Annotated in this window: 62 protein-coding genes (1 of these 62 running past the window's edge); 18 read left to right on the top strand and 44 right to left on the bottom strand. The window is 56.6% G+C overall.

Annotation, left to right across the window (positions count from 1 at the left end; genetic code table 11):
* The 5 genes from BBA90_RS02260 to BBA90_RS02240 form a co-directional block, all read right to left on the bottom strand.
* Positions 1-129, bottom strand: the 5' portion of a protein-coding gene (locus tag BBA90_RS02260; protein ID WP_065647732.1) for a hypothetical protein. It extends 66 nt beyond the left edge of the window; only the first 129 of its 195 coding nucleotides appear in the window; it begins with the start codon at positions 127-129; its stop codon lies off the left edge, out of view.
* 98 nt (positions 130-227) lie between these two features.
* Positions 228-446: a hypothetical protein gene (locus BBA90_RS02255; protein WP_065647731.1), complete on the bottom strand. Its 219-nt coding sequence runs from the start codon at positions 444-446 to the stop codon at positions 228-230.
* 10 nt (positions 447-456) lie between these two features.
* Positions 457-642: a hypothetical protein gene (locus BBA90_RS02250; RefSeq protein ID WP_139074155.1), complete on the bottom strand. Its 186-nt coding sequence runs from the start codon at positions 640-642 to the stop codon at positions 457-459.
* An 8-nt stretch (positions 643-650) separates the two neighbouring features.
* A complete protein-coding gene (locus tag BBA90_RS02245; RefSeq protein ID WP_139074154.1) occupies positions 651-854 on the bottom strand; it encodes a hypothetical protein in 204 nt (67 codons plus the stop codon).
* Entirely contained in the window at positions 841-1,047 is a 207-nt protein-coding gene (locus BBA90_RS02240) for a hypothetical protein (RefSeq protein ID WP_065647728.1), read from the bottom strand. The genes BBA90_RS02245 and BBA90_RS02240 overlap by 14 nt, the downstream gene beginning before the upstream one ends.
* Between BBA90_RS02240 and BBA90_RS19240 the strand changes: the two genes are divergently transcribed.
* The gene (locus BBA90_RS19240; protein WP_167350651.1) at positions 1,046-1,198 is read left to right on the top strand and encodes a hypothetical protein; all 153 of its coding nucleotides are present in this window, start codon (positions 1,046-1,048) and stop codon (positions 1,196-1,198) included. The two genes, BBA90_RS02240 and BBA90_RS19240, sit on opposite strands and share 2 nt — an antisense overlap.
* Here BBA90_RS19240 and BBA90_RS02235 read toward each other — a convergent pair.
* The 19 genes from BBA90_RS02235 to BBA90_RS02130 form a co-directional block, all read right to left on the bottom strand.
* A complete protein-coding gene (locus BBA90_RS02235; RefSeq protein ID WP_065647727.1) occupies positions 1,176-1,373 on the bottom strand; it encodes a hypothetical protein in 198 nt (65 codons plus the stop codon). The two genes, BBA90_RS19240 and BBA90_RS02235, sit on opposite strands and share 23 nt — an antisense overlap.
* Positions 1,364-1,555: a hypothetical protein gene (locus BBA90_RS02230; RefSeq protein WP_065647726.1), complete on the bottom strand. Its 192-nt coding sequence runs from the start codon at positions 1,553-1,555 to the stop codon at positions 1,364-1,366. The genes BBA90_RS02235 and BBA90_RS02230 overlap by 10 nt, the downstream gene beginning before the upstream one ends.
* A 171-nt stretch (positions 1,556-1,726) precedes the next feature.
* Positions 1,727-1,945, bottom strand: coding sequence for a hypothetical protein (locus BBA90_RS02220; RefSeq protein ID WP_065647724.1), 219 nt, complete (start codon positions 1,943-1,945; stop codon positions 1,727-1,729).
* Between the two features lie 47 nt (positions 1,946-1,992).
* A complete protein-coding gene (locus tag BBA90_RS02215; protein WP_139074153.1) occupies positions 1,993-2,388 on the bottom strand; it encodes a hypothetical protein in 396 nt (131 codons plus the stop codon).
* Between the two features lie 108 nt (positions 2,389-2,496).
* Positions 2,497-2,781, bottom strand: coding sequence for a hypothetical protein (locus BBA90_RS02210; RefSeq protein ID WP_065647723.1), 285 nt, complete (start codon positions 2,779-2,781; stop codon positions 2,497-2,499).
* Positions 2,782-2,851: 70 nt separating this feature from the next.
* On the bottom strand, positions 2,852-3,037 hold the full coding sequence (locus tag BBA90_RS02205; RefSeq protein WP_065647722.1) for a hypothetical protein: 186 nt from the start codon (positions 3,035-3,037) through the stop codon (positions 2,852-2,854).
* The gene (locus BBA90_RS02200; protein WP_065647721.1) at positions 3,024-3,248 is read right to left on the bottom strand and encodes a hypothetical protein; all 225 of its coding nucleotides are present in this window, start codon (positions 3,246-3,248) and stop codon (positions 3,024-3,026) included. The genes BBA90_RS02205 and BBA90_RS02200 overlap by 14 nt, the downstream gene beginning before the upstream one ends.
* Before the next feature lie 48 nt (positions 3,249-3,296).
* A complete protein-coding gene (locus tag BBA90_RS02195) occupies positions 3,297-3,485 on the bottom strand; it encodes a hypothetical protein (protein WP_139074152.1) in 189 nt (62 codons plus the stop codon).
* An 888-nt stretch (positions 3,486-4,373) separates the two neighbouring features.
* Positions 4,374-4,526, bottom strand: a complete 153-nt coding sequence (locus BBA90_RS19235; protein ID WP_167350650.1) for a hypothetical protein — start codon at positions 4,524-4,526, stop codon at positions 4,374-4,376.
* 585 nt (positions 4,527-5,111) lie between these two features.
* On the bottom strand, positions 5,112-5,324 hold the full coding sequence (locus tag BBA90_RS02175; protein ID WP_065647716.1) for a hypothetical protein: 213 nt from the start codon (positions 5,322-5,324) through the stop codon (positions 5,112-5,114).
* Positions 5,325-5,465: 141 nt separating this feature from the next.
* A complete protein-coding gene (locus tag BBA90_RS02170) occupies positions 5,466-5,648 on the bottom strand; it encodes a hypothetical protein (RefSeq protein WP_065647715.1) in 183 nt (60 codons plus the stop codon).
* A complete protein-coding gene (locus BBA90_RS19005; protein WP_139074151.1) occupies positions 5,645-6,055 on the bottom strand; it encodes a hypothetical protein in 411 nt (136 codons plus the stop codon). The genes BBA90_RS02170 and BBA90_RS19005 overlap by 4 nt, the downstream gene beginning before the upstream one ends.
* 203 nt (positions 6,056-6,258) lie before the next feature.
* Positions 6,259-6,576, bottom strand: a complete 318-nt coding sequence (locus BBA90_RS02160) for a hypothetical protein (RefSeq protein ID WP_065647713.1) — start codon at positions 6,574-6,576, stop codon at positions 6,259-6,261.
* A 157-nt stretch (positions 6,577-6,733) separates the two neighbouring features.
* Positions 6,734-6,865 (bottom strand): hypothetical protein, encoded by a 132-nt coding sequence (locus BBA90_RS19570; protein WP_276203818.1) that lies wholly within the window; start codon positions 6,863-6,865, stop codon positions 6,734-6,736.
* Positions 6,866-6,951: 86 nt separating this feature from the next.
* Positions 6,952-7,278: a DUF7175 family protein gene (locus tag BBA90_RS02150; protein WP_065647711.1), complete on the bottom strand. Its 327-nt coding sequence runs from the start codon at positions 7,276-7,278 to the stop codon at positions 6,952-6,954.
* Between the two features lie 47 nt (positions 7,279-7,325).
* Positions 7,326-8,099 carry a Thoeris anti-defense Tad2 family protein gene (locus BBA90_RS02145; RefSeq protein WP_065647710.1) on the bottom strand — a complete coding sequence of 258 codons (774 nt, stop codon included), beginning with the start codon at positions 8,097-8,099 and terminating at the stop codon, positions 7,326-7,328.
* On the bottom strand, positions 8,099-8,362 hold the full coding sequence (locus BBA90_RS02140) for a hypothetical protein (protein ID WP_065647709.1): 264 nt from the start codon (positions 8,360-8,362) through the stop codon (positions 8,099-8,101). The genes BBA90_RS02145 and BBA90_RS02140 overlap by 1 nt, the downstream gene beginning before the upstream one ends.
* Positions 8,363-8,427: 65 nt before the next feature.
* The gene (locus BBA90_RS02135) at positions 8,428-8,730 is read right to left on the bottom strand and encodes a hypothetical protein (protein WP_065647708.1); all 303 of its coding nucleotides are present in this window, start codon (positions 8,728-8,730) and stop codon (positions 8,428-8,430) included.
* Positions 8,731-9,155: 425 nt separating this feature from the next.
* Complete coding sequence (locus BBA90_RS02130; protein ID WP_065647707.1) at positions 9,156-9,536, bottom strand: Gp49 family protein; 381 nt, start codon at positions 9,534-9,536, stop codon at positions 9,156-9,158.
* A gap of 503 nt (positions 9,537-10,039) precedes the next feature.
* On the opposite strand from BBA90_RS02130, the gene BBA90_RS02125 reads away from it, so the two are divergent.
* The 6 genes from BBA90_RS02125 to BBA90_RS02100 all read left to right on the top strand — a co-directional run bounded on the left by BBA90_RS02125 (position 10,040) and on the right by BBA90_RS02100 (position 19,179).
* Positions 10,040-10,711 carry a hypothetical protein gene (locus tag BBA90_RS02125; protein WP_065647706.1) on the top strand — a complete coding sequence of 224 codons (672 nt, stop codon included), beginning with the start codon at positions 10,040-10,042 and terminating at the stop codon, positions 10,709-10,711.
* Positions 10,704-12,299 (top strand): hypothetical protein, encoded by a 1,596-nt coding sequence (locus BBA90_RS02120; RefSeq protein WP_065647705.1) that lies wholly within the window; start codon positions 10,704-10,706, stop codon positions 12,297-12,299. The genes BBA90_RS02125 and BBA90_RS02120 overlap by 8 nt, the downstream gene beginning before the upstream one ends.
* A gap of 43 nt (positions 12,300-12,342) precedes the next feature.
* Positions 12,343-13,047, top strand: coding sequence for a hypothetical protein (locus BBA90_RS02115; RefSeq protein ID WP_065647704.1), 705 nt, complete (start codon positions 12,343-12,345; stop codon positions 13,045-13,047).
* Positions 13,047-16,061, top strand: coding sequence for a right-handed parallel beta-helix repeat-containing protein (locus BBA90_RS02110; RefSeq protein ID WP_065647703.1), 3,015 nt, complete (start codon positions 13,047-13,049; stop codon positions 16,059-16,061). The genes BBA90_RS02115 and BBA90_RS02110 overlap by 1 nt, the downstream gene beginning before the upstream one ends.
* Positions 16,062-16,146: 85 nt before the next feature.
* A complete protein-coding gene (locus tag BBA90_RS02105) occupies positions 16,147-18,819 on the top strand; it encodes a hypothetical protein (protein ID WP_065647702.1) in 2,673 nt (890 codons plus the stop codon).
* A 12-nt stretch (positions 18,820-18,831) separates the two neighbouring features.
* Positions 18,832-19,179 carry a hypothetical protein gene (locus BBA90_RS02100; protein WP_065647701.1) on the top strand — a complete coding sequence of 116 codons (348 nt, stop codon included), beginning with the start codon at positions 18,832-18,834 and terminating at the stop codon, positions 19,177-19,179.
* A 51-nt stretch (positions 19,180-19,230) separates the two neighbouring features.
* Here BBA90_RS02100 and BBA90_RS02095 read toward each other — a convergent pair whose 3' ends face one another.
* The 5 genes from BBA90_RS02095 to BBA90_RS02075 all read right to left on the bottom strand — a co-directional run bounded on the left by BBA90_RS02095 (position 19,231) and on the right by BBA90_RS02075 (position 21,298).
* The gene (locus tag BBA90_RS02095; RefSeq protein WP_065647700.1) at positions 19,231-19,545 is read right to left on the bottom strand and encodes a hypothetical protein; all 315 of its coding nucleotides are present in this window, start codon (positions 19,543-19,545) and stop codon (positions 19,231-19,233) included.
* 212 nt (positions 19,546-19,757) lie between these two features.
* Positions 19,758-20,033: a hypothetical protein gene (locus BBA90_RS02090; RefSeq protein ID WP_065647699.1), complete on the bottom strand. Its 276-nt coding sequence runs from the start codon at positions 20,031-20,033 to the stop codon at positions 19,758-19,760.
* A 1-nt stretch (position 20,034) separates the two neighbouring features.
* Complete coding sequence (locus BBA90_RS02085) at positions 20,035-20,565, bottom strand: lysozyme (protein WP_065647698.1); 531 nt, start codon at positions 20,563-20,565, stop codon at positions 20,035-20,037.
* Between the two features lie 62 nt (positions 20,566-20,627).
* Positions 20,628-20,906: a hypothetical protein gene (locus BBA90_RS02080; RefSeq protein WP_065647697.1), complete on the bottom strand. Its 279-nt coding sequence runs from the start codon at positions 20,904-20,906 to the stop codon at positions 20,628-20,630.
* Positions 20,903-21,298: a putative holin gene (locus tag BBA90_RS02075; protein WP_065647696.1), complete on the bottom strand. Its 396-nt coding sequence runs from the start codon at positions 21,296-21,298 to the stop codon at positions 20,903-20,905. Before BBA90_RS02075 ends, BBA90_RS02080 begins: the two co-directional genes overlap by 4 nt.
* Positions 21,299-21,436: 138 nt before the next feature.
* Between BBA90_RS02075 and BBA90_RS02070 the strand changes: the two genes are divergently transcribed.
* From BBA90_RS02070 to BBA90_RS02020, 11 genes are all read left to right on the top strand, one after another.
* On the top strand, positions 21,437-23,641 hold the full coding sequence (locus tag BBA90_RS02070) for a portal protein (protein ID WP_065647695.1): 2,205 nt from the start codon (positions 21,437-21,439) through the stop codon (positions 23,639-23,641).
* Between the two features lie 20 nt (positions 23,642-23,661).
* Positions 23,662-24,006 carry a hypothetical protein gene (locus tag BBA90_RS02065; RefSeq protein ID WP_065647694.1) on the top strand — a complete coding sequence of 115 codons (345 nt, stop codon included), beginning with the start codon at positions 23,662-23,664 and terminating at the stop codon, positions 24,004-24,006.
* Complete coding sequence (locus tag BBA90_RS02060) at positions 24,006-25,157, top strand: hypothetical protein (RefSeq protein ID WP_065647693.1); 1,152 nt, start codon at positions 24,006-24,008, stop codon at positions 25,155-25,157. The genes BBA90_RS02065 and BBA90_RS02060 overlap by 1 nt, the downstream gene beginning before the upstream one ends.
* A gap of 22 nt (positions 25,158-25,179) precedes the next feature.
* The gene (locus tag BBA90_RS02055) at positions 25,180-26,364 is read left to right on the top strand and encodes a N4-gp56 family major capsid protein (RefSeq protein WP_065647692.1); all 1,185 of its coding nucleotides are present in this window, start codon (positions 25,180-25,182) and stop codon (positions 26,362-26,364) included.
* 88 nt (positions 26,365-26,452) lie between these two features.
* Positions 26,453-27,028 (top strand): hypothetical protein, encoded by a 576-nt coding sequence (locus BBA90_RS02050; RefSeq protein ID WP_084798738.1) that lies wholly within the window; start codon positions 26,453-26,455, stop codon positions 27,026-27,028.
* A gap of 3 nt (positions 27,029-27,031) precedes the next feature.
* Positions 27,032-27,985: a hypothetical protein gene (locus BBA90_RS02045; protein ID WP_065647690.1), complete on the top strand. Its 954-nt coding sequence runs from the start codon at positions 27,032-27,034 to the stop codon at positions 27,983-27,985.
* Positions 27,986-28,027: 42 nt separating this feature from the next.
* Entirely contained in the window at positions 28,028-30,406 is a 2,379-nt protein-coding gene (locus BBA90_RS02040) for a hypothetical protein (RefSeq protein WP_065647689.1), read from the top strand.
* A gap of 12 nt (positions 30,407-30,418) precedes the next feature.
* Entirely contained in the window at positions 30,419-30,877 is a 459-nt protein-coding gene (locus BBA90_RS02035; protein WP_065647688.1) for a hypothetical protein, read from the top strand.
* A gap of 10 nt (positions 30,878-30,887) precedes the next feature.
* On the top strand, positions 30,888-32,465 hold the full coding sequence (locus tag BBA90_RS02030) for a hypothetical protein (RefSeq protein WP_065647687.1): 1,578 nt from the start codon (positions 30,888-30,890) through the stop codon (positions 32,463-32,465).
* Positions 32,466-32,544: 79 nt separating this feature from the next.
* Positions 32,545-34,458 carry a hypothetical protein gene (locus BBA90_RS02025; protein ID WP_065647686.1) on the top strand — a complete coding sequence of 638 codons (1,914 nt, stop codon included), beginning with the start codon at positions 32,545-32,547 and terminating at the stop codon, positions 34,456-34,458.
* On the top strand, positions 34,427-43,114 hold the full coding sequence (locus BBA90_RS02020; protein ID WP_065647685.1) for a hypothetical protein: 8,688 nt from the start codon (positions 34,427-34,429) through the stop codon (positions 43,112-43,114). Before BBA90_RS02025 ends, BBA90_RS02020 begins: the two co-directional genes overlap by 32 nt.
* Positions 43,115-43,300: 186 nt before the next feature.
* Here BBA90_RS02020 and BBA90_RS02015 read toward each other — a convergent pair whose 3' ends face one another.
* The 15 genes from BBA90_RS02015 to BBA90_RS01945 form a co-directional block, all read right to left on the bottom strand.
* Positions 43,301-43,804 carry a hypothetical protein gene (locus BBA90_RS02015; RefSeq protein ID WP_065647684.1) on the bottom strand — a complete coding sequence of 168 codons (504 nt, stop codon included), beginning with the start codon at positions 43,802-43,804 and terminating at the stop codon, positions 43,301-43,303.
* A complete protein-coding gene (locus BBA90_RS02010; RefSeq protein WP_065647683.1) occupies positions 43,804-44,184 on the bottom strand; it encodes a hypothetical protein in 381 nt (126 codons plus the stop codon). The genes BBA90_RS02015 and BBA90_RS02010 overlap by 1 nt, the downstream gene beginning before the upstream one ends.
* Positions 44,185-44,232: 48 nt before the next feature.
* Positions 44,233-44,973 (bottom strand): hypothetical protein, encoded by a 741-nt coding sequence (locus BBA90_RS02005; RefSeq protein WP_065647682.1) that lies wholly within the window; start codon positions 44,971-44,973, stop codon positions 44,233-44,235.
* A 73-nt stretch (positions 44,974-45,046) separates the two neighbouring features.
* Positions 45,047-45,784 (bottom strand): AAA family ATPase, encoded by a 738-nt coding sequence (locus tag BBA90_RS02000; RefSeq protein ID WP_065647681.1) that lies wholly within the window; start codon positions 45,782-45,784, stop codon positions 45,047-45,049.
* A 42-nt stretch (positions 45,785-45,826) separates the two neighbouring features.
* Positions 45,827-48,001 (bottom strand): DUF3987 domain-containing protein, encoded by a 2,175-nt coding sequence (locus tag BBA90_RS01995; RefSeq protein ID WP_065647680.1) that lies wholly within the window; start codon positions 47,999-48,001, stop codon positions 45,827-45,829.
* A gap of 2 nt (positions 48,002-48,003) precedes the next feature.
* Positions 48,004-49,008 carry a hypothetical protein gene (locus BBA90_RS01990; RefSeq protein ID WP_206099880.1) on the bottom strand — a complete coding sequence of 335 codons (1,005 nt, stop codon included), beginning with the start codon at positions 49,006-49,008 and terminating at the stop codon, positions 48,004-48,006.
* Entirely contained in the window at positions 49,008-49,241 is a 234-nt protein-coding gene (locus tag BBA90_RS01985) for a hypothetical protein (RefSeq protein ID WP_065647679.1), read from the bottom strand. The genes BBA90_RS01990 and BBA90_RS01985 overlap by 1 nt, the downstream gene beginning before the upstream one ends.
* Positions 49,242-49,250: 9 nt before the next feature.
* The gene (thyX, locus tag BBA90_RS01980; protein ID WP_065647764.1) at positions 49,251-49,883 is read right to left on the bottom strand and encodes an FAD-dependent thymidylate synthase; all 633 of its coding nucleotides are present in this window, start codon (positions 49,881-49,883) and stop codon (positions 49,251-49,253) included.
* Between the two features lie 211 nt (positions 49,884-50,094).
* Positions 50,095-50,385, bottom strand: a complete 291-nt coding sequence (locus BBA90_RS01975; RefSeq protein WP_065647678.1) for a hypothetical protein — start codon at positions 50,383-50,385, stop codon at positions 50,095-50,097.
* Entirely contained in the window at positions 50,382-50,669 is a 288-nt protein-coding gene (locus BBA90_RS01970) for a hypothetical protein (protein WP_065647677.1), read from the bottom strand. Before BBA90_RS01970 ends, BBA90_RS01975 begins: the two co-directional genes overlap by 4 nt.
* 14 nt (positions 50,670-50,683) lie before the next feature.
* Positions 50,684-53,269, bottom strand: coding sequence for a DNA polymerase (locus BBA90_RS01965; protein WP_065647676.1), 2,586 nt, complete (start codon positions 53,267-53,269; stop codon positions 50,684-50,686).
* A 107-nt stretch (positions 53,270-53,376) separates the two neighbouring features.
* A complete protein-coding gene (locus BBA90_RS01960; protein ID WP_139074150.1) occupies positions 53,377-53,880 on the bottom strand; it encodes a hypothetical protein in 504 nt (167 codons plus the stop codon).
* Complete coding sequence (locus tag BBA90_RS01955) at positions 53,880-54,353, bottom strand: hypothetical protein (RefSeq protein WP_065647674.1); 474 nt, start codon at positions 54,351-54,353, stop codon at positions 53,880-53,882. Before BBA90_RS01955 ends, BBA90_RS01960 begins: the two co-directional genes overlap by 1 nt.
* Positions 54,350-54,559 carry a hypothetical protein gene (locus tag BBA90_RS01950; protein WP_065647763.1) on the bottom strand — a complete coding sequence of 70 codons (210 nt, stop codon included), beginning with the start codon at positions 54,557-54,559 and terminating at the stop codon, positions 54,350-54,352. The genes BBA90_RS01955 and BBA90_RS01950 overlap by 4 nt, the downstream gene beginning before the upstream one ends.
* Positions 54,560-54,678: 119 nt before the next feature.
* Entirely contained in the window at positions 54,679-54,861 is a 183-nt protein-coding gene (locus tag BBA90_RS01945; RefSeq protein WP_065647673.1) for an ANR family transcriptional regulator, read from the bottom strand.
* Positions 54,862-55,001 lie beyond the last annotated feature (140 nt).

The raw sequence follows: 55,001 nt of genomic DNA, 5'->3' as shown, positions 1-55,001 counted from the left end.
GTCGGCGTTCTCCATGTAGAGGGCGAACGGGTATTTCTGGGACAGCTGGTAGAAGCTATCCAGGATACCGGCCGGCGCGGTGTTCTGCGTGCTGCTGATCATGTCGTTCAGGATTTCGTTAATGCGCATGGGTGATGCTCCGTATCTTTGAGGGGTCCCCATAGCATACGGCGCAGCGCATTTAATCAGGATTAGGCCGAATCTTAAAAGGCTTTATTTCTCAGGGCTCAGTATACGAGGCGCGGCTCATAATGCTTGCCCACCAGCGAGCCGGCGATTTCACCGAACTCGTGGCGCTCCCACAGCAACAGGGAGGCCATTTCATAATATCCGGCGTGTGCAATAGTACTGACTTTCGCATCCAGATCGATGAAAGTGTCTGCGATATGTCGCCATTTATAGCTTTCTGGTTTCAGCAGCAGCCACATGATGTCGGCAGTTTTCATACTTCACACCTCATACTTCATAATTCATGCCCTGCAGATCCTGAACATACTCGAGCTCGAAGATGCGCAGCAGGGTACTTGCCTCCTCAGCTTTTGAGAGAGCATCAAGGTCACTCCACACCGCAGAGCGGGCGCTTCTCAAAAGGCTCACGCCCAGCAGGTGGGCCATATCCGGTTGCTGCAGTAGTTCGTGCATCAGCGCGCTCAATGGCATACCGCATGCCTCACGCTTTGCATCTTCCTGAGGAGCGTGTAAAAGAAGAATGAACCATGATCGATAGAGCTGCTCGCCACGCTGTATTCTCGCTGATTGCGGAACTTCCCTTCATCATGTAATGCCATGGTAACCGGCTTTATGTGGTCAAAGGCGTTATCGAAGAACAGCGCCATCAGATCAGTTGTGTTCACGGTGTTCCTCCCGGCTCATTGCTTTAATGTCTTCACGCAGAATGTGCCAGCTGGTGCATATCGCCCTCAGGCAGGGATGGATATCCAGGTTAAACGGGTAGCGCTGCTCCAGACGATTGAACTCGGTGATGAGCGGCGACTGCATCAGCGCCCTCGCCTGCACTATGTGGTAGAGCACATCAATGGTTCTCATGCTGCATCCTCTTAGTCATGGCAATGAGAGCACCGTTGAGAAGCTCACCGGTGCGGGCATGGTGCGCATTACGCAGGTCTATCCACATTCCCATTATGGGGTTGCCTATGCGCATATTGGTGCTGAGCTCAGTCAGCAGCTGGTTCAGTGACATGGCTTTCTCCGGGTAAAAAGTCAGCCTGCAGCTTCGCCTCCGCCTCTGTAGCGTAGGGCTTGGCGCTGTTGCGATCGGCAAAGCGTGGTGTGTTATCGGCAGCAAAGCCGGCGAACCACAGGCCATCGCTTCTGCGCTTGATATACCAGTTGCCGGTATCGATTAGCTCCATGATTTATCCTCATTCTGCGGGTACATTGCATCGGCCAGCTGCGCTGGATAAAAGGGCTGAGGCAGCTTTTTCTTAACTGCCGTCTCATGAAGAATGCTCCATATGCGCCCGGTTAAATCCCAGTAGAGCAGCGGCAGGATCGCACCGGCTTTAAACGGTTCGCTGCTTGTATCGACTGTCACGACTCACTCCTTAATTCAGTTCGGTGCAGGTCATATATAGTGATTATTGTGCGTGCTGCAGCAAATGCTGATGAGCTCAGGCCCATTTCCTCTACTTGGTGCGCTATGCGGTTCCAGACGATGAGGTTCTCATGCAAGTAGAGCATGGGCAGGATCATCGCGGCTTTCCATTCAGGCATGACTATCTCCCTGCAGATAAATTGCTTGTGTCAGTGCTTCGTACGCACCTGAGTAATCGCTCATGTAGTCGTCCAGGGCCTTCGTCAGCTCCTGACGATCGTAACCGTTAATGGCATGGTTCATGTGGTAGTTCCAGCTGCCATCCTCCAGCGCTTGAATCATCGGCTGCGGCTTCAAAAGCAGGTGGAACAGTATGCAGGCCAGGTTCATGACTATCTCCTGAAATTTTTAAGGGGAGCCCGAAGGCTCCCCATGTTTTATTTGGTCAGTGCTGCCATAACCGCGGCTGCGAGCGGGTTGTCGTTCTGCGCTGGCTCATCGTTCTTGGCGCTGCGGCGCAGCTGAACGGTCAGGTTTAGCTCGACTTCTTTACCGGCTTCCAGCTGCATGCCCAGCTGCTGGAGCTGCTCGAGCAGAACGTTTTTCGCCTGGGCGATCTGGTTCCACTCTGCGTTATTGGTATTGGCGCGCGCCGGTTTCATGTCGTCCAGCGGCAGGCCAACCGGCAGCGAGATGAACTCATCGCCGGCCATGACGCCGATGTTCAGCCAGAACTCCGAAGGCTTGCGCTGCTGCTGGCCGTTGTTCTGGCCAGCCATGTTGTTGCCTTTTACCAGTGCGTTGTTCAGCAGGTTAGTATTCATAACAGTCATGATAATGTCTCCGAAAAGGGGGAATTTGAAGTTAAAAGTGGAGAGATATTTCTCCATCAGCGGCGAAGCCGCCACTCACAAACGGGTAATGACGAACAGATAGCAGGGTCAGGCTTTTGACGTGTCGTAATGCGATCGCATGTCATTGAAGACGGCACGGTTGATCTTGCGGAAGTCGAGCTCGGTGAGCGCCTGGAGCAGCGATCGTACGAACGGCTCGCGCTCCGGCTCACGGGAATCACCGGCGTCAAAGCGTGCCAGCATCTTCTCCGCGCTTTCGAGGAAGCGCTGACGCAGCTGCATATCACTGAGGTGACAGGCGATCATGTTGCGGGTGATGCGGCGACGGTCCCACATGCGGATGGCAAGGGACTGGCGTTCTGACTGGGACATGATGATGCTCCTGGTAGTGGTGGAAGGTTCCGCCAGCGGCGAAGCCGCAACTACCAGGCCGCAGAGGAGGTCAGGTGAGCGTGAGCGCGCCGGACAGCTCCTCGAGTACGTGCATGCAGATGCCGTACTCTTTGACGCGCTGCATAGCTGAGGCGTTTTTCATGGAGCGGGTGAAGGTGGTGAACAGCACGCTGGAGACGGTCCTGTTCTGTTGTTTGCTGTCATGGATCAGCTTGAGCACTTCATGGAGTGGCATGGAGAGATTCCTGTATGCGTGCGACGTCAGCAGCGAACGCTGCGACCTCTTTGATGACGGGCATGCGGGTTTTGGGGAAACGCGAGAGATACCAGGTGCGGATCAGCAGCTCCTCGAGCTGCCGATCGCGACTGGCCAGCATGGCCTCCACCAGGACGCCCAGATGATGATAATGCTTATCAAATGCGCTGACGGTCTGAAAGTTAAACACTGATATCACTCCTGTTTCGTAGCTTCATATAATGGGCTTTATATGAAGTCAGGGCGCATCATAGATGGCTTTGGCCAGTGTGGCCAGCTCGCTGGAGCGTAGCAGCGACCATGTACCGCCGCGCTTGGTGACACTGCGCAGGCTGCTCCAGAGGAGCAGCAGCAGGTGGTCGGCGTCGGGATAGAGCCTGGAGCAGCGGATCAGTATGAGGATTTCAGCGGCTTTCATATATTGCACTCGCTAACCGGGACAGGTTCCTGCTCGGATAAGGATTGGGAACATGCTGGCGGTAATACTCTGTCCAGCGCTGGGATAATATTCCTGCTGTGCTGCCTGATTCGCGTGCCAATAAAGATCCCCGCATGAGGATGAATATCTCAGCGGCTCGCATATATTACCTTCCCAACATTACTCAGTGTCATAATATGTTCTGCCCCCTGCGTACGGTAAATTCGCCACAGGGTGTTGATGCGGTTATAAAGTGCGGACTCGGTGAGTATGGCGCTATATATCTGTGCTGCCTTCATAGATACTCCTTGCTAAATTAGCAGCGGCAACGCAGGGGGCGATACTCAGCATTGCCACATGCTCTAACCACAGGTCATATATAATATCGGTTATAAGGCTGTTTTCCGTTGATGAGGGATTACTGATTGCCATTGCGAATATCTGAGCTGATTTCACTGAGCTCCTTAGCGAATTTCGCGAGTGTGCGCGTGTCCTGTATGGAGCACATATCTCTGGTCACGGAATGTGAGGCATCAAACATATGTACGATGGCCTGAACTACAGGGATATATTCATTGGTGGACAGCCTCACTAGGTGAAGGATGTCATACGCTTTCATGGTCATACAGTATCCGGTGGAGCCTCATGGCATTGATGTAAAATGTGGATGAGGCCGTCCAGTACTCACCATTGGAATGGGACTGGCTCATGGTTTTCACCCACAGGTTGATGACGCCGGCACCCTTGCCCGTGGCCTCCTGCAATAGCATGGGCTCCAGTACCTGTAGCAGTGTCATGGCTGAGTCTCATGATTGTGAAATCACACATCATACTTCATAAGTGTGAAGTATGACAAAAAATAGCACCGGCATGCCATAGGCACACCGGTGAGGTTGATTACTCTACTGCGAGGTTAAAGCCCAGTTTCCGGCAGATGCCAGGGATGTGCTTGAACGATGGCAGGATGGTCCTGCGGAACCCCTGCGCTGAGTAATCAGCTTTAGAGATGATGGCACGCTTGAGTGAGGGTTTGGTCCAAAGATAGGTCATGATATAGCTCCGTTGGTAGTGGTATTTACTGCTCGGTGACACGCGCAGCGGCCAGGCTGCGGCATGAAATGCTATTGCTGGTGTGATGCGCTAAATATCAATTTGATGAGCCTCATGGCATCGACAAATTGAGTGGCTGTGCAGCCGGATAAACGACAGGCATCAGCGATACCTGTATAAGATGACCAGTCAGACTGGCTGATAAGGTGAATTAACTCAGTCAATGTCATGGCTCATTCTCTTATTATCAAGGTGATTGATAATCAGAATGGCAATAACCCACAGGCATGCGAAACCCGTGCACAATATTTTCACATTGCACATAAACTGTCTCCGAAATAGCTGATTAGCTAAGGATGATAAATTCCCACTTGCTCCTGCCGATATATCTGGCAGTGAAGCGGATACCGTCAACGCATAATTGTGCGTTGTAAAGGTAGAGGTCTTGCTTAATAGAGGCGCGCTGCGTGCAGTTATTTAGCGTGAAGGTATCCACTCCCGCTAATACATGCGCTTTGATATGGGTGATTATTTCAGGGGTGACGTAGAGGATTTTATTACCGGCGACATTGTAGAGATGGTGCATTAATGCCTTACTCTGCGCATCGGGTAAGGTAAATACCGCATGCAGGTGCGTGCGCGCTGATAGCGTTTAAGTACTACCATATAATCCCGCACGGCTAATACTGCTGCGCAGATAAAGAATACCAGTGACAGGGCAATGAAGAATATGCCTACCCACATGCTCATATGATGGTTGTCCTGAACGTGTGCTGCTGCGTTAATTAGAATGTTCATGCGTGCTCCTGTGTAATTGATTAAGCAGAGCGCTGACCATCATTGGTCTGCACTCGCTGAGTTGGATGAATATGGGCTGGTAGATGTTGTTATTGAGCGCGTGAACTTCGCGCTCATTGTGGATTATCAGACAGTCGTGAATCAGCTCAAGGAGCGTGATCGCCTGCGGCTCATTTTCTTCTGCCATCTGCGATGGTGGACCTCACGGATTGTGCCGGCAAAGAGCTGGCCAAAGCCTCGCATGAATCTGGGCAGTCCCAGGATCATCAGGATGAGGATGCCCAGTGCGAGCGTTTTTACGAGATATTCAAACATTTCCATCATGGTAATGCGTTTCCTTTTTGCTGTGAACAAGCGGTTGCAAGCGCGCTGGCCAGCCGATAGATATCCGGCATGCTCACCGCATTCGGATAGTGCTGGCCATAGCGAAACAGAAAGTCACCCATTGAAGCCTCACCGATATACTCACTCAATATTGAGTAGAGCTGGTGATTGTTCTGCAATGGCTGATGTGAACTCATGGGGATATATCCGTCGCTGTCATTAAGTGATGGCGATGGTAATTTGGGCTGAGTAATCAGCGTAAATTCTTTTCCCGCATCCAGACCGTGTACCAATATTTTCAGGGCGCACAATGTAGCCTGGAATGAATTCAAATGGTATTTGAGGAACATCTGATAATTAACATCCGGTATTCTGTTGCTGTGAGGGTAATGGTCAATGCGCAGCATTGATTGTTACCCGTAACATCTGCTGCTGATGTGTACTATGCCCCTGAGATGCGCTGTACAGCGTTTAGGGAGCCTATGGCACAAAGCTGGAGCTTTGCACTCGGATAGTGTTTAGGAGCGCTCACAATGCGATTGAGAGAGTCACTTCCAAACTATCTATCGCTGGAAATTAGTAGTAGCGGGCCGACAGGCCCGCGTGTGTGTTAGTCGAACAGTGCGCTGCACTCGAGGAACAGTTCTGCAAGTGCAGGATCTGCATCGAGTTCAGTTTTCACTGCACGCTTAGTTGCTGCAAGACGCAGCGCTGCTGCGGTCTTGGATGTGTGCGTGTGCTCAATGATGTCGTACTTGGTATCCACCTCTGCCTTCTGGTACATGGCAGAGGCTTTAAGGTTTAGGGTACCTAAGGCTTTAGACAACGTCTCAACAGTGCCAGTTACTCCCTGGGCTATGCTGCTGACGGTCTGCATTACGTCTACGACTGCGCCAGTGGAAGTCTGAGTGAGGCCCTTGTTCAACATGATACTGCTCCTGTGGTAGTGGATGGCAGAGTTGCCACCACCTGCGAAGCAGGAATGTGTTACGTGTAGAGGGGGCGTCAACCCCGGGGGGGTAGTTGTGTTTTGTGTAACGTGTGACGCCCCACCCCTACTTTCAGACGTCACTATGAAAAAATGGTCAACCCTGCGGAGACTTTCGCTGTCCCTGATGGAGTTCTTCAACCTGACGCTCGAGCGCATCGATGCGTCCCTGATAATGCTGAGTGATGCGCTCCACGTTCTCAGCGTTGTACTGATTTGCCTGGGTCAATTTGCGCTGCAGCTTCGCGCATTCTTCACACTTCACACTTATTACCTCATAAAAAAGGCGAGCACTGCGGCTCGCCCTTGTCCCTGTTAAACGGTGAGTTCCGGGAACGGATACTCAACCTTGATGCGGTACCGGGGGTACTTCACGTCGCCCTCGGTGTCCCAGTATTCCAGCAGTTTTATTTCGCAGTCGATCGAGCCCGGGAATATCTCGTTGAGATAGTGTTCCAGTCGCTTGGCCAGCTTGGCGTGCAGCTCTTTGGCCTGGCGCCAGCGCTTGGTGCGCAGCAGTGCGCGCCATGTGCGAAGGATAGAAATGCGGATCTCATGTTGTCGGGAGATGATGGCGTACAGCAGCGCGTCTTTCCCTTTCGACTGGTGAGTCACTACGATCAGACTGGTCAACGGTTCCATGGTTGTTCCTAACTGGTTGGTACCCTGCCGGGTACCGGGGGGGATGATTACACCAAAGAAGTAAGCTCCGCGATCAGCTGGTCGATAATTTTCTGCATAGCGCCGGCGGTGTGTGCATTGGCATGGGCCTGCGCACCGGTGAGCTGCGTGAGTTGATCGACAAGGTGCTGCCTTTTCTGGGCGCGCGAGTATTCATCAGTGGGGGCACGGCTATCAACTGCTTGTTCTGGCAGGTTGACTTTGGTACCGGTTTCATTTTCAAACACGTCCTGTTTAGTGGGCGCGTATCCTAACTCAAAGGCGTCGGCTGGGGAATATGATTGATAGCCGTCTTCGTATTCGACGTAATAGCCACCCGCTTCCGGCTCATGTTTGTTCAGATAGCTGGCCCCCACGGATACGCGGCCGCGCCCGTCTGCGAAGATGAGTACCGTGGTGTGATCCAGATACTCAATGTCCCGAATCTTGGCCGCGTGCACGCGCTTATGCGACTGGAACTCCTGCAGCTGCGCGGTGCCCTGCAGTTCGCTGAGCGCTACCACCCGCACTTTTGGTACGGCCACGGTGTGCCAGTCGGTCGCCTGCAGATCGCCGTTGCTCGGTACCCATGGCGTGACCTGCCCCTGGGCGTTCTTCATCGCATAGTAGCCGGCGTACGGGACCAGGTTATCCGGGAAGTGATCGCGAATAACTTCCATCCGGGCCGGGTACTCTCCGGGCGGCACGAACCAGATAAACTGGCTGGCGCCATTCCAGCCCATCCGAGCGGCGGCGCAGCCGGTAGCGAGGTGTGGCTGCAGCTGTGCGAAGGTCATATTCATTATTTTTTGTCCTGGGTAGTGGCTGTGTGTTTGGTGTCCGGGCAGCGATTAAATCCGGTGCGCAGGTACTGCAGTGTCTGGAGCGTGGGGCCTACTGCATACCGGCGGCCCAGCAGTGTCAGGCTGGTCTCGAACCGCGAAAGCTCGCTGTTGATGGTCGCGCGTTCGTGCCGGCGGCCCTGCCGTTTGCCGGCGTAGAGCCCGATGTAATAGACGAGATACATGAAAGCGAGGGTCAGAAGGTGGTCGATCGCAAAGTCCATTGGTGTTCCTGGCTCAATAAAAAAGGGGCGCCGTAGCGCCCCTCCTGGTGTTGGGTTTATCAGTATCAGCGTGAGAGTTGCATATTCATCATGTCACTGTGCACCAGCTGGCGCGTCATACTGTAGCCTTTACGGAACAGGCAGCTCAGCAGCAGATCCATATTGATTGCACCCAGGTCACCGGTAAGCATGGCGCGTGCTTGGTCTTCGGTGATCTCGAGCTCTCTGGCGAAACGGGAAAGTCCGTTAGCGCCGCCGTCATAGTCCATTGTCAGCAAGATCAAGTAGTCTGCTTTTAGTTGTAATACCTTACGCTCAACGGGGTCCTCAGCGAGGAAGTCGAAAGGTGTAGCAACTTGCGTGAGCATTAGGGTGGTCCTGGTTCAGTTAGGAATTGTCTTATTTTGGCATTGCTTTAGGATCGCTGCAATCACCATATCCAACTCATCAGCGACTATTTTTCGCTCACTGTCCAGGTCCGCTAAATGATCACGCAGGTGATGGTATTTGGCCATCAGTTGCTGCTGTGTGGGCGCCGACATACGCTCAATTCCCCTATTAATCAGTGTTTTACTGCTCACTCTCCCACATCAATAATGTGACGGTGTCACGAAAGCAATCCGTTGCTTACGTTCCATAACCATTATCTCTACCGGGATAATTCGTGGGTAGAAAAATGCTGTACACGGTTATAGTAAGACGGCTAATTGTTGACAGAAAATAACCGAACCGGTGCCGGACTGTGGTCAACAAGTTAGCTTAAAGAGTGTTGTAACTATGCGGTCAGGCCGGGTCAGATCTTACAGCCATCACAGTCGCCTTCCAGCGCGAAGCCAGCCAGCGATTCACGGGTCTGCTCGTCCTGGTACATGGCCTCTTTCAGCAGGTAGCCTTCCAGCTGCCACAGCTTATCGAACGCGTTCTCGTACGCGCAGCTGCGTCCCAGGGTTTCGTCGTAGTTGGCCGGATCGACGCAGGCGTTCACGCCTTCAACCTTGAAGCCGTTCTCCATGATGATGTAGCAGGTGGTCATCAGGCTCAGCTCGCCCAGGTCTTCGTGCGTCAGCGTGCTTTCTTCCGGCTGCTGTGCCAGAACGGCCGCGCCGATGTTCACGTAGTGGACGCTGCGGATGCGTGATTCGATCAGTTCTTTGGTAACACGGAGTGCGGTCATATCAGTTCTCTCTGGTTCAGATAGAGAAAAACCCGCCGAAGCGGGTTATCCCATATAGTTATTCGCACTTCACCAACCCCTCGGGGATGCGAATTTGATAGTGGTAGCTATCTGGGAGAGCACTGCGGCTTATGCGGTAAATCCGGGAAGAAACCCGCGGGCAATGCTCTCTCAGATAACTACGCCCCTATCCGGTAACAGAGAAGGGGCAGGAACTCTGGTCTCCGCGCTTATCAGGCGCTTCCACATTTCAAGCCACTGGCTGACAGCTATATGGAGAAATTCGTATTGCAAGGGTCTTTCAGTCATCGGCATACGGCAAGGCACGCTAATGCGTAAGCCTCCTCAACCAGCGGATTGGTCAAAGCGACTTACACCTTAGGTACGGGCGTAAGAATGCCTGGCGATAAATTTCGCGTCAAGGAATATTTTTAGGATTTATCCTATAGCATAGCATTTAGATCTGTGCTCGTCAGACCACGAGCGCCTACAAGGGACTCTGAATGCTAACTGTTGATTTGTTTAAAGAATCTCTGCCCCAGCAGCTGAAAGGCCGCGTGACACAGGAGATGGTTGATAACTTCAACGCTGCCGTGTCCGATCCGCTGGTGGCGGAGTCCATGCGCGACAACCTGATTTCGTACAGCCGCGTGCTGCAGGATGGTCGCTTCAAGATGGCCGACTACATGGATGCGGTACGCTACGTGAGTTATAAGCTCATGGGCTACCCCAACCAGGACGCGTACGCCCGTACCTTCCCCCAGCGCTGGCAGAACCTGCACGCCAGCGGCGCCTCGCCGAAGGATATCTCCGCCTACGTCAGCGCCTACAACAAGAATAAGCTGGTTAACCTGATCCTCGAGCAGACGCTCATCCCCACGCACGTCCTGAACCAGGACATTTATCAGCAGGCCATTAACGTACAGGCTGACCTGATGATGAATGCCAAGAGTGAAAAGGTGCGGGCAGAAGCGGCGAACTCGCTGCTAAATCATCTGAAACGCCCGGAAGCCAGCAAGGTTGAGCTCGACGTCACCATTAAAGACAGCTCTGGCATGAAGGAACTGCGCGACTCTATGGCCCAGCTGGCGCAGCAGCAGCACGATCTCATCTCCGGCGGTCACGTCAGCGCGCGCTCTGTCGCCCATACGCCACTGGTGATCGAGCATGAGTAGCCCGCTGATTAAGCAGAACGTCGATGACTGGCTGAACCAGGTCGATTACCGGGCGCTGAACTCCCACGACTACGTGCCGTCGGTGTTCTCCATCAACTATGTCAACTTCATCAAGCTGGTGAACGGCGAGAAAGGCGAATCGAACAAGTCACCGGTGGTGCACCTGCGAATGCTCGATGAGCTGGCCGGCAAGAAGACGCGCCTGGCCAACCTGTGTTCTCGCGGGATCGCAAAGACCACGCTGTTCGGTGAGTACCTGGTGCTCTACATCGCGGTGTTCGGCGGCATCGAGGGATTCGGGGAAATCACCGGCATGATCTACGTCTCCGACTCCATGGAGAACGGCGTGAAGTCGCTGCGTAAGAACATCGAGTTCCGCTACTACGACTCCCCGTGGCTGCAGTACTGGCTGCCGGTGGCGAAGTTTACGGACGCCTACCTGGAGTTTGAGAACCGCGACGGCCACAAGCTGGGCGTGAAGATGTTCGGTGCGAAGACCGGCCTGCGCGGTACCAAAATCTTCGGTAAGCGCCCGGTGCTGGCGGTGCTCGATGACCTGGTCAGCGATGACGACTCCAAATCCAAAACCACGATGGAAGCCATCAAAGACACCGTCTACAAAGGAGTGGACTATGCGCTCGATCCTACTCGCCGCAAGATTGTTTTTAACGGTACCCCCTTCAACAAAAACGACATTCTGTATGAGGCAGTTGAATCAGGCGGGTGGCACGTCAACGTATACCCAATCTGCGAGCGCTTCCCCTGCACCCGTGAGGAGTTTCAGGGCGCCTGGCCCGATCGCTTCTCCTATGACTTCGTAAAGCAGCAGTACGACCTGTCGATCGCCACCGGCAAGCTCGCGGCATTCCAGCAGGAGCTGATGCTGCGCATCTCGAGCGATGAGGAGCGGCTGGTACGGGACGATGACATCCGCTGGTACTCGCGCCAGACGCTGCTGATGAACAAATCGCGGTTCAACTTCTACATCACGACCGACTTTGCCACCAGCGAGAAGACCAGCGCGGACTACTCGGTGATCTCCGTCTGGGCGCTGAACAGCAACGGCGACTGGTTCTGGGTGGACGGCATCTGTAAGAAGCAGCTGATGGATAAAAACATCGATGACCTGTTCCGCCTGGTGAGCCAGTACCGGCCACAGCAGGTAGGCATCGAGGTCACCGGCCAGCAGTCAGGCTTCATCCCGTGGATCCAGCAGGAGATGATGACCCGCAACATCTGGTTCTCCTTTGCCTCCGACGGCAACGGCGCGCGCCCGGGTATCCGCCCGAACGTGAACAAGATGGTGCGCTTCAACATGGTGCTTCCGCTGTTCAAGGCCGGGAAGATCTACTACCCGACCGAGATGAAGGACACGGAGATGGTGCAGGAGCACATCCAGGAGCTGCAGATGGCCACACTGAAAGGCTTTAAGTCCAGGAACGATGACTGCATCGATACCATCTCCATGCTGATGTCCCTGCAGGCGTGGCGGCCGAGCGAGGAATTCCAGCAGGATAAGGTGCAGGGCGACCTCTGGGACTGGGAAGAAGAAGAATCTCCCAGCAATTTAAGTTCTTATCTGGTGTGAGAGCCTTTAAAATAGGATTATTCCTATTTACAGAGGCTCTACGATGTTACTCAGCGATCTGTTTCAGAAGCTGTCATTCAGCACGCTCAGCAACCTGGTGATCGGGGGCGAGGGTTCGGGGGTGATTAAACCCACTCACTACCCTCGCCTCATCAGTGTGATCACCGAGGGGCTGACCGACCTGCATACCCGCTTCCCGCTGCGCGAGAAAGAGGTGACGCTGCAGCTGTTTGATGAGGTGGCTCATTACTTCTTCCGTCCGGAGCACAGCATGGCCACCGGTACGGACTACTACCGCTACATCCAGGACACGCCGTTTGAGCCATTCGTGAACGACATCCTGCGCGTGGAGCAGATATTCGATGAGGTGGGCTGCGAGCTGCTGCTCAACGATGAGAGCGAGTGCTGCTCCCTGTTCACCCCGTCATTCGACTCGCTGCTGGTGACGCACCCGAGTAAGGACACCATTCTGCGCGTCTCTTACCGGGCCAATCACCCGGCGATCCCACTGACCGTGACCGACCCTTCCACTGTTGAAGTAAGTATCCCGGATTCGCACACGCGGGCGCTCTGCCTGTACGTCGCGGGGGCTATTTACTCGAGCATGAACGGCCAGGAACACACGCTGAAAGGTCAGGAGTTCCGGACTTATTACGAGGCGGAATGCGAGTTTATCGGGCAACACAACCTGGATAACGCAGGCATTGCTCAGACTAATAAGAAACCCATGCTCGGAGGCTGGCGATAATGAGTATCCGCACACTCGGTTCGGCGTGCAATCAGGCGGGCCAGGTAGAACGCTACCTCGGTACCGCGTACGACACCGTGAAGAAAGTGGCTGACAACCTGGAGCAGGTAAAGCTGGTCAACGACATGCTGGCAAAGTACGGCGTGCTGCTGTGCTTTGACGATCCGGCCCAGCTCGCAACCGTGGACCCGAAGCTCGCGAAGTTTGCCCGCGTCTACGATACGCGCGATGCGATGAACCTGTATTACAAAGACTACGTCTATCAGGCAGACACAACCGATGGCCTGGCGGCTAAAGGCGGCGTCGGCGCCTGGGTTGAGATGGACTCCATCAACTCGGTGTTTGGCCAGATGGCCTGGGTGTACAACGACGGCGTGGCTGAGGGCGGCGAAACGGAGCTCGTTCTCGACATTGAGACGCTCTCCATCACCGATCTCTACATCAACGGCTCCTACCAGACCTACGGCCTGAACTTTACGTTCGACCCGGCCACGCAGGTGATCAGCCTGTCGCAGGAGCTGCTGCCCGGAGATATGGTAGTGGCCAAGCTCTCTGGCGTGCCGGCAATGGCGCCAAGCTCGAGCGTGGACAACTTCCATTTCCTGAACTTCGTCTACAACGAAGGCAGCGCCAACGGCGGCGAGACGGTGGTAAGCACCGGGATCCCGTTCATGAACATCACCTCGGTGTTCAAAAACGGCCAGCGCCTGCTCCACGGGAAGGATTACACCTACTCCGCCACCAGCTACACCATCACCTTCGCCGTCCCGCTGGCGCGGGCCGACGTGGTGCAGGCTACGCTGGGTGGCAACCTGGACGAACTGGCGGAAACAACCGGTGCGATGGCCTCGAAGACGGTGAAGTATTACCAGCTGGCCAAAGACATGATCGACCAGCTGGGCCTCTCCGTCAGCCAGGCTGGCGGATACGCCAACAACGCCGAAGAATCTGCCCGTGTTTCCTCTCAGGCGGCCGCTGCGGCAAGCGAGAGCGCAGCGAGCGCGCAAGCCGCACAGTCGGCTGCCGAAGAAGCGCAGGCAGCTGCACAACTGAACCAGTCCACTACCGCTGACAGCGCCCTGGCTGCGAGCAACTCCGCGCAGCAGGCTGCTAACTCTGCCGCCTCTGCCGAGGAGAACCGCAAAACAGCGGTGAACGCGTCTGAAACTGCAAAGGCATCTGCCGATACGGCCACCAGCCGCGCAACTGCAGCGGAAAACTCTGCGAAGTCCGCTGACGCATCCATGCAGGCGGCGGCGATCTCAGAGACCAACGCTGCAGAGTCTGCCTCTGCGGCTGCTGACAGCGTGGCGCGTGCGCAGCAGCTGGCAAACGCTGCCGGCGACGGTGGCCAGCAGGCGGCAACTGCAGCAACCGATGCGATCAACGCAGCCGGCGCAGCGAAAACCGCTGCTGAAACCGCGACTGCTGCACAGGAATCTGCGACCGACTCCGCTGCTGCAGCGGGCGCGTCCGAGAGCAACGCCAAAACCTCCGAGACCGGTGCTGCGGCATCTGCCAAGGCAGCGAAAGAGTCCGAGGACAAAGCGGTGACCGCTGGTGCGAGCTATACCAATCTGCAGTCGAGCGATGCGGATAAGGGCGATGCGCTGATCCGCGTTCTGGCGCCGTACACCGGAGCGGTGGCTATCACCCAGCACCTCAAGAACACGCAGTCCGTGTTCGCACCGGAGATGGGACTGGTACCGGGTACCAACGTGCAGGAAAAATTCAACGCGGCGCTGTTGGCTGCAGCCGGTGCGGGCAAAGAGCTGGTGGTCCCGGCGGGCGTTTACACCATCAATGGCTCCATCCGCATCCCGACCAACACCCGTCTGCGTCTGGAGCCTGGCGCGGTGATTCAGCGCGACCCGTCTGGTACCACGATGCGCATCATGCTCATCAATGCCGCTGACGGCGTGACCGGTGGCTATGACGCCAACGCCAATATCCTGATTTACGGCGGCGGTACCGTAGACGGTAACCAGTCGATGCTCTCCACAGCCTGCTCGGCGTTCGCGTTCAGCCATTGCCATGAGGTGCTGCTGACGGATCTGGACATCATCAACCTGGGCGGTGGCGGGCACGCCGTTGAGTTCAACGCTTCCCGTAACGCATTCGGTATCAACGTGCGTGCGCGGGTAGCCGGTAACCCGACGACCATCACCAACGAGGCGTTCCAGATTGATGCTGCGGTGAGTGACAGCTACTTCCCATGGTTCGGTCCGTACGACAGCACGGTGTGCGATCACGTTGGCTTCATCAACTGCCAGATCAGCGGCTTTGGTGTGGGCATTGGCTCAAACTCCGACGGCGCGGCGAACCACAAGAACATCACGCTGCGCGATAACCGCATTGTGGCCAACATCGTCGGTATCAACATGACCGGCTGGGACAACGTTGCGCTCGATAACAACGAAATAAGCTGGGGCGGTCAGGCGGGTACCACGATGATTGCGGGGATCCAGGGTACGTTCAACACGTTCTACCAGTCGCAGGCAGGCGGTAAGAACATGCACATCAAGGATAACTATATCCACGATATCGTACCGGCAGATCTCACTGTTGACCCAGGCAGCAACTGGTACGGAATCCGCATCCGTGGCGCGCAGGCGGACCTCTCCTGGGTACGCGATCTGCTGCTCTCCGATAACCACATCGAGAACACCGGTAACGCCGCGGTGTATGCAGAGAACGTCTCCAGCCTGCTCGTGAAGGGCAACCGCATGGGTGCGCCGAAGTGCACAGGCGCAGCCGGCCTGGAGTCTCTGGACATTCGCGACAGCAGCGACGTGCAGGTATTCATCAACCGCCTGGGCGGCTCGGTGACGATCGGCAAAGGTACCCGCGCAGCGCAGAAGCATATGGTCAAAGACAACCTTATCGGCGGCACTCTGGCCGTTAATGCCACGCTTTTCACGAAAGGACAGGTTACAGGCAACCAAGCCGTGGTAGCAGTCCCTGAAACACTGAGCGAAACCGCGCGAATCGTAGCGAATAACACGGTAGGATAGCGCCGGAATCCTTCTGTAAATAAGACTATTCCTAAATAACGGGGGAGAAATCCCCCTTTTTCGATCTGGCCTAACGGGAGAGTAAATGGTCGCTCAGAGACTAAAACCCTTTGCACAGCCCCGCCATAACACAGCGGTGGAGGTGAATAAGGAATCGATCGCCCGTAACTTTGGGGTCGATTACAACGCGGTTGCGTATGCGACGAAGGGCCTGGTGCTCGACGGCGTGCAGATCCTCTACGATGAGAAACTGCAGCGTACCTATCCCCTGCCTGCAGGCGTGGTGGGCGGCTCAGTTGTCACGAGCTATGCGGCCGGCCAGCTGACGTACCAGTCAGGCAACACCATCAACAAAGTGGACCTCAACGCCCTGTGCGTGCAGCGTGCCCAGTGGTTCATCCTCTACGGCTACGACTTCAACTCAGGCGCCACGATGCGCTACGCCAACGACGTACTCGAGTATTACGATCCGGACGTCGGCGCGTTCACGTACTACCGCTGGGCGGGCAAGTTACCGAAGATCGTTCCGTACGGTACCTCACCTGTCACGGATAACGCAGATAAGGACAACTGGGTCATTGTCGGGACTCAGGCAATCTCGTCTGCGCTTTCCGGCGCACAGGGTGCGTCACAGGTAGGCTGGGGCACCACGAACGTGGCGGCGGCGATGAGCAACCACGCAGAGCGCCTGAAAGCGCTGGAAGTGTACCCGGAGCGCGTAGGCGACCTGGAGACCTGGGCTACGGCCAGCGGTCAGCGCCTGGTCTCGCTCGAGGACGTCATCAAAGCCATGCAGGCCGTGGACGGTGAGAAAAACATCGGCTGGCTGGGTACGATCGCAGACCTGCGCAAGACTGAGCCAACCATGGACGGACAGCGTATCCGCGTGCGTGAGTATGAGGCAGGCGGCCAGTGCGGCGGCGGCTACTTCATCTACGACAGCAACTCGCAGACCCAGGCTGATGACGGTGGCTTCTTCATCGTGACCGCCAAAGGCAAGCGCTGGCGCCGCGATAAGCTCATGTCTGAGCTGACGATCGTGGACTTTGGTGCGCGCGAAGGCGGCGTGTTCAACTGCACGCCGGCGGCGCAGCGCATGTATAACTTCATGATCGCCCAGAGCGACCTGAACAACATGGGCGTGCGGCTGCCGATGGGCAACTTCGCGTTCGCCGGCAACCTGGATACCGGCTCTAAAGAGATCGGCATCTTCAACCTGCACGGCGCACCGGTTCACTACGGCGTTGTGCCGGCGACCACCATCACGCTCATCAACGATGGCAGCACGACGCCGCTGATCACCACCAACAGCCGTCGTATGTCGATGTCGGGTATCCGCATCCGCTCCACCAACAGCAACCCGAAGCCGTTTTATAAGAACGTGTGTGCTGGCGGGCAGTACATCAACGTGTACGCGCTGGTGTGGAACGGTGGCGCTGGCCGTCTGTTCGATATCATCGACACCATCGACTGCCGCTTTGACCAGGTGTACGCCTACCGCTGTGTGGAGTCGTTCATCTACTGCCTGTGGTCAAACCGCTATGACGGCTCGTGGGACCACTCCACAGCGATGCAGATCTCGAATGCGAACTTCACCGGCATGACGAAGAAGCATGTGATTTTCTCCCCGCGCAACGAGCAGTGCCTGATGTCCAACGTCTGGTTCCAGACCTGCGAGTACCCGGGCGATATCTCACAGGGCGGCTGGTCACTGTATGACGTGTCGATCGAGGGCTGTACGCACCCGATTTACACCAAATACGCGAAGCTGAAAGTCTACTCGCTGAACGTCCAGAACGGACCGGGCCTCGACGATACCATGTCGGATTACGATCCGCTGTGGGACAAAGACGGCCTGACCGGCGGCAACATGCCGAGCTGGGTAGGTTCAGCCTATGAGCGCGGCTTTCTGCGCGTGGAGTCTTATGCGCAGTACCGCATCGGTGGCACCGCAGAGCACTACAAGTACTCCCGCATGCGCCTGGAAAACCTGACCGGTAAAGCCACCTGGTTCAACGTCGGTACCATCACGATGCAGAACCTGGCCAACAGCTTCAAGCTGCGGATCCTGGGCGTAGCCGGCTGGAACGGCGCGGGGCAGTCAACGCCTTATCGTCCGGACACCTCGAACCTGGGCGGCGGTGAAGCGATCATCCGCGGTCAGGTAAAAGCGCAGAGCCAGACTACCGGCCTGGGTGAGCTGACCTGGCACGGTGAGGGCGCCTGCCCGATTCAGGCGGTGAAGTACGTGCACACCTGGAACAACATCACGGTCTACGTGAAGATGGCTCCTTACGCACGCTACGGTGCCTGCTTCTTTGAGCAGGACGGTACCAGCCGTATTGAAGCCGGTGCCCCGTTCTTCATTACCCCGAGCCTCGCGTCCATCTCCGATGCGGATATGGCCAAGGTTGCGAACGTGAAGGACGCCACCAGCTTCTGGAGCATCAACAAAGGTCCGGATCAGAACTCCGGTCTGGGTTTCAACCTGGATAACGGCGAGCTGCTGATGTTTGGTACCGAGTCCCGTGATTACCTCACGGTCTGGGTAAACGGCCTCAAGCGCTACATCCGCCTGACGCCGCGCGACTATGCGCAGACGTTCCCGGCGTTCACGCGCGCCAACCGTCCGAACGTTAACGATGGCGTGTTCACCATCATCATGATCACCGATGCCCCGATGAGCCCTGCCCTGCAGCCGGCCTATTCAAACGGGTACAGCTGGTTCTACATGACCAACAACCAACCGGTTACCTAACAGGAGAGTGCCATGAGCTTTACCATCAGAAAGATGCTGACCCCAAAGGTCACGTATGAAGAAGTGAACATCACCCTGGACGGTGAGCCAACTGAGGTGGATATCACCTACAAGGTGAACCGCATCAGCGCCTTTGACGGCAACATGGTCACCGCAGAGTTCATGGTCTCCATGAACGGGATCCCCTCCCAGCAGACCATGCAGCGCATGTTCGCCTACTCCGGTGAGGGTAACCCGCTGGCGCAGGCGGAAGACCAGCTGAAAGCCTGGATCCTGACGCTCCCGGGCGTGGTGCTGGAAGACGGTACCGTCATTCCGCCGGAACCCACTGAGGCTCCGGTGGTCGAGGAAGAAGCATAAAAAAGAGGCGCCCTTCGGGGGCGCCTTAATTATAACCAGTGATTTTAGGAGTTACGCTGTAACTGTAGCAGCCACCGGCGCCGGTGCCAGTTCCTTGAGCTTGTTCCAGCTCTGCACGACCATATCGATCCAGGCAGACACCTCTGCGCGGATCACGTCCCAGTTCTCACCAATGCTCAGCGCAAACGCCTCGAGCGCTTTCAGCACGGCCATCTTCTTCGTGCTGCCCGATGCGTCCGACTCTGCGTACGCCTGCTCAGCAACGTGGATCAGGTCTGCCCCGGCGCGGTAAATCACCTCAGACGCCTGAACAGCACCCGAGATAGTGGACAGCGCAACAGCAACAGATGACAGGGAAAATTTCATAGTGACCTCAGGTTCAGTTAATGAGTCCGCGTGCGCGGATATCGTGGAGACAGTTTCGGGTTGTGGCGCGCAGGATGCGCTCGTGCCGGAATCGTCCGGCGGTATCGACGGCCCAGGCGTTGAGGGCACTGACGTGAGCCAGGAGTAAATCCGGATCGCGTGTGTCTTCAATGCGGGGGTAAGGCGTGAGAACAGCATCAGGCTCATCCTCTTTACACTGGATCGTTGGCGCTATCGACAGCGCTGGCCGCAACGGTGTTTTGCTCGTGCAGCCCGCCAGCATGGCGAAGCCGGTCAGCATTACCAGCAGCATCAGCTGCCACTTCTGCAGTCTTAACATGAAGGTCCTCATCGGCCTGGCGGGCAATGTCCGCGGTGGCGCGGTTTGCCTCGTTAATGGTCTGCGCCGTTCTGGCTTCCGGATCCGGTTTACGGCTCTGGATAAAGCTCAGCAGCGCGGTGATGACAGTGGCGAGGGCAGCCCACATATCACGCCTCCTCGATGAACCATGACTGCTCAAGCGCACGACGCTTCACCAGTCCAGGCTCCGTGACGCCAGCCGCTTTCACCCACAGCGGGAACTGGCCGGCGGCCGCACCGTAACAGCCGCTGTTGAGATACATCATCAGGCGCGACTGCTTGAGGCGGTTCACGCCAAAGTTCCAGGCAAAGCTCACCAGCGCGTCAAACTGCCCCTGTGTGACCTTCACGGTCAGCAGGCTGGCAACGCCCTGCTCATACGCCGGCACCTTCGTACGCAGCAGCTCATCCGCCTTCGCGGCGGTGATGGTCATGCCTGGCTCAATCGCCTTACCGTCCACCAGCCCCGTCCAGCCGTAGCCGATTGACCACGGTCCGCCGTTGAGCTTCTCCCAGCCGGCGAGCTTGCGGTAATCGCGCATGCGCAGCCCGTGCTTTTTCAGCGCCTGTCCGAGCTGGCTGGCCAGATCCGGATATGCACCCAGCTCCAGCCCCTCGAATCCCTTAATACCGTTAAAACCTCTGTCACTCAGTTTCATCGATTACCCCATAGAAAATAAAAAGCCCCGCTTACGCGAGGCTGAATACTATCGGATTAATCCTAATTTATTAACTTTTTCCGGGCCCATTGGCGATGCATGCGCGCGGAGAGGATCAGGACGACCGCCAGCAGCCCGGAGTTGAAGAACAGCTCCGTGGTGCTGGTGGGCAGATTAAGCGCGGCAAGATATTCGATAGAGCGGCTCCCTGCGTAGATGGTCACCATCAGCGCGCACCAGTTGTATACCACGGGGGCATGCATGCGGGGTGCGTTCATGAAGAACATCAGTTTGGTGCAGATTACCAGGCAGATAGCCAGGCTCAGGTAGCTCGAAATCATGGGTTATCTCCAGACTGGCCGGCGACTCTTTCGACCGCCCGCGCCTTCACAACGAGAATGATATTAATCGCTGAGGCGGCGGCGAACAGTGCTCCCACGGAGGTGCTTACCTTGACCTGTAGCATGAACAGCGAGAGGACCGCTGTGAGGATGTTGGCCACACCCTCCGCTGCCAGGATACCGGCAACGATCGAAATGAAGAAGTACCCCAGGAGCTTAATTCTGCTCATGGATGCCGAGCTCAGCAGGAACATCACTGCGCCGGCAAACGCGCCGATCAGAACATCCGGCGGGATGCTGTGAAAGAACGCGACCAGGGTAACAGGCGTCGCGGCGGCAGCGGCGGTAGCCGTGGCGGCGTTGACGTCTGGTACCTGCGTAGGGGTGTACATTGGGCTCACCTTCCTTTGATGGTCATTGAAATAGACATGAGATCAGCATAATTGCGATACTTACGCGCCTCACTTTAAGAATAGTCCTATTGACAGATTATTTTAAGCGCAAAGTACCACTATCTATGGGATCACACGATGGCCGAAATTGAGAAGCAGACCGAGCTGTCTGGCCGTTACGAAAGGCTCACTGACTGGGACAATGAGCCTTCCGTAAAGGACATGAAGGAGACGCTCGACGCAGCCTCCCCGTCACAACGGGCCCACATGGCCAAGGTGACGCGCTGGCTCAACAACCTGAACGTGGAAGGTGACGCTAAACCGAAGCCCCGCAAGGGCCGCTCACAGGTGCAGCCGAAGCTCATCCGCAAACAGGCAGAGTGGCGATACAGCGCGCTGACGGAACCGTTCCTGTCGGCCGAGCAGCTGTTCACCGTGAAGCCCGTATCCTGGGAAGATCAGAAGGCGGCGCAGCAGAACCAGCTGGTGCTCAACTGGCAGTTCCGCACCAAGCTCAACAAAGTCGGCTTTGTGGACCAGTACGTCCGCACGGCGGTCGATGAGGGCACAGTAATTGTGCGCACCGGCTGGGCGCGGGAAAGCTACACCGAGACGGTGCCGGCACCGGTGTACTCCTACTATCAGGTGTCCGATCCGCAGTGGCTCGAACAGCTGCAGCAGGCGATGCAGCTCAAGCAGGAAAACCCGGCGCAGTTCGAGCAGCTCCCGGACGAAATGCAGGAGTCGGTGCACTACACGCTCGAGAACAATATGCCGGTTCAGGCGAAGCAGACCGGTACCAGCCAGGTTACGCAGGAGCACGTTGTCCGCAACGAGCCGGTGATCGAAATCCTGAACACTGAAAACGTGTTCATCGACCCGACCTGCCAGGGCGTTTTCAAGAACGCACGCTTTGTCATTCACAGCTTCGAGACCTCGTACGCCGAGCTCAAAGCAGACGGGCGCTATAAGAACCTGGATCAGGTGAATTTTGAGGGGCGCAGCATCCTCTCAGAACCGGATCACGCTACCGAGACGCCGGACACCTTCACCTTCAAAGACAAGTCGCGTAAGCGCATCGTGGCCTACGAATTCTGGGGCCTGTACGACATTGCCGGCGACGGCAAGCTCGAGCCTATCGTCTCCACCTGGGTGGGCGACATCATGATCCGCCTGGAGAAGAACCCCTTCCCGGACGGCAAGCCGCCGTTTGTCGTGGTGCCTTACCTGCCGGTGAAGCGCTCCTTCATGGGCGAGCCTGACGGTGCGCTGCTGGAGGACAACCAGAAGATTTCCGGCGCGGTGACGCGCGGCATGATCGACATCATGGCCCGCAGCGCCAACGGCCAGAAGGGTATGCGTAAAGACATGCTCGACGTGGCCAACAAGCGCAAATACGACAATGGCGAAGACTACGAATTCAACATGACCGTGGACCCCCGCCAGGGCATCGTCGATCACGTTTATCCGGAGATCCCCAACAGCGCGCTGACCATGGTGCAGCTGATGAACCAGGAAGCGGAATCCCTGACCGGCGTGAAGGCGTTCAGCGGTGGCCTCTCCGGTGACAGCTACGGTCCGACCGCTGCCGGTACCCGTGGCGTGCTGGATGCGTCGAGCAAACGAGAGACCGCTATTCTGCGTCGCCTGGCTCAGGGTATGGCCGAGATTGGCCAGAAGATTGTGATGATGAACGGCGTGTTCATGAGCGAGGAGGAGCAGGTACGCCTCACCAACGATGAGTTCGTGCCGGTGCGTCGTGACGATCTGCACGGCAACTTCGACCTGGAAGTCGCCATTACTACTGCCGAAGAAGACAATGCGAAGTCTGAGCAGCTTGCCTTCATGTTGCAGACTATGGCAAGCGCAATGCCATCAGAATTTTCTCAAATTATCCTTGCCGATATCGCCAGGCTGCGTAATATGCCGACGTTGGCTCATAAAATTGAGACATATCAACCACAACCAGATCCGTTCGCTGAGCAAATGAAACAGCTCGAGCTGCAGAAAGCGCAGCTGGAGATCATGCGCACCCAGCAGCAGATCGCCACGGACAAAGCGCAGGAGCAGTACTACTACGCCCGCGCCCGTGACACCGGCAACGCGGCTGACCAGAAAAACCTGGACTACGTGGAGCAGGAAACAGGTACCAAGCACGCCAGAGAAATGCAGAAGCAGTCCGCCCAGGCGGAGGCTAACCAGAATCTGGAAGTGACTAAAGGCATTCTGAACCAGAAACCGGCTGGCCCCGGTGCTGGAGAAGGTGCCGCCCAAGGCCCGAGCGGTGAACACATCACTCAGGCCCTGGGTTTTAACGCCCTGAGCAAAGCATTGCACCCCTGAACACTCACTGAGGACGCACCATGAGTAATATTCAGAACGTCGAACTTAACATCCAGCGCGCGAAGAAAGACATCGCGTTTGGTGAAGCACTCGAACGTCTGTTGAGCAACCGTGATTTCGTAAAAGTCATCGCGACCGGCTACCAGCGTGAAGAAGCTATCCGTCTGGTTCACCTGAAATCTGACCCGGGTATGCAGTCACCTGCCGATCAGGCGGATATCGACGCGCAGATCATGGCCGTTGGCCGTTTCAGCGCGTGGTTACGCCTGCAGGACAACCTGACCGAGAACGCCCGTAAGGCGCTGCAGGAAAACATGGAGGAGCTCGAGGAGCTTCGCCGTGAAGAAGCGGAGGCCGGTCACTGATGAGCGCTGAGAACGAAGTCAACGAACTGGCTATGTCTGACGACGACTTCCTCAATGCTTCACACGAGCCGGTGATCCCGGCTCCTGTGGAGAACGCAGAGGAATCGCCTGCAGAAGTCCCTGGTGATGATCAGGAGGTGCCTGCTGCCGTGGAAGAAGTCCCGGCTGAGCAGGAAGTCCCTGCTGAAAATGAGCCTGCTCCTGTCGAACCTGCCGAGGTTGTCGATGCCAATCCGCAGAAAGAGGCTAAACCTGCTGCGCCGGCGGAGGATCCAGCTGCTGATAAGGCAAAAGACGCCGATGCTGCCCCTGCCATCAACTATCAGGCTGAGTACGAGCGCATTATGGCGCCGTTCAAGGCCAACGGACGGGATATCACCGTAAAAAGCGTCGATGATGCTATCCGTTTGATGCAAATGGGCGCAAACTACAATAAGAAGATGGAAGGCTTGAAGCCGTCCATGAAAATTCTTAAAATGCTCGACAATAACCAGTTGTTAGATGAAGGCAAACTTTCATTCCTTATTGATATAAGCAAGAAAGACCCTGCCGCCATCCAGCAGCTGCTGAAAGACAGTGGTGTTGATCCGCTGTCACTGGATTTAGAGAACGCCCCCAAGTACGCACCTGGCGCGCATGCCGTCAGTGACAAAGAAGTGGAGCTTGATCAGGTTCTGGATGAGGTACAAGCCTCTCCGTCCGGTCAGCGAACCCTTCAGACCGTCACTGCATGGGATGACCACAGTAAGCGGGTACTCGCGGAGAATCCCCAAGTAATTGCAGACATCAATGGCCTGATGGCGAACGGTATTTATGACCAAATCGCCTCCGAAGTTGACCGTCGCAAGATGCTTGGTGACCTGAAAAACCTTTCCAGCCTGGAAGCATTCAAGGCGGTAGGTGATGAGTTACAGGCCAAAGGATTACTGCAAGCAACCGCTACTGCCGCGACCCCTGCTGCTGCTGAACCTGCCCCTGCACAACCCGTTGCCACCCGCGTTAAAGCTCCAGCCGCTGAGACGGATACCGATCGCGCTGCCCGTGCGCGCGCCGCCGGTACCGTTAAAACAACGTCTGCCCCGGCTAAACAGGACTTCAACCTCCTGGCTATGTCGGACGAAGAATTTGAAAGAGCCGCTGCTAAATTTTAACCCGCGATAACAGGTGACTACGATGAGTGCACAGTACAACAATCCCGTTGGCGGTAAAGCGTCCAACATCGGCCCGCAGATCCGTACCGACTACTGGTACAAGAAGTCGATCATCGACGCCGTGCGTGAGCAGTACTTCACGCCGCTGGCAGACGTGACCGACATGCCGAAGAACATGGGTAAAACCATCAAGCTGTTCCAGTACATTCCGCTGCTGGACGATCGCAACGTGAACGACCAGGGCATCGACGCTGCTGGCGCGACCATTGCGAACGGCAACCTGTGGGGCTCAAGCAAAGACATTGGCTCAATGGTTGGCAAACTGCCTAAGCTGAGCGAGAACGGCGGCCGCGTGAACCGCGTTGGCTTTACCCGTATCACCCGTGAAGCCACCATCTTCAAGATGGGTTTCTTCACTGAGTGGACCCAGGAATCTGTGGACTTCGACTCTGATGATGAGCTGTTCGGTCACTTCTCCCGTGAGATGGTGAACGGCGCTGGCCAGATGACCGAAGCGATTCTGCAGTACGACCTGCTGAATGGTGCCGGCGTTATCGTTTATGGCGGCGAAGCCACCAGCAACGAAACCATCACCGGTGAAGGTTCGGCTGCGTCTCTGGTTACCTACGATCAGCTGGTGCGCCTGGCGCTGACCCTTGATGACAACCGTGCGCCTAAGCACACGAAGATCATCTCTGGTTCACGCATGGTAGACACCCGTACCATCAACAGCGCACGTATCCTGTACGTTGGCTCTGAGCTGGTACCGATGCTGCGTAAGATGAAAGACAGCTTTGGCGATCCGGCGTTTATCTCCGTTCAGCAGTACGCTGACGCAGGTACCCTGCTCAATGGCGAAATCGGTTCTATCGACCGCTTCCGCATTGTGCTGGTTCCGGAAATGTATCACTGGGCAGGCGTAGGTGCTTCGGCAACTGACGCGAACCCGGGCTACCGTGAGACAGGCGATAAGTACGACGTCTATCCGATGCTGGCAGTCTCTGGCGAGTCGTTCACCACGATCGGCTTCCAGACCGACGGTAAATCCGTGAAGTTCACCATCAATACCAAATACCCAGGTAAAGAGATGGTAACCCGCGATGACCCGTACGGTGAGACCGGCCTGATGTCCATCAAATGGTACTACGGCACACTGGTTAAGCGTCCTGAGTGGATCGCCCTGGTGAAAACCGTCGCACCAGTCTGATGACTGACTGACGAGGTGGGGGCAGCGATGCTCCCGCCTTTTTTGTTGATTGACTGCTGGTGCCACCCAGCTGAAAAAGGATGACGTAATGAGCAACGAATTAGAGCAACTGAAACGCAAAGCTGACACCCTGGGCATCGCCTACTCTGCCAATATCGGCGCTGAGACCCTGCGTGCACGTATCAACGAGAAGATGGCGGGCGCCGAAGGCGACGAAGTCGCCGCGACGGCAGCCGAGCCATCTGCTGATCCTGTAGTCCTGACCAAAGCCCAGCGTCACCGCCAGATGCGCAAAGACGCAACCAAGCTGGTGCGCTGCCGCATTACCTGCATGAACCCGGCGAAGCAGGACATCACCGGTGAAATCATCACGGTATCCAACGCGGTGATCGGCGTGGTGAAACACTTCGTTCCGTTTGGTGAAGTGACCGACAACGGCTGGCATATCCCGCAGATCATCTTTGATGAGCTGGCACGCCGTAAGTGCACCGTCATGCGTAAGAAACGCCAGGTCGGCAGCGGCAAGTCGCTGGAGACCCACGAACCGCATCAGATCCGCGAGTTCGGTCTGGAAGTCCTGCCTCCGCTGACTGAGCAGGAACTGAAAGAGCTGGCGCAGCGCCAGGCTATGGCCAGCGGTACCGCTGCAGCGCTCGAGGGCTAACGCATGACGACTGCCATCCCGGTAGACGCGCTGCTGGCCAGCGCCAAACCAATGACCAATGATGACCTCACCGACATGACGATCGGCGGTGCCGGCCTGTTTGACCGAATGATGAGCACGATGAGTGAGCATCTGCTGGTGCAGCTGGAAAAGGGGCGCATCAGCGGCAACGACTATGCGACCGTCTACCTGGGTGGCGTCCAGGCTTGCATGCAGAACGCCATTCAGTACCTGACCACGCGTGACCAGGCGTATGCGCAGGTGCTGGCTACTGCAGCGCAGATCCAGCAGGCGCAGGCTGAAACGGCCATCGCTGAGCAGGAGCTGGTCCTCAAGAAAACGGCCCAGGATATACAGCTGGTTCAGCTGGACCTCACCCGCGAGCAGCTGGAAGTGGCAAAGGTGGACCTGCAGCTGAAACAGGCGCAGCTCCCGCTGGTGGCCGCACAGCTCGACCAGGCGAAGGCGCAGATTGAGCTCACCACCCAGCAGGTGGCAGACGCCAAGATCAAGTCTCCGCTGGAAGCGCAGCTCCTCACCAGTCAGAACGCCCAGGTTGTGGCGACGACCGGTAAGGTAGCCTCCGAGGTGAAGCTGGTGGACGCGCAGACGTCGCAGGCTGTTGCTCAGACCTCTGCAGTCACGAGCCAGGTTGCGCTGAATACACAGCAGACCGCGCTGATGAAAGAGAAGATCGAGACTGAGCGCGCGCAGACTCTGGACACGCGTACGGACGGTGCCGCTGTCGCCGGTATCGTAAAGTCACAGAAGACGCTCCAGCAGCGCCAGGGTGACGCGTTCAGCCGCGATGCAGAGCAGAAGGCAGCCAAGATCCTGATGGACTCCTGGATGACCCGTAAAACGGCGGATGATGGCGTGGAGGTGCCGACCAGTATCGACACCAGCACCATCAACACGGTGATGCGTAACCTGTATTCCCGGGCCGGTGTGGCCTGATAACCGCTAACGGAGGAAGGGAGCTACGGCTCCCTTTTTACTATGGGACTATTCAGCAGAAAGAAAAAAACCTACGTCTCCTCGGTCAGCTACAACCTGTCGAAGGATTCGGAAACCAACTACCTGCAGTCTGTTGTCATTAACTCCATCCTCTCCACACAGTCCGGCTCCCTCGCGGAAGATATGCGCGGCTCCTACCTCAATGGCCAGGGCATGCGCCTCAAGCAGGCTTACCGGTACGGGCGCGATCACTACGCGCTGGGGCTGCCCTCCTCGTCGGTTGTCACGGGCGATGTGTCCGTTGATGACGTGACGCCTACGCTGCGCGCGATCGCCGGCAAAGAGGTGCTGGTGACAGAGGTGTACATTGGCTCACCGGATTACGCTTTCTGGGTGTACCAGTACCTGGCGGACCACTACGGCTACGATGAGTCCACCAACACCTTTGCGAACCCGCCCGCTGGCGTGCCGGCAGAGGGGAACATCGTGGACAGCGATATCTCGCAGACTGGCCTGGTGCAGGTGATCATCACAACGCCCTCTGGCTCAAAGCAGGGGCTCTCATTCACCGTGCAGATAGACAATCTGCGCAGCTATCTCTACGCCCCGTACCGCGGCGTGAATGATGCTGTGGTGACCAAGCAGACGAGCCAGGCGGCCTATAAGGACGGTGACGCAGAGAGTGACTCCACGGTCTCTACCACCAGCACGCAGAGCGGCGTGACGACCACGACCGCGGTGCGTACGCAGGTGACGATTGATGAGGCGCAGACCACCACCACGACCGTCACCACCAAAACCGTGGGCGTGACCGATCGCGTGAAGTACTTCATCTATAAGCTCGGCAGCGGAACGTACCCGGCGCTCGATAAGCTGCAGGCAACGGCTAACCTGGCGAGCCCGTACTACCCCTGGGTAGTGATGCGCGACAACAACAAGGATCTGACGTCTGCCCAGTACCAGAACACGGCGCAGTACAAAACGTCGAAGAAGCTGCTGACCAAAGCCGGCCTGAGCATGACGGACCTGGCCCGGTCGATTAACACCAACAAAAACATCGGTGACGTGGACTTCGCGTTCATTCACTTTGGTATTGCCCTCAATACCAAAGTCAACGAGTCGAAGGAGTACCTGTTCCAGTTTTTCAGCTACCTGATGGCGCACCAGCGCTACTCAAAGCTGGACTGGGAGCTGTGGAAATCGCGCTATAACGACTACGTCAAAGAGCGCCAGGAGCAGGGTAAGTACGTCTATGGCAACGTGGCGCGCATCATGCAGCCCGGTACCAACTCGCTGAGCATCCGCTACAACAACGAGAACTGGTACAACGTGACACTGTCATGGCAGTACATCAACCTGACCACGGTGAACAGGGTGATCGGCAAGGTGGGCCACATTGAGATCACCTGTCAGAAGGATGACGTGGAATACACCATCTACTCTGATGCCCAGGACACGATCGAGCAGTACACCGTGCAGGCTACCCCGATGCGCATCACCAAGCAGGTCAGCGCCACGCAGTGTGAGGTGCTGGAGATTGTCGGCGCGCAGCATGACAACCGGGTTTATAACGGAAAATCCGTGACCACCAGCGCCGCCAAAGGCGTGAGCGGGGATGAGGACGGGGATTCCAACTTCATCGTGCCGCTGAACCGTCAGGTGTTCGACCAGATGGGGATCGTGGACATCACGCAGACCTGCTACGACTGCATGCACATCACGTTCAACAGCTACAAAACCGTGAAGCAGAAGTGGTACCAGACCAGCATTTTCAAGGTTGTGGTGATCGTGATTGCCATCGTGGTGACGATTGCTTCGTTCGGTTCGCTCTCTGCGCCGGCCGCTGCCGTCGCTTCGGCTGCTGCCGCAGCCGGCGCCTCTGCGGGCGTCGCCCTGGCTGTGGGGATTGGTACGCAGATTGCGATAGGCGTTGCCGCCTCGATCGTACTGCGCCAGATAGCGCGCTACGTGGCGCCCGAAGTGTTCGCCATCATTGCAGTGGCCACGCTTGCCTACGGCGCGTACGCGGCGGGCAGCAGCTATGCGGCGACGGGTGAGGTCTCGCTGAGCACCGATCTGATGTCGAGCCAGGCGCTGCTGGCCAGCATGAATGCCTCGGTCTCCGGCTACCAGATGAGCATGCAGTACAAGACGCTGGACGTGGCAGAGCAGATCCGCCGGAACGCGGCTGAATACACCAGCCGGATGGATGACGTGAACGCAGCGATGAAGACGCTCGATACCGCGAGCCACGAGGTTGACCTGATGCAGCTGCAGAGCAGCTACTTCACCGTGTTCGAGTCGCCATCGTCATTCATCACGCGCACAACGAACCCCATTAACGCTATTTCGATGGTGACAGGCCAGGTAAACTCTTACGTGGATAACGCGCTGAATATTGGCAGTAATTTCCTGAGATAAACGAGGTGATACATGGGTGAGGATTATGGTTTTCAAAACTATGGTGGCGCTACCAGCCTCCAGTCGGGAATAAGCCCTAACACCTTTGCCGGTACCGGGCAGTCGGTTATCGACACAGCCGGTGCGGGTACTGGTGCTGCTGGTGCTGCCGGCGGATGGGGCTCGTTTCTTGACTCAATCGGTGGCTGGGTTGGCGGCAAGGATAAAAACGGGAATACGCAGGTAGGCGCACTGGGTGCGGGTCTCGGCGCGCTGCAGGGACTGGGCAACCTCTATGCCGGTTTCCAGAGCTATGGCCTGGCCAAGCAGCAGCTGGCGTTGCAGCAGAAGGCGTATGAGACGAACCTGCGTAATTCGGTCAGCTCCTACAACACGGCGCTGGAAGACAAGATCCGCGGTCGTTCATCGAACTATGCCGGCAAAGAGGCTGATGTGCAGTCCTACCTGGCATCCCACAAACTGAGTACCTGAGGAGAATAAGATGGCCGTTCTAACGTGGCAAAACGTGGACGGCCCCCGTCAGGGTTACGGGGCGCCTTCCATCGATAACGCGATACGCACACTGAACTCTGGCTTTACCGCGCTGCAGGGCGTGGACAAGTCGTTCACCGATGCGTCGAATGCGAACTTCGATAACCAAAAGCAGCAGAACACCGGGGCGATGATCAATGCGCTGGCAGGCATCAGCAGCATAGATGACCTGAATAAGCACAGAGACAGCGGTGCGTTTTCAGCAGATAACCTGAAAGCACAGTTTGGCGGTGCCTTTGACTATGACAAGTTTAACGCTGCGCTAATGGCCCGCCGCGGTCAGATCCAGGTGGATGCTGATAACCAGCTCAAGCTAAATGCCAATACGGATTTCCAGGCCCATGCCCACGAGCTCCAGGAAGCAGCAGGGCTGGCTGGTTCAAATCCTGACGCGTTTCGCGCCTATATGGCCAAACATGATTTCGGTGCAGGTTCCGCCCAGGCACTGGGGCAGTTGATGCCTTATATGGAAGCAACGCGTCAGGATGCTACAACGCAACGCGGCCAGAGCCTGTCGTACGCCGGCACTATGGCAGGTGTAGCAGTTGATCGTGATCGCCTGAATATGCAGAAAGCAGAGATGCAGCGTAAAAACACGCTGGATGATGCAGACCGTGCGAAGAAGGACACGTCCGGGGCGTATTCGCTTGGGCAGGGTGCCGCGCAGGCAGCACTGCAGGCTGGTTCGGAAAATGATGGGCTGGTGGGTTTCCACAAATCTGATGCCTATCTGAAACTGAACTCAGCACAGAAAACTGCAGCAGACTCAGCGTTTGACGAGCAGTACAACCGCGGGTTGCAGCTGACAGATGCGCAGCAAAAAGAACAGCTGCGCGTGGCGGGTACCCCTAACGCGAAGCAGCAGGAGACGCTCAGCGATCTCACTACCCGCTACGATGAGGCGCAGAAACTTAAAAACCCTCTGTACAGCATCACAACTGGTTTAGATAAGCTCCAGGGTAAGCCCGCGACCGAGCTGATTGATATTGCGGCCAAAGGCGTAAACTACGACACGCCAGGCGAGATTGCCGAGTTTTTGAACGGCATACAACAAGAGACCGGCCTTCCCTACCCTGACATTGTCAGCATCATGCAGAACAATGTTGGTCCTTCTTTGCTCAAAATGAAAAACTGGGGCAGGCCCGGACTTGTTTATGACAAAGATGCGGTGCTGAAAAAGGCTAAGCAATTAAAAAATTACCGCTTAAATGGGGATGAGGCTAATGCGCGAATTGAGCGTAATAATGCACTCTACGCGCCTCAGCAGGGCATGCTGAAAATTAAGGAGCTCTCTACCGAATTAGCGAGGCTACGCGCGAACGGTAAGCCTACTAAAGAGGTTGAGGCTAAGCTCGCAGCCCAGCAGCAGGAAACCAATAAACTCCTCGGTACGCTTGATGCACGCGTTACTAAAGATACGCTTTCGGTTCCGGGTGGACCGAACCAGGCCCAGATAGGTGCAGTTCCCGGGAATGCGCAGATGGTGGATGGTCTCCTTTGGCAGCGCATGTTAATGGGGGGTGGTTAAAGGTAGGAGCCTGATCTGACTTAATTTATTATGGGGGGGTTACACACACTCCCCCATTTTAATGTCTGAGGATCAGCAAATGGCATTTGAATCATTGGGCGGTTACGGAAAGACCCTGGCCGGTCTTCTCGTAAACGACTCAAAGCAGCAGGAGACTGCTGTTGTCGCCGACCAGAAAAAGTCGGAGATGAGCGCGCAGAATGCGTACATCAATGACCTGCAGCACATGCACCCGAATCTGCTGGCCGCAAAATACGGCGATAAGGCACTCGAAGACCGTCAGGATTTCAATACTGGCGTGGCCATTGAGCGTAACTATCAAAATCACGAACGCTCCGGACAGGAGATCATGCACGATGCTGCAGTTTCCTTGGATCAGGGTGCTGTCGGTTTGGTTGGTGGCCTGTACGGCGGCGCTCTCGCCCTGGGTAATGTGGTATCTCGTGCTGGTCAGCATATCGGTACCGATGAGCAGCGTGATTTTTTCCGTCGGCAGGAGACTGAGCTTGCGCAGCACGCCGCGCGTTACGGCGCGTTTCTCTCCAAGATTAACTCGCGCTTAAACGGCGAGCTTTCTGATGACTCTCAGATGGGTGCGCTGGGCGCCGGTCTGCAGGGCGAACGCAATGAAACAGAGAACCAGGCTAAACGTGACCAGGACGTGGCCAATGGGATGAATTCCCATCTGGCGGACGGTCTGCAGACCCTCCGCGGTGCGATCAGCGGTGCGAAAAATCTCGCAGCAGACCCTGCTTACATGGCTAATTTCGTGACGCAGCAGGTTCCCTCGCTGGCTCTCGGTCCGCTGAGCAAATTAGCGGCCATTCGGTCCGTTACTGCTGGCCTAACCGCAGCAGAAACTAAAGACCTCCTGCTGTCGGCTGCGGGCAAAGAAATGGTAGAGAAGCAGGGTACCCGCAACCTGATGACAAGCATCGGGGTGACAGAGGGAACCGGTGCCAGCCAGCAAACCTTTGACCAGGTCATGCAGATGAAGCCGGAAGACCTGCAGAAGAACTCGCAGGAATACCGTGAGCTGATCCAGCAGAATTACTCTCCGGAAGACGCCAGGGCCGTCGTGGCGCAGCGTGCAGCTAATACCGCGCTGGCCATCCAGGGACCTGCTGCTGCGCTGACCGGTAAAATTGCTGCGCGCTTCGAGCTCTCCCCGATGTCTGGTGGCGGTGCAACCGGCGCCGGCCGCGTACTGCATGCACTGTCCGGCATGGGTAAAGAGACCGTCGAGGAGGCATTGCAGTCCGGTAGCGGCCAGCTGGCTCAGAATATCGGTGTGCAGCAGCATGCTGATGAAACGCAGTCACTGACTAAAGGCGTCGGTGAGCAGGCGGGCATGGGTGCGATTGCTGCTGTCGGCCTGTCAGGTGCAGTACAGGCACCGAGCGCTGCTGCCGGTACCGCTGTCGTAACCGCCAACGCGACTACTGACCTAGCCAAAAAAGGTGCGGCATACGCTAAAGACAAGCTGCAGGATTTCGTTGCTAAGCGCACCAAACTCAATGGTGAAACGCAGGCAGCCGCTGACGCTGATGCCCAGTCCCAGACCGTTGAGGCGGCAGCGCAGGAGTACGCTAGGGCGGAGCCGCAGGCGGACGACAGTGCGCAGGCCGCTGAACCTGAACAGCCCGCTCCACTCCCGGAAGAAGAAGCGATCGCCGCGCAGCAGCCGGTCCCGCAGACGGCTACGCCTGCAGGCAAAGACCGCCTGACGAAGTTCGGTCGCCTGTACGACATCATGAGCAGCCCGCACATTGAATCGGTGTCTCCGGACAACCAGATGCAGCTGGCGGCCAACGCCTTCCAGGCGCTGCAGGGTATGGTTGCAGAGCGTAACCAGCTCGTACAGAAGCTCGAGGAGAATCCGGATGACGCGGTTGCGCAGAAGCGCGCTGATGCGCTGACGAAGGCAATTCAGTCTGATGCCGCCGTTCAGGTGTCCGCGTATGCTAAAGAGAACAGCGCGGCGCTGGGTTGAACTGGTGAAAAGCGGCAACGTGATCCCGGACATCATCGACCAGGTCACGCCGCAGATTGAGCAGGCAGCCCGCAGCGTGCAGCAGGCCGCTACCCTCAACCCTGAATCGGTACCGCAGCCGCTGTATCAGAAGATCATCGGCAACGCGAAGAAGCTCGGCCTCTCCCAGCAGCAGGTTACCCAGCTCAAGGGTGCGCAGCAGATTGGCGCGCTGGCGGAGCACAAAGGTACCGACCTGGTGAACAAAGACGTGACCGAAGGTAACGGTAACGGCTTCGTGAGCCTGCGTGAGCACCTGGAGAACATCCACGGCAACCTGGCGGCCAATGACGTCAAAGGCGCCCAGCAGTCGCTGGAAGGGCTGCGTAAGTTCGCACAGCACATGACAGACAAGTCCCGCGACTTTACCCGCGCATATAAGCAGTTCCAGGCAAACCCGGGTAACGGCGCAGTGAACGTCGTGCGCGCTGATGGTACCCCGTATAACTCGCTGGTGAATGCCAAAACCGGTACCGCTAAAGCGATGACCGCCTCAGGTAAATCCGTCGAGCTGATGAAGCAGATCCACAAAGAGGCGGAGCTGCTGGTCAACAACTATAACCGGGTGCTGGACGACCACCCTGCTCTCAATGGCGCTGGTTCAAAAATAACTTTACCAAAACTGGACCTCAGTAACGCCGCTACAGCGCAGCCCGCAGAGCAAACGCAGAATTCAAAAACTGAGTTAAAGCGCGAGAGCACTACCGGTACCGGCGTGTTTAACGGCGAGCGTGAGCTGACCCGTCCGGAGATGCAGGACCTCGCCTCAGGTGAAGTGACGATCGCTGACCTCAAAGCGAAGTGGGCTGAGGAAGCGAAAGCCGCTGAACCAGCAGCGCAGACTGCGCAGCCGGTAGAGCAGATCAAAGAGCCCGAATCCGAGCCTGTTTCTGCACCAGAAGTGGCGGAGACCCGCGCGGAATCAGCGCCGGCAGCGGTGGACACTGCAGATCAAACCAGGGAGAATATCCCTGAACCTGCCCCTGCAGCGGACCCAGTAACCGCTAACCAAGAACCTGTGACTCCACCAAGTGAAACCGTCGAGGAGCCACAGCATGCAACGCCTGAACCATCTGAGCCTGTGGCTGATAGTCCAGCTGCAAGTGAACCTGTGGTCGATGAGCAACCGGTGCAAACGGGCGCTGAACGGATGTTCGCTGGCCTGACGCCTAAACTCGAGCGCGAGAAGCCAGAAGGTCACACAGATATCGATCACGCCGACCGCGTAGATAACGTCGTCCTGAAATACTTCACTCCGGTTGCCGGCAAATCACTGCTGGCGCGCACCCCTGATTTCATGGCCCGCCTCAAAACGGCTCTGACGGGTACCGGTACAGAACTCGGCGAGCTGCTCCAGCTCAAAGATACTGAAACGCTTGATGCGGATCAGCGCCTGGGGCTGGACCTGCTGGTTAAATTCAACGACCAGTTCCGTCAGAACCTGCTTCCGGCAATACATAAAAAGCTGGGCAGCTACAAAAAAGATGGCGTAACCCACACCGATCCAAACCAGATTGCGTGGCGTAACTCCCCTATCCTCTACTTCTCTAAGATGAAGACTGCGGATGATGGTTCGCAGGTTATGGCAATCCCATCGCGGCATCTCACTGACGCCATGGCGATGACTACCATGAAGCATGCGCTGGATAACATGCGCCCGGGCACCGCCTTATCACGCGATGCGATCGCAGAGCAGCTGGGCATTGATATCGACGACGTCACCGACAAGCTCTACGAGGTGTTTGCTGAGGGCAATCAGTCATTCACGCAGGTAGCCCAACGCCTGGCACAGTCGCTGAACCGCGCTATCGGTATGAAGGCCAATGAAGATGCGCCTGAAAATATTGCTGACGGTATTGCCCTGAGCCTGGCGCAGGATTCACTGAACCTGATGACCACCGTGGGCATGGCTGAAATTGAGAATGTGACGATACCGATCGCAAAAGCGGATACCCAAAACGGCGAGAAGCCGTTCCGGGATATCAAAACCATCCGCTTCCTGGATAAAAAAGGCGACACGCTGAACAACCTCAGTAAAGCACTGGGTACCCAGCTTGACCTCACCAGCCGCATGTTTGACCCTGAGAGCAAAACCTCGGCCTTCATTGACGAGGTTCCCCGCAGTACAGGCAAAAGCCAGGGACGCTCCCGGGTACAGGTGCTGTCCCGTAAAATGGAGCAGTATCAGAAAAAGCTGCAGCAGGAGCCATTCTTCCTGAACGCAGACCTGCACGATCTGGTTCGCGGCATGGGCACGGAAAACATGGCCAAAATGCTGGGGCACTCGCCTCTCGAAGGGCTAAACATCGTCCATTCGCGCACGGTCAAAGGACAAAACCAGTCAATCATGGGCGCTATCGAGACTTTTGAAGACGGTATGCGTGACCTGACCGCAAAAGCTGGCGATCGTGCGCTGCATGACGTACCAGTTCACTTTGCCTGGAAGGTGGGCAGCAACCTGCGTGGCATGATGCAGTCGAGCACGTTCAACCCGCAGCGGCATAAATATCACCGCGAGCTGCTGACCATCACCCCGGTCGCATTGAAGGTGAATGATAAAGCACATATCCGTGACTTCACCCTGGCCGTGGCGCAGGCGCTGGGCGTGGACATTGATAGAAAATCCAACCGCAACGCGGCGCGCGAGCTGAACACCACGCTGAACACACCAGTGATCCGCAATGCCATCGACATTCTGCGCAGCCAGCTGGGTGATTTCAGCAGACTGAGCCCGAGCGATGTTGCTGCAATCACGGATGCGGTGAACGCAGCCGGCCAGGGCATGAAGTCATTTCATGGTCTGCTGGCTCAGGCCAAATACGAAAGCGCGCTGCACAGCGGGGAGGCAACCTTTAACAACCATCTCACGATGGAGCTGGATGGCAAGACCGATGGCCCTGCTCATGCGATCGTCCAGATGGGTACTGTGGTTCTCGGTAAAAAACTGCGCGACCTGCTGGCAAAAGTCGGGTTATTCATCAACTCAGACGACACTGCGCTCAACGTGTTTTCAGAGAACAATGACGATATCTACGAAACGGTGGCCGATACTGCTGACACGCTGATGCGTGATAAGTATCAGGGTAACACCACTCCAGAACTGCAGGCACAGATGATACTACTGGGCAAAGCCAAAATGGTGCAGTTTACCGATATCGCTGACTTTTCCACGTATCGCACTAAGCGCAGCATTGCCAAAGGTCCGGTCACGCAGACCGTATACTCATCTTCCGAAACCTCTATCCGCGAGAAGCTGCGTAATGAGATGCTAGACGTGGTGTACGCAGGGCTGAGTGAGGCTATGTCCAGAGATACGCTGCTGGATGATGATATCCGTAATGCGGCTATCACGCTGACAGGGGCAAAGGAACTGAATAACCCGGACACGTACGAAAAGTTCGAGTTCAGCTCCTATCAAATTGAGCGAATTGACGCTGCTTTCGAGAATGGTATGGGTGACATCATGAATATTGCGATTGCGTCCACCCTCAAACACGTTATTGACTCGAGTAGTAAAATCCGTAGTGCAGCCAATGACCAGCACAGCGTGTTTGAAGCAGCGTTTAATGCTGCGCGTGAGCGTAAACTGGCAGCACTCATCAAAGAGGGCACAACCGCCTCGTATAACGACCTGACTAAAAAGCAGATCCAGGAAGTGTACGATGAGGTCTCTCACCTGGCGCCAATCTACCACACCAGCCTCTCAGACGGCGTGACGCCGCGGCAGGGTATGCTGATGAGTAAAGAGCTCAACAGCGGGCCGGGCAACAAAAAGGTGGAGTCTATCTTCGGCGGCGGTACAGAAGTCCCGACCCTGCGCTTTGGCGAACCAGGTGCGCGTCCAGCACCTATGCTGACCATTGCATCAGGTGACGCCACCATGATGGCGGATTACTTCCTGAAACATGGCAGAGCTCTCAATATGTTCGATGGCCTGGAAGTCATGCCGGGACAGCTCAATGAAGCGGCCGATTACATCAACTCCTCCGTGTTCAAAGCCTGGCAGTATGACCTAGCCGGTACCGTTTACGAGTCGATGAAAGGCAGCATGAAAGACGTGACCGCAGCTGATTTTGCTGCCATGCCTGAAAAGGAAATCAACCGGCTACTGCACAAAATCAGCGATTGGAATAAGCCAGGCGTGTCCGCCGACGTAGAAAGAAAAGCACACTATCTGTTCAGGCGGTTAGAGAGCAGCATTGCAGCAGTAGGCGACATCTCTGATAAAACCACCTCGGTGAAGCAGGTTATCTTCAACCACTTCAAAACCAGCACTGACCATATGGCCGGCAACCAGACTCCTGTGGTTAACCGCTCTGACCTTGCTTCCGTACCGGATAGCCAGGTAGATCAGCTGCTGTTCAAAGAAGCGGTGGAGAGCAAAGCCAATCGCATTGCAGCGGACGATCCGGAAAGCAAGCAGTACAACAATCCTGTTCCGGATGAAGCAATTATGCGTCACCTCAGTGACCAGAAAGCCCCGTCCGGTGACAAGGTCACGACCTACAGCCGGACGCAGTCCGTTGAGGCGCTCCACAAATATCTGGATGAAGTAGCCGGCAAGAAGGCGCGTATCCCGCATTTTGTTCTGAGCCAGGTGGAAAAATATCTACCGGAAGACCTGCAGATGCACGTTGGCGACGAAAATCAGCTCAAGCAGTACATCATGGAGCACTTCCCTGACCTGGGCGACGTGGACCTGAATGAAACCAACGGCATGTACTGGGGTTCGCAAATCTTCCTGAAAAATCACTCAGGCGAGACCATGCTGCACGAGATGGTTCACGCGGCCACGCGCAACCAACTGCACAACTACTTCTATGATCCGCAGCAGTTGAACGCCAGCCAGCGTGAAAGCATCACCGCGCTTAACCGCATCATGAACGACTTCCTCGCCAGCAATGAGGATAGTCCGCTCATCGAGCTGTCCGATAAGAGCCAGCGCGTACAGACAACAATCCGCCAGATGGTGGAGAGCGGGAATCGTGAGGAGGCACTGAACGAGTTTGTGGCCTGGTCACTGACCAACCCGGCGCTGGCAGAGGATCTGCAGAAAGCGGAAAACAAGAACAAAGAGACGCACATCGTGGAGCGGGTGCTCAAAGCGATTGCGCGACTGCTGGGTATCGGTACCGCTGCGCAGAGCTACTTTGTCTCGATTGCCGGTCACGTTGGTAACGTGATGCGTGACGTACCTTCCCGCAGCACCGGAAACCGTGCGGCGCCGCTCAACCAGTTGAATCTGGATGCGCTGAATCGCCGCCTGCGCTCTGAGCGTACGACCCGCTCTCACCAGGCACACCTGGATTTGACGTTCGATCGCCTGCAGAGCACGCTCATCAACCGCATCAACACCACGCAGCAGCCGGTTGCCGGCATTACCACTGCAGCTGACCGCCTGGACTTCGACAAGCTGGACCCGGCTATCAGCCAAGCGGCCAATGCGTTTATGGCCAGCGGCTTCCCGATGAGTGGTCAGGAGGAGATGATCTTCAAAATGACCCAGGCATCGCTGCAGACGGCATTCGAGGCGAAACCGGCCAATGCCGTTGAAGCGCGACGCATGTTTACCGAAGCCTCCCGCGCACTGTCGCCGGCGGACCTGGTAGACGGCACTGGTTCAATGGTCATGGCGCAGATGCGCTACGACGCCCTGTTTGGCGAAGGTCTGCCTGCAGCTGAGCAGCTGGCCAACTTCCTCGCCGCGTCCCAGACCAGCGAACTGCTGCGCGATAAACTGCGCGATAAGTTCGTGACGCCTGAGCGCGCCGGCGAGAAAACCTGGGAAGACCGGGCGGTTGGTGCAGTGAACGACGCGATCCGCTGGACCGCTAACCTCGGTACCGGCATGGGCCGCTCTCTCGAGATGCAGAAGCGCCTCGATATCCTGTCGAAGAACCTCACCCACTTTGAGGCTGAGGCGAAGCAGAACGTCATTGTGAAGGCCACCAGCAGCATCGGCGACTCCCTGGATCAGGTGAACAACTACGTGAACCAGAAGAAGGCCAATGGCGCTAAGTGGCTGGCGGAGAACACGGACGGCGTCACCTCGAAGATTGCCAACGAGAATGCCCGCCTGGCCGCCTCCGGGATCCTGCGCGGCATTGCCGCAATGGGCAGCAAACGCGTTGCCGGCGACGTGGCAGAGTCCATGCTCTCCATGATTAACAGCGGCGCCAAAGACAAGCTGCTCAACCCGGTGCAGTCGCTGATGTCTGAGCTGATTGGGATCACCGATTCCAACCGCGCTGTCCTGAACCTGCTCACCCGCGCGAAACCGCTGGTGGACAAGGTACGTCAGATCCTGCGCGAGCAGGTACCGGAAATGGTCGCAGAGCGCTTCTCCCAGCCGCTGACGGCGCAGCAATCCTCCGCGCTGCACAGTGGCGTGGGTAAAACGGATGCGGCCGCCCTGCTCAACCACGGCTATCAGGTGGCTGACGTGGCGCGCCTGTACAGCGACAGCGCCTACCGCGCACAGGAAATTGCAGCAGCGAAGCAGGCCGTGACCGGACAGCACGCACAGACGCAGCTCGATGCCGCTGACGCGCTGGCGCACTTCATGGTGACCGGTGAGGTAGTAAACCAGCACCTGCTGCCGAACGCGCAGCTTATCGCGACGCTCGCCGGCACAAAGCTCAAGGTTGACCAGAGCAACCTGCAGCAGCGCGTGGATGCGATCGACAAACTGGTATCCCTCCAGGCTATCGATAAACTCCCCGCGCAGATGCAGCAGGACGTGGCCGACGTGATGGCGCGTGAGCTGAAAGCGAACGCAGCCGATAACGGCGCCACGTTCGTCCTGAACCTGATGAACAACCTTCGGGTCAAGGAGGGTAAACGCCTGGGTACCATGAACACCGTCAAAGGTGCCATGCACACCACGTTCGATACCCATAAGTCAGTGGTTATCGCCACCCCGAAACAGGGTGCAGACCTCATCAAGCGCGGCTACATCAAGGGCGCAGAGTTCAGGGGTGACCCGGGCAATGTCCACGGCGTGATGCACTACTACACCTCCACCGAAGGCGGACGCCCGCAGTGGAACCAGGGTGCAATGCAGACCGTGCAGGCCACTGCCGGCGGCGTTGACCCGTACACCGGTCGCTTGCGCTCCCCGGTGTCCGCGCCCCGCCTTACCGGCCAGCAGGTGAAAATCGAGCGTGCGAAGCGCGCCGGCGCCATATACCAGGGCCGCGCGTTCAAACCGAACGGCGTGACCAACAACATGCGCCCGGTGTTCGATATCAACGGCAACGTCTCGGGCTACGAGTATTCGGTACCGCACGCGGTGCGCGATGCCATGCTCAACGCCAACACGGACCTCGGCCATAACCTGGGCGTCTGGAACGGCCGCATCGTTGAGGAGGAGCTGTCGCAGGCGTTCAACCGCGAGCTGGTTAAATCGCTGCACCAGCGCTACACCGAGGACATGAAAACCGTCGGACGTGAGGATGAGTTTGTCACCATCAACGCCGCGCATAAGGATCCGCAGGTTCGTGAAGCCTGGAGCCTGATGCCGGTTGAGATGCGCGAGATGGTCAAAGAAACGTTCGGGGGGGATTTGGTTGTTCGCAAGGATATGCTGGATAACGCCCTGGGCTTCCGCCGTGCGTCTGTAAATGAAATCTGGGAGGGGAACAGCCGCCTCTCACCGACAATCCAGAATCTGGTCTATTCGGTGGCGTCTGCTGTGATGGGGAATGATGCGGCGCGCCAGCTGCGCAAAGGGGAGCGTTTTGTACAGGAGGCCGTATCCAGCGCCAAAGACTGGATCGTCGTGCGCTCGCTGGTAGTTGCCCGGGATAACATCATCTCGAACAACATCCAGCTGATGGGCCACGGCATGAGCCCGCTGCAGATCGTGCGTAAGTCCGCCGAGGCCATGACGCTGGTGGATGCATACCAGAAGAATGAGCGCCGGCTGAACGAGCTGTCACTGCTGCTGAACAACGGCGCGGATACCGCCCGTCACCCGGCCTACCGCCGCGAGATGGAGATGCTGCGTGCGGAGAACACGCGCAGCCCGATTCACGCGCTGGTGATGGATGGCCACCTGCCGACGATCGCCGAGGGGCTCTCTGAGAACGACGACTACAGCCTGCGCAATGACTTCAACGGCTGGATTTCGCGTCAGACGTCGAAACTGCCTAAGGGTGTGACCACGGCGGCGCGCTATGCGCTGATTGCCCGCGGCACGCCGATTTATGCAGGACTGAACCGCATGATCCAGTACGGTGATTTCACCGCGAAGTACGCCCTGTATGACCATCTGCAGACGCGCAAGCGCGAGAAGATGGACCAGCAGGGAGCACTGAAAATGCTGCAGGATGAGTTTGTGAACTACTCCATTTTGCCGTCGCGTTCGCGTGACTACCTGGAGAGCATGGGGGCGACCTGGTTCCTGAACTATAAACTGCGCATTCAGAAAATCCTGCTGCGCAGTATCAGGGATAACCCGCTCCGGTTCCTGCTGACAGCGGGCGCTGCCGGCGCGATGGATATTCCGGGAGTGCTGGAATCGAACCTGGTCACTAACTCAATGAGGCCAAACCTCGGCTGGGGTGCCCTGTTCAGGGCGCATGAGACCCACCCGCTGTGGTGGCTGATAGACTAACAGGCAAGAAAAAAGCCCTCCTATTCCTAGGGGGGCTTCTTACCGCCAACTCCTTCCTTGAGTATAGCTACCACTACCAAAAACACGATCCCGAAGGGGATCGCATAGCAGAGTAGCGGCAGCATCGTGACAAATCCAGCTATGCAGGCGGTGATGAAAAACGCCCTGAGCCAGATCACGGCTTAATTACGCCGATGGCCGGTTAAAAAGCGAGATACCTTTGCTTTGTTTATTCTCCGTGCCACTCATATCAAACGGCAAGTTTTCCGGATCTTCATCAGTCATTTCAGGTGCTTGCTGAGAGACCTGGGTATCTGCGGAGGACTTTGCATTTGCCGTCTCCGCATCAGACTGCGCAGTTGATTCGGATTTATCCGAAAGTTTGGAAACCTGCTCTTTGGGCGCACTCTCTGCCTTCACAACAGGCGTAGTTGCCTGAATTTCAGGCGCTTTTACTTCTTCTTTAACGGGAGCAGCCGTTTCCGGTTTTGCCATGGCTGCAGCCAGCATTGCCGGACTGAGCGCGTTATCGAATTCCACGATCGCGCCGTAGTCGGCGTTCTTACCGTTGCCGCCGCCGGTCAGCGAGACGTTGGTGTCGGTGCCCTTGGGCAGCACGCCCAGATTGGTGATGTACTGCTGAACGGCTTCCTGCAGCTCTGCTTCGGTGAGTTTAAACGTGATTTGCATCAGACTTCCTCGATCGCAACCTCGACGCGGGGGTTCTCTTTATCCACGGCGCCGAAGCGATAATTTACCTGAGCCAGGTGCGCATAATTGTCATCTGGCAGTTTGCCTGCCCCGACGAGCGCATCGCAGAAGAATTTGTCCACCACGCTGCAGACGTTGCTGATATCGAACATCTGCTTATTCTTCGGGTAAACGGTGTAGGTCAGCCTTACACGGGCCATGGCCGGCAGTCCGGCGATCGCCTCCTGTACCAGCTCACCGAACGCCACCTTTGCCCGGTTGAGGCTCAGGTAGTGCGTGTTGCGATACTGGTTCAGGTTCAGGATGAACTTTGACTTGCTGCTTAGCGCCACAGACAGTGGCAGTGACATGACGTGCATAAAAAAATCCCTCCGGTAGTGGAGGGATTATTCTACCAGGTCAGAGACTTACGCTTTAGCGCCAAACAGTGAGTTTGCAGGCTTCTGCGTCTGCGCGCCCATGCCAGGCATACCCGGACGAGCACCGGCAGCGGCTTTCTTATCGGTTTTGTCGTTGACCTTACCTTTGTTGCGCTCCAGCCACTTCGGCATGAACTCAGCGGTTTCCACGTTCTGGCGGATCTCGGTAACGGTGCGACCGTCTTCAATGAAGAAGACTTTCACGATTTCGTTCTGGTTGCGGGTTTTACCTGACGGGACGTACACGTTGGAGCCTGGTGCGGTCTCCTGGTTGATGTCCACCAGCTGGTTTTCAACTGCCAGCTTAACGCGGCCGCCGTGCAGCTCGGTCATGGCCATCACTTTGGTAGGCACTTCGGCTTTCGCATCGAAGTCATACAGCTTGACGACTTTTTCTTCTGCAGCCAGGGCTGGCAGCTCTTTGTTTGCGATCAGCAGAGCGAGGCCGTTAGCCGCGTTCCAGCCTGGCAGGAACTCTTTATCGCCAGTCTTCTTATTGGTATAGAAGTTCTGGCCATCTTTGTTGGTCACGTAGAAGGTGTGACGCAGCTCGCGACCGTTCGCATCCGCGTGGATGGTCAGGAAGCGTGAGCCTTTTTTGGACACGCCGGCGTACGCCAGGGTGACAGTGACGTCGTAAACGTCGGTATCCAGTACAAACCCACCACCCAGCACATCTTTTTCTTCTTTGATATCAGATGCAGTTTCAACCTGGGCGAAGATGGACATTAAGCTAATCATTGACATAATTTTTTCTCGTGTTTTTGGTATTTGGTTTAAGTTTTTTTAACGCTTAGTCACATCAAGCCGCGTGGTAGTAGGCGTTGACGTGTTCCAACAGAAGCTGAGCATCGTTATCCATGAATGTCTGCTTCGTTGTAAAAAGGCCCATCGGTGAGCGAATCCGCTCGTTCACCGTAGCCTTGGTCAGTTTGGTCTGGAAGACGTATTTGAAGCCCAGCGCTTCCTCCTCTGGAGTGATTTCCAGAAGGTCAGAGCCGTAGTCTTTCAGATCCTTAATGGCTACCTTTTTCGCTGCGACCACACAGCTGAAATAAGCCTCCATCCCCTGGTTTTTCAGAGCACCTTTAACCGGAACCTTGGTCTCGATGACCATATCGGCTTCGTTATAGGTGGCCAGTGAGTGCGCCAGGATGATGACGTTCTTGGTGGACTTCGCAACCTTGTCCTGCATTAACTGCTTAAAGAACTGGTTATAGGCGCCCCATGCCTGCATGGTGTTTGCGCTGGTCAGGACGTGCACCGACTCAAACATATCCATCATGAACGTTGCCGTGTCGATAACGATCGTGTGGATGTCCGCATCAGTCTCTGCGTGGTCAAATGCCTCGAAGATCTGATAGGGGTCCGTGATGGTAAAACTTTGAAACTTATTTGGAAAGGGTAATTTCTTACCGGCTTCGCAATTGAGGTACATTACGCCAGTTTGGTTCTTTAAACCGCGCAGTGATGCACTTTTACCGCCTGCTGATGCGCCGACGATAAGCACTAAGTTGTCGTTAACCTGGGTCTGGCTCATGGGTGTTTCTCCAAAATACCGGGCATCCTGCCCGGGTGATCATTACGGGCGACTTGCCATTTCTTTTCCGACGGTCACGAGCACGGTGGCGTGCAGTTCATCGTCGGGTAATTTGTTGCTCAGCTTTTTGTTAAAGCTGATGACCTTTTCCTGAATGTCATTGAATGACAGGCCGGCATCGACCAGGATGCGCGCGAAGCGGTGCATCAGGTTGTTGCGGGATCCGGTCACCATACGCTGGGCAAACCAGCGCTCGAGGTTATCGAGACTGTCCATGCGCATGACGTTCTGACGGAATTCTTCGTTCTTGCTGGTTCGCGGGATGAACGGAAGCACGTCCAGCAGCTGGCCCTCGTGACTCTCAAAATGCCCGTTGGCATTTGTGAGCCATTTGCGGCTGCGCTGACCGGTGCTGTCGTCTACCGGGAACGGGAGCCAGGAAAACACGTTATCCATGAATTCCTTGTATTCCGGCCCTGACAGCTTGATGACGTAGTTGGTCGGGATGATGATGCGGAAGCGATCGCCCTCACCGTTGAGCTGGTGGCGCTTCGTGGTGTAGAGCGCGTAGGTGTAGTCCTGCAGCAGCTCTCTGGCCATATCCAGCGTCACGCCCTTACCGTCAACGTCCAGTACCAGCATATTGAAGCCAGGCAGGCAGTTTTCCTCGGTACGGTGGCCCTCGGCGCAGTTGCCTCGCGGCAGCGCGTGGTTGAGCCAGTGGTGATCTTTCAGCTTCATCAGGTTGTCCAGCTGGCTGAACGGCACCTCGGTTTCCGTGGTATACCGGTAGGCTTCGTGATTCGACCAGCTGAGCATCAGCTCATCGAGGTTCGTCTCTTTTAGCGCTTCGCCGGTATAGAACTCAATGCCGTCCGTGAAAGACTTTTTCAGGACGATATGGTTCTTATAGCTCCAGGCGGTGGCCAGGGTGAGCATCTCGCTTTTGGCGGCTGCTGAGCCCTTGAAGAACGGCAGTTTGTCCATCATGTCCGCGTGAGTGAGCTCCGTGCCGGCTGACGCAATAAACTTGGCCAACTTCACGTAGTTCTTCTCGCGGTTGAGGATCTTCATCAGGGATGCGCCGCTCTCCTCCACCAGCTTCATGGCGGACCACAGCTGCTGCATCGTCACGTTCGGCGTTTCATCGGCAAACGCAAAGGCGCCTGCCAGCTTCATCACCTTAAAGTAGCGGTGCGACAGCTCGGCTTTTTTAATCTCCTCGTGGTCCGGGAGCTCATCCGCGCGCGCCTCGCAGTCGATTTTGTAGCGCAGGAGCTCAATGGAGACCTCCTCCGGCATCAGGATCTTCTGCTGAAACTTCGCGGGGTCTGCCAGCAGCTCGAAGTGGTTGGCCAGGCGAGCCAGGGTTTTCTGGTTCGTCTTGTCCGTGAGGTTGGCGAATATCTGCTCCGGGCTCAGCTTGTCCGATGCGCGCACCTGTGAGCTCATGGCAAACAGGCAGCGACGGGCATAGCCGGTCTCGAGCAGGGAATAAAATTCGTCTTCCTCTTTACCCCCGTTGAGCAGCTTCGCCGGGGTCCCAAACAGCAGCATATTGGCTGGTGTTTTACCGACGATCTCCTCCGTACGCTGGTTCTCTGAGGTGTTTTTGATGAGCTTCTGCTTCACCATGCCCTGGTCGTAGAGCTCCAGGAACACGTTCAGCGCCTCAATGTTGCCCATGAGGTTTGAGCCAATCTCATCCACCTGGAAGTTCAGCGCGCCACCGCCGCCCAGCAGCAGCAGATTACGCATCTGCTTAATGGCCGGACCGGTTGCCGCATCGAAGCTGAACATCAGCGGACCGTAGCCGGCGAACTCTTTGGAGAGCCCTTCAAACTCGTTCTGCTCATCTGACATATTGCGCATCGCACGGGTGCGGGCGATTTCCCACACGTTGTGCTCAGCAACAATCGGCCAGGTGTCCGTGAGGAAACGCTCACGGAAGCGGTTGATGATCTCGCCCTCGATGATGCCGGTAGAGTGCCCCTTACCGAAGCCTGACTGCGCCAGGTTCAGGGCATAGATGTTTACCGGCACCTCGCCGCGGTCGAGGGTGCTGAGCGTCACACGCATGCTGGCCGCCATCACGCCAAAGAAATAGGCGGTCTGCACGCGGAAGAACAGCGGGCTATCGTTCTGCGTCTTGCGACACAGCAGCTTTACGATCTCCTCCATCAGCGGATGATGTGGAACTTCGCTCAGGTCTTTCATGCTTACTGCTCCATCTTCAAATCACCGCGGGCGATCAGGTCGTCCTTCTGCGAGCAGAGGCCGAACGCCGGACAGTACTTACAGGCTTTCACTTCGCCAGGCACGGTCTTCACGATCCCCACGCCCTGAGTGGCGAGGTGACGGTTAGCGTCGTGCAGCGAGTCAAAGTTTTTGGTACTTTTGCCTGCGGTATTTGCCGGGTTTTTGTAGTACTTGAACACGGGATCCGAACGCCACAACTCCTCAGCGGTGCACAGTGGCAGCTCTGATTCGGGGACGTCCTGCAGACGCTTTAAGTCGTGCAGCTTGGAGCGGATATACTGTTCGGTTTCGCCGAGGGATTTCAGACGAACAGGAAACTCAAGAACCCGAGACCGAGGATATTTAGGGTCAGACCGAGCAAAGTTCGCAGACCAGTCCGTGAAAATATACTGGATATAAATGAAGTCATCGGTGACCTTCTCCGGATTGAGCCAACGGTAAATACTGCCCTGCCAGCTGTACTTTTCCACGTTGGTTTGGTTTTTGTAGGTATACGTCGAGGTGCTCTTAAAATCCTGCAGGCGCCCCTCGATGATCATGTCGTACTTCCCGCCAATCAGGTACCCATCCAGCTCGCGCGTTTCGCGCTGCTCGATGTAGACCGGCAGGATGTCCGGATTTTCCAGCAGCTCAGCGTCAGTCGGGTTGATGCGAACCATCTGCACCACGCGCTCCGGGTAACCCAGCTTGCGCAGGTTTGCCTGGTAGTGCTCCGGTGCCCATGATTTCTCGATGCTCCCGTGAAACGCAGAGCCCATCGCCGCACTGACCTCACCGCTGATGTCCGGAATAGACACACCCGCTTTCGTCGCGCGGCCGGCCAGGATTATCTGGCGCGTCGGCTTGAGCAGGCCGGTGGCGGAGATGTACTTTTCCTCGTTGACGTAGTCATAGTCATCGTGGGCGAGCCATACCGCCACCGGCAGCGAGATGCCGGTGTTGTTGGTGAAGCGCATGGCCTGCATCAGTTGCCCCCTTTCAGGACGGCAGCCTGGCAGATCAGCGCATCATGGTTCAGGTCAAACCCCTTCACCGCACAGCGCGCGGCAATGGGTGATTTACCCTGCTCCACCAGCTGCTGAATTTGTGCATTCTCCAGCCGGTTGGTCTGCTGACACGACGAAACGCTGAACGCGATGGTTCCGCACATGCAGATGATGACAATGGACCAGAAGGTTGCCCAGATGCGATCGGTCATGGCTCCCCCTTACTCGCCGAACAGTGCGTCAGCGACGATAGGCAGCTCACGACAGAAAATATCTTTGATGGCCAGCGCGATCTCCGCGTGCTCCTGCTGCGTGCCGTTACCGGTGCGCAGTTTGAGGTAGTGCATCCAGCTGCGGATGTTGCCGGTCATGTAGATCGTGGTCGGCGAGTTCATCGGCAGGATGCCGCGGGCGCACTCTTTGGCGATGCCGGCAGCGAGCATGCGTTCGTACAGATTCTGGGTCTGGTCGAACATCCACTGCGCCTCGAGCTGCAGCTTCTCGATCGCGTCCTCCATCTCCGGCGGTACCGGCAGAGAGCTCTGGCGATTTTTGCTGTCCTGCAGACGCAGCTCCGGTACCTCAGGCTTTTCCGTCACGGCGGCGTAGCGCTGTGAGAACTCCTGGAAACAGAAGCTGCGGTGACGCAGAAGCTGGGCGGAGATCGCACGGGTGGTTTTAATTTCCACCGTCATGTGGGCCTGCTCGAACACAGAGACGTGTCCTTCGCGATGGCAGTAGCGCAGCAGTCCGGCGATGTTCTCATTGAACTGGTTCGCCGGGTTGGAAACCCGCGCTATGTAGGTGATGAGCTTTTCAGCCTCAGGGGTGATGGTGACTAACTTTACCTGCATGCCATGATCCAAATTAATGCGACCGCTGCCCATGAGAGCGCGCAGCCGACAAAGACCAGTGACCAGAGGCGCATCAGAATAGAAAAAAAGCGTGAACTTTCGGAATAATCCGAATTACGTGCGTTTTTATTCATTTTATTCTGTCCACGAGTGTGTGTGGCTCCTCAGGTCATACAATGGATACCGACCGGCCAGGGCCGGTATCCGCCTTTTACTCCCCCGCGGGGAGACTGCTTTTCCGGACAGCGCGTAAGATGCGGCCAGCGTAGTGGTGCATCTTCTCAGCGTCATACAGCACTGACTGTCCCGGTTTGCCATTGCCCAGACGGGCAGCGGCAGTCCGCCATAGCGCCTTAAACAAACACCCTTCATCAAACGTCATTTTGAGCGCTGCGATAATGTCTTCGCACTCCGCCTGATAGGGCAATTGTTCTTCGCGTTGCGGATGCTCCACCTGAGCCAGGTAGTAATTTACCCGGCTACCGGTCAGCTTCTGGCTCACGCCTCTGCGGCTTCTGCAGCAGCAACAGCGGCAGCGCCCATGAACTCGGATTCGGTCATGTGGCCCAGGTCAATGCGTGCGATAAGCGAGCACGCGGTGACTTCGATACCTTCATGGATATCGTTAGCGCTGGCGATCGCATTGCGTGACGCCTGTTCCAGCATGGTGCGGGTGATGTTCGGCGTGCCGTTGGCCACGGTGACCTGGATGATCAGGTCTTTGCAGGACACTGACTCAACGCGGTGGGTCAGCAGCATGTAAAATTGCTTATTCTCTTGTGACATAAAAACTCCGTTGGTTATGCAACTTCTGGATATGCGTGCGCATATGCCAGGCGAATGATTTCTTTTTCAGTGCTCCCGTTGGGGATCACCATTTCGTCAGCCCAGGTCGGGTGAAACACCGACAGATCGCCGCCGAGTTTGACCTCGTCGTGCCAGATAAGCGGGTCCTCCTGCCACTTCACTTCCTCCACCAGCTCGCGGTTCATCCACTCCAGCAGCGCAGAATTGTTGCGCACAAGGTAATACTGGGCATCGTGGATTTGCGCGCACGGGCGGATGTCATGCTTCCACTCGCTCGCCCTGACTTTCTTCATAAAGGCCATCGCAGAACGGCTGTTGAGTAACCCCCAGCTCTGCCCCAGTGCGTTGCCGGCGGTGCGCCCTTCGGCTTCCGCTTCGTACGGCGTTCGGCTCGTGCCGAGCACGACCTGCGCCAGCAGGGGCGTGCGAACGCGCAGGCCGAACGCGGCGGTGACATAACCGTCGTTACATGCCTGCTGTACTTGTTTGGCAACCCACTGATCACTCACTGCGTAGAGCTCGTGATAGCGGCCTTCAATCATCTGCGCGAAGTCTTTGGCAAAGCCGCAGCTCGCCATAAGCCCGATGTACGTGCCGCCATAGGTCAGCAGGAACGTCGGGGTTTTCGACTTCTGGCGCCAGTCCGGGTACAGGCTCTCAATTGAGTTCACTGATTCCACGGATGCAGGGTCGATATCCGGCATGTGATCCGCAAAATATGCCTGCGCTCGCAGGCAGTGGCCGTCGAAGCCATCGGTGTAAACCTTGAGCTTGTTCGGGTCACGGGTGGTGAGCGCAGAGATGCGGTCCTCAAGCGATGCGTAGTCCAGGCCGACAAACAGCCAGCCTTCCGGCGCGCGGAACATCTTCTTGATGACTTTGGCGTACTTCGAGCCAGACGCCGGCAGGTTCTGCAGGTTGGGACCGTTACTCGAGAGACGTCCGGAGACGGTCCCGCCGAGGTTGAAGTTCCCGTGCAGGTAGTGCCAGCCATCCGGTGCCTGAGGTACAGCCTCAAATGCCGGGATAAACGAGTTGAGGATCTTATCGACCGCTTTGAAGTCGATGAGCGCCTCGAGGAGCTGCAGTACGTCCGGGTCCTGCGTGTGATGGACGAGCTTCTTCAACGTCTTCCCGCCGGTGGCGGGCAGCTTTGAGTCGGTGTAGTCCAGCACCGGCAAACCGAGAACCTCGTACAGCAGCTTTTGCAGCTGCGGGCCCGAGCCCGGGTTAAACGTTTCCTTGGCGTCAGCGAGCGTTACACGCTTCTTTTTCAGGGTCTCGTTTTTCTCAGCGACCCATTCTTCATTCAGCAGCAGCACAAACTTCGTGACTGCGCTGGTGGTATGGATGCGATCGACGGCTGATTGACGGTCAGCCTCGAGCACCTTCTTACCGCGCGCTACCTCCGCCATATCCAGCGGCAGCCCGGTGAGCTGCATCTGGATGATGTCTTTGATGCACGGCTTGAACAGGTTCTCGTAAATGCATAACTGGTTGTCCTGCACCATGCCGTGCCAGTGCTTCTCCAGCGCAAACCAGGTGCCGAGTCCGTCCACCAGGTTGTACTGCAGGAGCGCGTCTGGCTCAATCAGGGTGATATCGTTAATATCGGACTCTGCGTAGTTGCCGCAAAACTCCTGAACCACGTCTTTCAGGCTGAGCTTGTTGCCGCCGCAGCCGTTGGTGGCCAGGTAGGTGATGAGCTTCGTACAGTCCCAGTTACGCAGCATCGTATCCAGGCCCATCAGCATCCCCTCGGTGTCGAGCAGGTCGGTCATGAACAGCTGATAAACCAGCACGTACACGTCGAACGAGATGTTGTGGTAAATCGCCCTGCCCTGCCACTGCATAAAGAAGGTCCACAGCAGCTGGCGCACCTGTGCCGCTTCCGCTTTCGTTCTCAGCAGGTCAACGCGAAAGGCGATCCCTTCGTGCTTATTCCAGCAGAAACAGATAGTCCCGATACCGGCCTGATAGTGCTTGAGCCCGAAGGTCTCAATGTCCACGGTCAGGTCAGTGCCCTCGGCGGTGAACTTATCCAGCCAGGCTTTAATATCCGCGACGGTGGAGGGGTAGTCGGCATATTTGATGATGTCGATACCCGGCGGCTGGTAGGTGTCCCGCATACCGTTCACCAGGGTGGCCAGCGCGTTGTCGATCTTCACCTGGAGCGAAGGGTCATAGAACAGCCCGGCATAGTTCGGGCAGTAGATGACCTTCATGTACTCGTAGCCGGCGATAGCGCACGGCTCGATGTAACCCAGATGGCGATCGGCTTTGGTCAGCTTGGTGAGCGTTTTGAAGTAGTCGGAGTCACAGACCAGCAGCCACTCCACCTGCAGGGATGCCAGGGCGGGGAGCAGCTCCTCGCTGAGGTAGGCTTTCTGTTTAGCGGCCGGCGTTTTCTTTCCGGTAGTGAGCAGATCGTAAGCCAGCACCGATGATGCCGGTACTCCCTGGTTCACGAGCGGATCGACATAGTTCACCTGCAGCTCTTTCTGACGAAGCTGCAACGGCTTTACGAGGATACAGACCGGATATTTGGTCCCTTCCCTGTCAAACACGGTGTAACGCATGTGCGGTTTCCTCTGCGCCATATCCTAAAAGGGGTGTATTTATAATAGGATTAATCCTAAAAAACTACTGTTCACGCAAAAAAATTCCGCCAGCGGCGGAACGTTCACTATGAGCAGAGAAATCGCATGCCCAGGAGTTTGAGCATGAGCAGCCGGAGCTCGTCCGGCAGCGGATAAGGCGTTTCCGTTCGGGCCTCCACCGTACCGAGCTCCTGGCATTTGCCGTCGCTCAGCAGCACGCTGGTCACCTCCTCAGGCAGGTTGGCTTTGACGTTCTCCCAGCTGGTGCAGCGGGCGAACATATTCCTGATCCAGTTCATCAGCTGATGCGCCTCCTGCTCCATCATGTGCTGCAGCATCAGGTAATCCTGCATGCGCTCATGCTGAGACGGATGCAGGTCTATCACTGATTCGTACCGCACGCCGGCACGCGCCGGGAAAAAGCGATCGTCAAACATAAAGCCTTTGTCTGAGCCAGACGCCTCCCGGTGGAGCCGGTGAATGCTTCTGAGCAGCTCGGCAATGTGGTCAAAGCCTGGTTTAAGCAGGCAGTCTGACATTGCCCCCATGAACGCGTAGCTATCCATGGATTTGTAACGTGACTGTCGCATCAGGCCACCATTTCAAGGTACACCCCACGCGTCAGGCGCCAGAGGCTCTCAGTGTGGGCGTACAGGTATTTGGCCGGATCGTTCGGGGCACGCTTAACGGAACTCTGCGGGTTCTCAAGCATAAATTTACGCTCGAACGCTGCTCGCAGTTTGTCCTCCACGCTCGGCAGCGCGCCCGGGCGCAGCGCAAAGTTATCGGTGATGATTTTGTCCTCGCGGACGGTTGCCCAGAGACGCCACTCCATGCGCTTATCATCGTAACGCAGCAGCTCTCCGTTGCTGCCTTTGCGCAACAGCCCCATGGTGGTCATGTGACGCACGAGGCTTGAGGGGTTGCGCCCCAGCGTGTCGCACATCTCAACCAGAGGCATCTTCTTATCGAAGCAGGTCTCCAGCTGGAGGTTGTCACGCATGTACCACGGCTTACCGTAGTTGGGGTAATCGATACGAACTGCACTGATATCGCGGCTCATTGCTTAGTCTCCGGGTAGGCAGGATCGATACGTTTCAACACGGCAAGGTGCCAGGCCCGGTTTACGCGGTACCGGCTCAGCCTCCCGCCTGTGATCATGTCGAGGAGATCCTCACCACAATCATATGTCGCGAACAGTTCCTCAATCCGGCGGGTCCAGTAGCGTGCTTCACGCTTGTGCCACCAGATATTCAGCTTGTTCCACATAATCGACTCCATGAAAAAAAGCCCCATACAGGGGCTCATAATTAATATTTCACACTTCATAAGTATGAAGTATGAGGTATGCGAGGGGTTTGCTTACAGAAGTGCGAACTGGCGATCGGTCAGCGCGGGCCTGCCTTTAGCGCGTGCATCCGGCTACAGTACATAGCGCGGTTGGCGGCCCACTCTTTGTTTTCCTGCTTTCTGGCCGCTTTGTTAGCGGCGATCCAGTACTGTGCAGCAGCACCGAAACAGGCAACAGATTCCTGATGCTTGGCCTTATCGGCCAGTTCACTGAATGTCATGCAGCAACTCCCATATAACGTGGTGGTAAAGCCCCGAACAGAAACACGCGCTTGGCGGCGCGGCTGTATGCGACGTAGAGCATACGCAGCGTCTGCATCGGGTTGCGGCAGTTGCCAATGTCGCCGAGGTCGATGTACAC

The organism is Pantoea eucrina (assembly GCF_001691555.1).
GTDB classification, from domain to species: Bacteria; Pseudomonadota; Gammaproteobacteria; order Enterobacterales; family Enterobacteriaceae; genus Pantoea; species Pantoea borealis.
This window is presented reverse-complemented; position numbering and strand designations above follow the sequence as displayed.

Excerpts from the sequence above, each read along its gene's own strand:
- BBA90_RS02255 (WP_065647731.1), bottom strand. The coding sequence starts at position 446 with ATGAAAACTGCCGACATCATGTGGCTGCTGCTGAAACCAGAAAGCTAT.
- BBA90_RS02250 (WP_139074155.1), bottom strand. The coding sequence starts at position 642 with ATGCACGAACTACTGCAGCAACCGGATATGGCCCACCTGCTGGGCGTG.
- BBA90_RS19240 (WP_167350651.1), top strand. The coding sequence starts at position 1,046 with ATGCTGCATCCTCTTAGTCATGGCAATGAGAGCACCGTTGAGAAGCTC.
- BBA90_RS02240 (WP_065647728.1), bottom strand. The coding sequence starts at position 1,047 with ATGAGAACCATTGATGTGCTCTACCACATAGTGCAGGCGAGGGCGCTG.
- BBA90_RS02235 (WP_065647727.1), bottom strand. The coding sequence starts at position 1,373 with ATGGAGCTAATCGATACCGGCAACTGGTATATCAAGCGCAGAAGCGAT.
- BBA90_RS02220 (WP_065647724.1), bottom strand. The coding sequence starts at position 1,945 with ATGAACCTGGCCTGCATACTGTTCCACCTGCTTTTGAAGCCGCAGCCG.
- BBA90_RS02215 (WP_139074153.1), bottom strand. The coding sequence starts at position 2,388 with ATGACTGTTATGAATACTAACCTGCTGAACAACGCACTGGTAAAAGGC.
- BBA90_RS02210 (WP_065647723.1), bottom strand. The coding sequence starts at position 2,781 with ATGTCCCAGTCAGAACGCCAGTCCCTTGCCATCCGCATGTGGGACCGT.
- BBA90_RS02205 (WP_065647722.1), bottom strand. The coding sequence starts at position 3,037 with ATGCCACTCCATGAAGTGCTCAAGCTGATCCATGACAGCAAACAACAG.
- BBA90_RS19235 (WP_167350650.1), bottom strand. The coding sequence starts at position 4,526 with ATGACCTATCTTTGGACCAAACCCTCACTCAAGCGTGCCATCATCTCT.
- BBA90_RS02175 (WP_065647716.1), bottom strand. The coding sequence starts at position 5,324 with ATGAACATTCTAATTAACGCAGCAGCACACGTTCAGGACAACCATCAT.
- BBA90_RS02170 (WP_065647715.1), bottom strand. The coding sequence starts at position 5,648 with ATGATGGAAATGTTTGAATATCTCGTAAAAACGCTCGCACTGGGCATC.
- BBA90_RS19005 (WP_139074151.1), bottom strand. The coding sequence starts at position 6,055 with ATGCTGCGCATTGACCATTACCCTCACAGCAACAGAATACCGGATGTT.
- BBA90_RS02160 (WP_065647713.1), bottom strand. The coding sequence starts at position 6,576 with ATGTTGAACAAGGGCCTCACTCAGACTTCCACTGGCGCAGTCGTAGAC.
- BBA90_RS02150 (WP_065647711.1), bottom strand. The coding sequence starts at position 7,278 with ATGGAACCGTTGACCAGTCTGATCGTAGTGACTCACCAGTCGAAAGGG.
- BBA90_RS02145 (WP_065647710.1), bottom strand. The coding sequence starts at position 8,099 with ATGAATATGACCTTCGCACAGCTGCAGCCACACCTCGCTACCGGCTGC.
- BBA90_RS02140 (WP_065647709.1), bottom strand. The coding sequence starts at position 8,362 with ATGGACTTTGCGATCGACCACCTTCTGACCCTCGCTTTCATGTATCTC.
- BBA90_RS02135 (WP_065647708.1), bottom strand. The coding sequence starts at position 8,730 with ATGCTCACGCAAGTTGCTACACCTTTCGACTTCCTCGCTGAGGACCCC.
- BBA90_RS02130 (WP_065647707.1), bottom strand. The coding sequence starts at position 9,536 with ATGACCGCACTCCGTGTTACCAAAGAACTGATCGAATCACGCATCCGC.
- BBA90_RS02125 (WP_065647706.1), top strand. The coding sequence starts at position 10,040 with ATGCTAACTGTTGATTTGTTTAAAGAATCTCTGCCCCAGCAGCTGAAA.
- BBA90_RS02120 (WP_065647705.1), top strand. The coding sequence starts at position 10,704 with ATGAGTAGCCCGCTGATTAAGCAGAACGTCGATGACTGGCTGAACCAG.
- BBA90_RS02115 (WP_065647704.1), top strand. The coding sequence starts at position 12,343 with ATGTTACTCAGCGATCTGTTTCAGAAGCTGTCATTCAGCACGCTCAGC.
- BBA90_RS02110 (WP_065647703.1), top strand. The coding sequence starts at position 13,047 with ATGAGTATCCGCACACTCGGTTCGGCGTGCAATCAGGCGGGCCAGGTA.
- BBA90_RS02105 (WP_065647702.1), top strand. The coding sequence starts at position 16,147 with ATGGTCGCTCAGAGACTAAAACCCTTTGCACAGCCCCGCCATAACACA.
- BBA90_RS02100 (WP_065647701.1), top strand. The coding sequence starts at position 18,832 with ATGAGCTTTACCATCAGAAAGATGCTGACCCCAAAGGTCACGTATGAA.
- BBA90_RS02095 (WP_065647700.1), bottom strand. The coding sequence starts at position 19,545 with ATGAAATTTTCCCTGTCATCTGTTGCTGTTGCGCTGTCCACTATCTCG.
- BBA90_RS02090 (WP_065647699.1), bottom strand. The coding sequence starts at position 20,033 with ATGTGGGCTGCCCTCGCCACTGTCATCACCGCGCTGCTGAGCTTTATC.
- BBA90_RS02085 (WP_065647698.1), bottom strand. The coding sequence starts at position 20,565 with ATGAAACTGAGTGACAGAGGTTTTAACGGTATTAAGGGATTCGAGGGG.
- BBA90_RS02080 (WP_065647697.1), bottom strand. The coding sequence starts at position 20,906 with ATGATTTCGAGCTACCTGAGCCTGGCTATCTGCCTGGTAATCTGCACC.
- BBA90_RS02075 (WP_065647696.1), bottom strand. The coding sequence starts at position 21,298 with ATGTACACCCCTACGCAGGTACCAGACGTCAACGCCGCCACGGCTACC.
- BBA90_RS02070 (WP_065647695.1), top strand. The coding sequence starts at position 21,437 with ATGGCCGAAATTGAGAAGCAGACCGAGCTGTCTGGCCGTTACGAAAGG.
- BBA90_RS02065 (WP_065647694.1), top strand. The coding sequence starts at position 23,662 with ATGAGTAATATTCAGAACGTCGAACTTAACATCCAGCGCGCGAAGAAA.
- BBA90_RS02060 (WP_065647693.1), top strand. The coding sequence starts at position 24,006 with ATGAGCGCTGAGAACGAAGTCAACGAACTGGCTATGTCTGACGACGAC.
- BBA90_RS02055 (WP_065647692.1), top strand. The coding sequence starts at position 25,180 with ATGAGTGCACAGTACAACAATCCCGTTGGCGGTAAAGCGTCCAACATC.
- BBA90_RS02050 (WP_084798738.1), top strand. The coding sequence starts at position 26,453 with ATGAGCAACGAATTAGAGCAACTGAAACGCAAAGCTGACACCCTGGGC.
- BBA90_RS02045 (WP_065647690.1), top strand. The coding sequence starts at position 27,032 with ATGACGACTGCCATCCCGGTAGACGCGCTGCTGGCCAGCGCCAAACCA.
- BBA90_RS02040 (WP_065647689.1), top strand. The coding sequence starts at position 28,028 with ATGGGACTATTCAGCAGAAAGAAAAAAACCTACGTCTCCTCGGTCAGC.
- BBA90_RS02035 (WP_065647688.1), top strand. The coding sequence starts at position 30,419 with ATGGGTGAGGATTATGGTTTTCAAAACTATGGTGGCGCTACCAGCCTC.
- BBA90_RS02030 (WP_065647687.1), top strand. The coding sequence starts at position 30,888 with ATGGCCGTTCTAACGTGGCAAAACGTGGACGGCCCCCGTCAGGGTTAC.
- BBA90_RS02025 (WP_065647686.1), top strand. The coding sequence starts at position 32,545 with ATGGCATTTGAATCATTGGGCGGTTACGGAAAGACCCTGGCCGGTCTT.
- BBA90_RS02020 (WP_065647685.1), top strand. The coding sequence starts at position 34,427 with ATGCTAAAGAGAACAGCGCGGCGCTGGGTTGAACTGGTGAAAAGCGGC.
- BBA90_RS02015 (WP_065647684.1), bottom strand. The coding sequence starts at position 43,804 with ATGCAAATCACGTTTAAACTCACCGAAGCAGAGCTGCAGGAAGCCGTT.
- BBA90_RS02010 (WP_065647683.1), bottom strand. The coding sequence starts at position 44,184 with ATGCACGTCATGTCACTGCCACTGTCTGTGGCGCTAAGCAGCAAGTCA.
- BBA90_RS02005 (WP_065647682.1), bottom strand. The coding sequence starts at position 44,973 with ATGTCCATCTTCGCCCAGGTTGAAACTGCATCTGATATCAAAGAAGAA.
- BBA90_RS02000 (WP_065647681.1), bottom strand. The coding sequence starts at position 45,784 with ATGAGCCAGACCCAGGTTAACGACAACTTAGTGCTTATCGTCGGCGCA.
- BBA90_RS01995 (WP_065647680.1), bottom strand. The coding sequence starts at position 48,001 with ATGAAAGACCTGAGCGAAGTTCCACATCATCCGCTGATGGAGGAGATC.
- BBA90_RS01990 (WP_206099880.1), bottom strand. The coding sequence starts at position 49,008 with ATGCAGGCCATGCGCTTCACCAACAACACCGGCATCTCGCTGCCGGTG.
- BBA90_RS01985 (WP_065647679.1), bottom strand. The coding sequence starts at position 49,241 with ATGACCGATCGCATCTGGGCAACCTTCTGGTCCATTGTCATCATCTGC.
- thyX (WP_065647764.1), bottom strand. The coding sequence starts at position 49,883 with ATGCAGGTAAAGTTAGTCACCATCACCCCTGAGGCTGAAAAGCTCATC.
- BBA90_RS01970 (WP_065647677.1), bottom strand. The coding sequence starts at position 50,669 with ATGTCACAAGAGAATAAGCAATTTTACATGCTGCTGACCCACCGCGTT.
- BBA90_RS01965 (WP_065647676.1), bottom strand. The coding sequence starts at position 53,269 with ATGCGTTACACCGTGTTTGACAGGGAAGGGACCAAATATCCGGTCTGT.
- BBA90_RS01960 (WP_139074150.1), bottom strand. The coding sequence starts at position 53,880 with ATGCGACAGTCACGTTACAAATCCATGGATAGCTACGCGTTCATGGGG.
- BBA90_RS01955 (WP_065647674.1), bottom strand. The coding sequence starts at position 54,353 with ATGAGCCGCGATATCAGTGCAGTTCGTATCGATTACCCCAACTACGGT.
- BBA90_RS01950 (WP_065647763.1), bottom strand. The coding sequence starts at position 54,559 with ATGTGGAACAAGCTGAATATCTGGTGGCACAAGCGTGAAGCACGCTAC.
- BBA90_RS01945 (WP_065647673.1), bottom strand. The coding sequence starts at position 54,861 with ATGACATTCAGTGAACTGGCCGATAAGGCCAAGCATCAGGAATCTGTT.